This is a genomic window from Streptomyces sp. NEAU-174 (assembly GCF_052665095.1).
The window spans coordinates 945,028-1,001,591 of the sequence record NZ_JBQTCE010000002.1 but is presented as its reverse complement, the minus strand read 5'-3'; the positions used below and the strand labels follow the sequence as shown (position 1 = coordinate 1,001,591).

The following is a 56,564-nucleotide window of genomic DNA, read 5'->3' as shown; positions in this document are numbered from 1 at the left end:
GTGGGAGGCCCATGAGGTGGCCGTACGCCACTCCACGGTCAAGCGGTTCACCCACCCGGTGGTGGGGACGATGGAGCTGGACTGCGAGGTCCTGCTGAGCTCGGAACACGCCCAGCGGCTGATCGTCCACACCGCCCGCCCCGGCAGCGAGTCCGCCGAGCGGCTGGAACTGCTACGGGTGGTGGGCCTCCAGGACCTCGCGCCGCGAGGATGAGGCCCGGGGAGGTTCCGCCCTTCCAGCCCCTCCGGGGGCACCTCCCAGCGGTAGCCGGGGGAGTCTGAGGAGCGGGGCCGGGGGTGGAGCCGCGCTTTCCGGCCCCTCCGGCGCTTCCAGCCCCTCCGGCGTTTGAGGAGCGGGGTCTGGGGCGGAGCCCCAGTTTCGGGAAGGGGCGGGAGGGGAGCAGCCCGCCGCAGGCGTCACGAGCCGACGGCCCCCGGGGGGCCTACACCGACCGCTCGTCGTCGTATTCGCTGGTGCCCGCGTCCAGCAGGGGCTCCTGCCGCTTCAGGTGTGCCGGGGCCAGCGCACGCAGCACGTGATAGCCGAGCAGCACCACAATCGTGCCGAGCGCAATCCCGCCCAGCTCGAAGTCGTTGCCGATCTTCAGGCTGACGCCGCCGACGCCGATGATGACGCCCGCCGCGACCGGCACCAGATTGACCGGATTGCGCAGGTCCACCTCGTTGTGCACCCAGATCTGCGCACCCAGCAGCCCGATCATGCCGTAGAGGATGACGGTGATCCCGCCCAGCACCCCACCCGGCACCGCCGCCACCACCGCGCCGAACTTCGGGCACAGCCCGAAGAGCAGCGCGAAGCCCGCGGCCGCCCAGTACGCGGCGGTGGAGTACACCCGGGTGGCCGCCATGACCCCGATGTTCTCGGAGTACGTCGTATTGGCCGGGCCGCCGACCGAGGTGGAGATCATGGTCGCCGCGCCGTCCGCCGCGATCGCCGTGCCCAACTGGTCGTCGAGCGGATCGCCGATCATCTCGCCGACCGCCTTCACATGCCCGGCGTTCTCGGCGATCAGCGCGATCACCACCGGCAGCGCCACCAGCACCGCCGACCAGTGGAAGGTGGGCCCGTGCAGGGACGGCAGACCGATCCAGTCCGCCTTGGACACCCCGGACAGATCCAGCCGCCAGTGGTCGGTGACCCGTCCGCTGCCGTCGATGGAGTGGATCTTGCCGAAGACACGGTCGAGGACCCAGGAGACCGCATAGCCGAAGACCAGCCCCAGGAAGATCGCGACACGTGACCAGAAGCCCCGCAGACAGACCACCGCCGCCCCGGTGAGCAGCATCGTCAGCAGCGCGGTCCACTGATCGGCGGGCCAGTACGTACCGGCGGTCACCGGGGCCAGGTTGAACCCGATCAGCATGACCACCGCACCGGTCACCACCGGCGGCATCGCCGCGTGGATGATCCGGGCGCCGAACGTCCGTACCGCCAGACCGCTCAGCAGCAGTACCCCACCGACCACCAGGATCGCCCCGGTGACAGCCGCGCTGCCGCCCCCCTGCGCCCTGATCGCGGCGGCCACGCCGACGAAGGACAGGCTGCACCCCAGATAGCTGGGGATCCGGCCGCGGGTCGCGAGCAGGAAGAGGACGGTCGCGACCCCGGACATCATGATCGCGAGGTTGGGGTCGAGCCCCATCAGCACCGGGGCGACGAAACTGGCCCCGAACATGGCCACGACGTGCTGCGCGCCGAGCCCCACCGTCCTCGGCCACGACAGCCGCTCATCCGGCTTGACGACGGCACCGGGGGCGGGGGTGCGCCCATCGCCGTGCAGGGTCCAGCCCACGCCGAGGCCCATGACTGCTCCACTTCATCGCTACGGGGGAATCGCAGCAATGTTAGTTGGCCGAAAATATGCGGCTTGCGGCTATGGGGGATCGGCTCCCGTGAAGTCATCGGCCAGTGACTGCGCCTCGGTGTAAGTGGGCAGGCCGGCGGCTTGATCGGCAGGGCCGGGGGCGTCCGGGTGGGCGATGGACCAGGCCAGCTCGACGGCATGGTCCAGGGCGGCCCGGAAGAGCAGCGAACCGCAGCTGATCCGCCGCACCCCGAGCTCCGCCAGCCGCTCATAGGTGTGGCGGCCGGGCGTGAAGAGGATGTTCAGCGGGGTCTCGCCGAGGTCGTCGGCCAGTGCGCCGATGTTCTGCTCATCGATGAGCGCGGGCACGAAGATCCCGTCCGCGCCCGCCCGCACATACGCCTCGATGCGTTCGGCCGTGGTGGCCAGCGAGGGCGGGGCGCCGCCACCGATCGCGGCGAGCCAGTGGGTGTCGGTCCGGGCGTTCACGAACAGCTCCGGCACCCGCTCCTTGACGGCCTCGATCATCGCGCACTGCCGGGCCGGCGGCGCGAGGGTGCCGTCGGGGCGTCCGTCCTCGATGTTCACGCCGGCCACCCCGGCCCGGTCCAGCTCGGCCGCGACCGCCGCGACCTCCTCGGGCCGGTCGCCGAACCCGCCCTCGATGTCGACGGTCACCAGCGCGGGGAGCCGGGCGATGCCCCGGGCGAGGGCGAGGGTCCCGTCGCGGGCGGCGCCGGTCGCGTCCGGCAGCCCGGCCGCCGCGGCCACGCCCAGGCTGGTGGTGCCGATGGCGGGGAAGCCGCGCCGGACGAGGGCGGCGGCCGAGGCGTGGTCCCACGCGTTGGGCAGCAGCAGGGGCCGGTCGCCGTGGTGGAGCCGGCGGAAGGCGGTGTGGCGGTCGGGGGCCGGGCCGTCGCTCGTATCGCTCATATCACCGACCGTACGGCCGGATCCTTTCGGTGCTCACCGAACCATGGCGGTGTCGGCGCCGATGCGTCGGACCTGGACTACCCCCGTGTCGGCCCGGGACCATCCCCGTGTCGGACCGGGAGCACCCCCGTGTCGGACCGGGAGCACCCCCGTGTCGAACCGGGACCACCCCTCGTCAGGAGAGCGTGGCCCGGGACGTCGACGGGTCGGGGTGCGGGGCCGAGCCCGTGGCGTCCCTCCCCGCCGGGGTCCGCAGCACCCCGGCCCCCGCCACCAGCCCCAGCGCCAACGTCGTGACCAGGCAGAACGAGATCGTCAGCGAGGTCAGATCCGCGATCGAGCCCATCGCCGCCGGAGCGATCAGCCCCGAGGTGTAGGTGATCGTGGCGACACCCGCGATGGCCTGGCTCGGGGCCGGGCCGCTGCGCCCGGCGGCGGCGAAGGCCAGCGGCACCACGACCGCGATGCCCAGGCCGATCAGGCCGAATCCGGCGATGGCGAGGGCGGGCCCGGAGGCGGTGACCACGAGGAGGCCCCCTGCGGTGGCGAGGACGCCGCCCGTCCGTACGGTCCGCACCGACCCGAAGCGGCCCACCACCGCGTCCCCGACGAGCCGGGCACCGGCCATCGTGCAGGAGAAGGCGGTGGTGCAGGCGGCGGCGACGCCGGGGGAGGTGTCCAGGACGTCGCGCAGATAGACCGCCGACCAGTCCAGGCTCGCCCCCTCCGCGAAGACCGCGCAGAACCCCACCGCGCCGATGATCAGCGCGGAGCGGGGCGGCAGGGCGAAGCGGGGCGGCGGATGTTCCTCGGGGGCGCTGCGCAGATCCAGGACCCAGTGGCAGGCCACCGCGCCGAGCACCGTGAGGACCCCGGCGGCGATGGCGAGATGGAGCCGGGCGTCGGCCTCGGCGTGTGCGGCGATCGTGCCCGCCGCCGAGCCGGTGAGCGCGCCGACGCTCCACATGCCGTGCAGCCCGGACATGATCGAGCGGCCGAGGCGGTTCTCGATCTCCACACCGAGGGCGTTCATCGCGACGTCGGCCATCCCGGCGGTCGCGCCGAAGATGAGCAGCGCACCGCACAGCCAGACCAGCCCGGGGGCGAGCGGGGGCATCACCAGCCAGACGGTCCACAGCGCGAGCAGTCCGCGCAGTGCCGCGCGGGCACCGAAGCGATGGCTGATCCGCCCGGCCAGGGGCATCGCGACCGAGGCCCCGATGGCGGGGAAGGCGAGCGCGAGGCCGAGTTGACCGGCGCTCAGGTCCAGCCGCTCCTGGATCCAGGGGATACGGGTGGCGAAGTTGCCGGTCACCGCGCCGTGCACGGCGAACACCGCCGCGACGGCGATCCGTGCCCGCCGTACCGTGCGCATCTCGGACGCCCCGGACCCCTTGAGCCTGCCCATACTTGTCGCCCCCTCCCCGTAGCGCCGACTCGTGTCCGTGCTTGTGCTCTGTGCCCGTACCCGTGCTTGTGCGTGCGCGGCCTGTGCCGTGGCCCACCGGAAACTATCAGGAAGGCTCCCTGATAGATAGAACTTTTCCGGTGGCCTTCTGGAAGGATCCCGACATGACCTCGACGAGCGTGTCCGTGGCGGGCCGCACCGCCTCTCCGAGTACGGCGCGGGCCATCAACGACCGCCTCGCCCTCCAACTGCTCAAGGACAAGGGGCCGTTGACCGCGGGGGAGCTCAAGTCGCTGACCGGGCTGTCCCGTCCCACCATCGCGGACCTGGTCGAGCGGCTGCGGCGGACCGGTCTGGTGGCGGTCGTGGGGGAGTCGGGGGCGGAGCGCCGGGGGCCCAACGCCCGGGTGTACGGGCTCGTCGCCGACAGCGCGCATGTGGCCGGGGTCGACGTCCGTACGGACGGCGTCGCCGTATGCGTGGCCGATCTGCTGGGCCGGACCGTGGCCGAGGAGTCGCTTCCGGTGGCCCCGGACGTGGATCCGGCGCACACCGTGGCGGCCGTGGTGGCCCTGGTGGAGCGGGCCGCCGAGCGGGCCGGGGCGGTGCGGCTGCACCACATCGGGATCGGGATGCCCGGCCTCATCGACCCCGCCACCGGGGAGCTCAACTCGCCGGGCGGGCTGCCCTCCTGGCACCGTGAGCTGGCCATCGCGCTGCACGGCGGCCTCGCGGCGCCGGTGCTGCTGGAGAACGAGGTCAATCTCGCGGCCGTCGCCGAACAGCGGCTGGGCGCGGTGCGCGACCGCGACACCTTCGTACTGCTGTGGCTCGGCCACGGCATCGGCGCGGCCGTGGTGCTCGACCGGGTGCTGCGGCGCGGTGCGTCCGGCGGCACCGGGGAGATCGGCTTTCTGCCGGTCCCGGGCACCGTGGGACTGCCCTCCGCCACCGGCTGCGACGGCGGGTTCCACTCCCTGGTGGGCAGTGCGGCGGTCTGTGAACTCGCCCGGCAGCACGGCCTGGAGACGTCGGCGGGCGGCTCCCGTGGGGACGGGAGGACGGAGGGTTCCGGCGCGGCGGAGGCGGTGATCCGCGCGGCCCTGGACGCGGGGGAGCGGGGCGAGACGTTCCTGGACGCGCTGGCGGCTCGGATCGCCCTGGGTGTCGCCGCGATCTGCGCGGTGCTCGACCCGGGGTGCGCGGTGCTCGGCGGCGAGGTCGGCCGGGCCGGGGGCGAGGGGCTCGCCCGGCGGGTGGAGGAGCATGTGGCCCGGCTGTCGCCGCTGCGGACGCGGGTGCGCGCGGGGGTGGTGGGCGGTGGCGGGGTGTTGCGGGGTGCCGTGCTGACGGCGTTGGACGCGACGCAGAACGAGCTGTTCGGCGCTCCGTAGCCCGTCGGCGCGCCGCCGCCGTGGGGTGAGTTCATTCCTGTGCGATCTCTTGTCGTGCCCATGGAGCCGCCTTACTCTGAGCCCGATCTCAATTCTGAATAGCGTTCAGCTATCTGATTGGAGTGCTCGATGGGTGCACCTCCAGCGGGACGCGGGCGGATCGCCCGGGCGATCGTCGCCGCCTCCGCCCTCCTGGCCGTCCTGGCGATCCCCGCCGCCCCCTCCGCGCAGGGCGCCGAGCGCGTCCGGCATTCCGGCCCGGTGCCCCGTACGGTGGTGCTCGACGGGCCCCGACTGTCCCTCACCAAGCTGAAACTCCAGCTCGGAGACCGGGATCTGCGGCGGACCGTACGCGATCTGACCACCCAGGCCGACCAGTGGATGAAGCAGGGCCCCTGGACGGTCACCGACAAGGACCAGGTGCCGCCCAGCGGCGACAAACACGACTACTTCAGCCAGGCTCCCTACTGGTGGCCCAGCCAGCCCAAGACCGAGGACAATCCGTACGGCTGCCCCTACGTTCAGAAGGATGGCCAACGGAACCCCGACGTGGACAAGATGACGGACCGTCCCGAGGTCGGGAAGGTCTTCGAGTCCGCCTACGAGCTCTCGCTCGCCTGGTACTACACCGGTAAGCGGGCCTACGCCGAACACGCCGCGGACATCCTGCGCACCTGGTTCATCACCCCGGCGACCCGGATGAACCCGAACCTGAACCACGCGCAGTTCATCCCCTGCAAGTACGACGGCCGCTCGATCGGGATCATCGACTTCTCCCAGGCCTTCACCAGCCTCCTCGACGCCGCCGCGCTCCTCGACACCGGCGCCCCCGGCTGGTCCGACAGCGACCACGCGGGCTTTCGCACCTGGAACAAGCAGTTCCTGGACTGGCTGGTGAACAGCGACTTCGGCAAGGAGGAGGGCGCCGCCGAGAACAACCACGGCACCTTCTACGACATGCAGGTCGCCGCCATCGCCGCCGCCGTGGGCGACCGGGACCGCGCCCGCCAGGTGCTCCGCGACGCCCGCACCAAGCGCATCGACACGCAGATCGCGGCCGACGGCACGCAGCCGCAGGAGCTGGAGCGCACCCGGAGCTTCCACTACTCGACCTTCAACCTGGTCGCGTACACCCGGATGGCCGCCATCGGGAAGCACCTCGGGGTGGACCTGTGGCACTACACCGGGCCCGGCGGCGGGAACCTCTTCAAGGCTGTGGACGTCCTGCTCCCGGCGGCCACGGGCGCCGCGTCCTGGCCGTACCCGGAGCTCGACTTCCGCGCCTACGCGGCGAGCGACATCGTCCATGCGGCGGCCGACGCGGGCGACCGCAAGGCCCGTGCGGCCCTGCCCAAGCTCCAGACCCCACCCGGGGGCGACCTATGGGCCCTGCGGCCGGCGGTGGAACAACTGGACAGCATCGCCCAGGGCTAACGACTCCATCCCCCCAACCCCGCCCCTCCCCGAACCGAGGGCAAGCCCCCGACCGCGGGGACCGCTCCGAACCGGGTCAGGGTCCCTCCGGGGCTTGGGTGGGTGAGGGAGGCCACACGGGGGCGGCTCCCAGCTGGGGCGATGGCCATGGCACACTGGGCCCGTACCAGTGACGTCAGCGCACTCCGGGGTCGGTGAAAATCCGAACCGGCGGTTACAGTCCGCGACCCGTCCGCCGCCAGCGGCCGGTTGACCAGGTGAAATTCCTGGACCGACGGTGAAAGTCCGGATGGGAGGCAGTGCGCGGCGGTAGCGACATCACCGGTGCGCCGCCTCGGCGGTCCGCCTCGCGTACGCGGGATGTGGACCCATCGCCGATCCCGGCGCGCTGGCGGCGCCGTTTCCGCTTTCGTGTCATCTCGACCGCCCCGGAGTCCGTGCCCGAAGAGGCAGGAGGACCCGGTGGCCACCGCAGCCGAAGCCCAAGCGATGCGCCATGCCGTCGCGCTCGCCGCCCGCGGCCTCGGCCACACCAGCCCCAACCCCGTCGTCGGCTGCGTCGTCCTCGACGCCGGTGGCCGCGTCGTCGGCGAGGGCTGGCACCAGCGGGCCGGCGGTCCGCACGCCGAGGTCCACGCGCTGCGCGCGGCGGGGGAGCGGGCGCGTGGCGGCACCGCCCTCGTCACCCTCGAACCCTGCGACCACACCGGCCGTACCGGCCCCTGCTCGCAGGCCCTGATCGCCGCCGGGATCGCCCGCGTCCACTACGCCGTCGCCGACCCCACCGCCCAGGCCAAGGGCGGCGCCGCGACCCTGGCCGCCGCCGGGGTCGAGGTCGACGCCGGGCTGCTGGCCGACGAGGCCGAGGCGGTCAACGAGCCCTGGCTGACCGCGATGCGCCGCGGCCGCCCCTTCGTGCTGTGGAAGTTCGCCGCGACCCTGGACGGCCGCAGCGCCGCCGCCGACGGCACCAGCCGCTGGATCACCTCCGCCGAGTCCCGCGCCGATGTGCACCGGCTGCGCGCGGAGGCCGACGCCGTCGTCGTCGGCTCCGGCACCCTGCGCGCCGACGATCCCCACCTGGCCGTACGGGACCGGGAGGGCGCCACCCAGCCGCTGCGGGTCGTCGTGGACACGGCCGCCACCATCAAGCCCGGCGCCCGGGTGCTGGACGACGCCGCGCCCACGCTGATCGCCGTCGCCGAGGACGCGGGCACCGCGCATCTGCCGCGGCGGCCGGGCGTGGAGACCGTAAGGCTGCCGCGCGCGGAAACCGGCCTCCGGATCCCCGCGCTCCTGGCCGAGCTGCACGGCCGCGGCGTGCGCTCCGTCCTGCTGGAGGGCGGGCCCACCCTCGCCGGGGCGTTCCTCGCCGCGGGCGCCGTTGACAAGGTCGTCGGCTATCTCGCCCCCGTCCTGCTCGGCGCGGGCCCCGCCGCCCTCGCCGACGCCGGAATCACCACCATCGCGCAGGCGTTGCGTCTCGAGACGGCCGATGTGACCCGGCTCGGTCCCGATCTGCGCGTCACCGCCGTCCCCGTCACCGCCGTCCCCCCTGCCGTTCCCGCCGCCCCCGCCACCGCCACCCTCGCCGAGGAGAACTGAAGTGTTCACCGGAATTGTCGAAGAACTGGGTGAGATCGTCGCCATCGAGCACCTGGGCGACGCGTCCCGCTTCCAGGTACGCGGTCCCGTCGTCACCGAAGGGGCGAAGCACGGCGACTCCATCGCCGTCAACGGCGTCTGTCTCACCGTCGTCGACATCATCGAGGACGCGGAGGGCACCCGGTTCAGCGCCGACGTGATGGCCGAGACCCTGAACCGCTCCGGTCTCGGCGCGCTCGACGTCGGCTCCCGGGTCAACCTGGAGCGCCCCATGGCGCTGGGCGGGCGGCTCGGCGGCCACATCGTGCAGGGCCATGTGGACGGCACCGGCGCCATCGTGGACCGCAAGCTCTCCGAGCACTGGGAGATCGTGAAGATCTCGCTGCCCGCCGAACTCAGCCGCTACGTCGTCGAGAAGGGCTCCATCACGGTGGACGGCATCAGCCTCACCGTCGTGGACGCGGGCCCCGACTACTTCACCGTCAGCCTCATCCCGACGACCCTCGCGCTCACCACGCTCGGGGTCAAACAGGCCGGTGACCCGGTCAACCTCGAGGTGGACGTACTCGCCAAATACGTCGAGCGGCTGCTCGGACGGGACAACGGCACGCAGGACAAGGAGGCCACATCATGAGTGAGGCATACGCGGTGACCGACCCGCATCCGAGCGGCGGCCCGGCCGCCTCCCCGAGCAGCGGCCCGGCCGCCCCCCTGCGCACCGCGCACTGGCCCGACGAACTGGCGCTGGACCCCATCGAGCGCGCCATCGCCGACATCGCCGCGGGCCGCCCCGTGGTGGTCGTGGACGACGAGGACCGGGAGAACGAGGGCGACCTCGTCGCCGCCGCCGAGACGATCACCCCCGAGATCGTCGCCTTCATGATGAACGAGTGCCGTGGGCTCATCTGCGCGCCCATGGAGGCCGCCGAACTCGACCGGCTGCGGCTTCCGCAGATGGTCGAGGAGAACACCGAGTCCATGCGGACCGCCTTCACCGTCTCGGTCGACGCCACCGCCGAACACGGCGTCAGCACCGGTATCTCCGCCGCCGACCGGGCCACCACCCTGCGGCTGCTGGCCGACCCGGCCACCACCCCCGGCGACCTCGTCCGTCCCGGCCACATCTTCCCGCTGCGCGCCCGCCCCGGCGGGGTGCTCGAGCGCGACGGCCACACCGAGGCCGGGGTCGACCTCGCCCGGCTGGCCGGACTCCGCCCGGCGGCCGTGATCTGCGAGATCGCGGGGGAGGACGGTGCCATGCTGCGCCTGCCCGAGCTGGTCGCCTTCGCCCACAAGCACGACCTGGCGATCGTCTCCATCGCCGATCTGATCGCGTACCGCAAGCCCGCCGAACCGCTTGTGCGGCGCGAGGCCGAGACCCGGCTGCCCACCGCCTTCGGCGACTTCCGGGCGTACGGCTACCGCGCGGCCGACGGCGTCGAGCACATCGCGCTGGTCCAGGGCGACATCCGGGACGGGGAGGACGTACTGGTCCGCGTCCACTCCGAATGCCTCACCGGCGATGTCTTCCACTCGCTGCGCTGCGACTGCGGCCCCCAGCTGCACGCCGCGCTGGAGCGGGTCACCGCCGAGGGCCGGGGCATCGTCCTGTATCTGCGCGGCCACGAGGGGCGCGGCATCGGACTGCTGTCCAAGCTGCGCGCGTACGAGCTCCAAGAGCTGGGCCGGGACACCCTGGACGCCAATCTGGAGCTCGGCCTGCCCGCCGACGCGCGGGACTACGCGGCGGGCGCGGAGATCCTCGCCGACCTCGGAGTGCGTTCGCTGCGGCTGATGACCAACAACCCGGAGAAGACCACGGCGCTGGTCCGGCACGGGCTGCGGGTCACCGGCCGGGAGCCGATGCCCGTCCAGGCCGGGGAGCACAACCTCCGCTACCTCCGCACCAAGCGGGACCGGATGGGGCATGACCTGCCCTGGCTGGACGGCGACCGCGCCGAGCCCATATCGGCCTGCGGCAACCAGTAGCCACACCAACGCACCACCACAGAACCACCAGAACACCAGAGCACCAGAACACCGGAAAACCGGAAACACCGAGGAGAGACGTGAGCGGTAAGGGCGCCCCCGAACTGTCCGTGAAGAACTGCGGGGACCTGCGCGTCGCCGTCATCGCCGCACAGTGGCACGAGAAGGTGATGGACGGCCTGCTCAACGGCGCCCTGCGCGCGCTGGGCGAGCTCGGCATCGACGAGCCCACCGTGCTGCGGGTGCCGGGCAGCTTCGAACTGCCGGTCGTCGCCAAGGTGCTCGCGGGCCGCGGCTACGACGCGATCGTGGCCCTGGGCGTCGTCATCCGCGGTGGCACCCCGCACTTCGACTATGTGTGCCAGGGCGTCACCCAGGGGCTGACCCAGGTCAGTGTGGACACCGGCGTGCCCATCGGCTTCGGCGTGCTGACCTGCGACACCGAGGAGCAGGCCCTGGACCGGGCCGGGCTCGCGGGCTCCAACGAGGACAAGGGCCACGAGGCGGTCACCGCGGCCGTCGCCACCGCCACCACCCTGCGCTCGGTCGCCGAACCCTGGCGCTGAGGGGCGTCGCACGACCCAAGTAGGATGACGGACACGATGCCCAAGAAGACGTTCGAGGAGCTCTTCGCCGAGCTCCAGAAGAAGGCCGCCACGGCCGACCCCGCCACCTCCCGCACCGCCGAGCTGGTCCACTCCGGTGTGCACGCCATCGGCAAGAAGGTCGTGGAGGAGGCCGCCGAGGTGTGGATGGCCGCCGAGTACGAGAGCGACGAGGCGACCGCCGAGGAGATCTCCCAGCTCCTGTACCACCTTCAGGTGATGATGGTCGCCAAGGGGCTGACCCTCGACGACGTCTACGCCCACCTCTGACACCCCCCACCAGCACCCTCACTCTCGCCACCGAGCTAGCCGAGCCACCGAGCCACCGAAGGAAAGAGCACTCATGCTGCGCATCGCCGTCCCCAACAAGGGTTCACTGTCCGAGCCTGCGTCGGCGATGCTCCATGAGGCGGGCTACCGGCAGCGCAAGGACCGCAGGGAGCTGGTCCTGGTCGACGCGGAGAACGAGGTGGAGTTCTTCTTCCTCCGCCCCCGCGACATCGCCGTCTACGTGGGCTCCGGCCGGCTCGACATCGGCATCACCGGCCGCGATCTGCTGCTGGACTCCGGCTCCCAGGCCGAGGAGATCATGCAGCTCGGCTTCGCCGGGTCCACCTTCCGCTACGCCACCCGTCCCGGCACGGCCAAGGACGTCAGCGAGTTCGGCGGGATGACCGTGGCCACGTCCTTCGCCGGACTGGTCACCAAGCACCTCGCCGACAACGGTGTGGACGCCGCCGTGGTCCACCTCGACGGCGCCGTCGAGACCGCCATCCAGCTCGGTGTCGCCGAGGTCATCGCGGATGTGGTCGAGACCGGCACCACCCTGCGCAACGCCGGGCTGGAGATCATTGGCGAGCCCATCCTGGAGTCCGAGGCGGTCGTCATCCGCCGCACCGGCGACCCCAGCGACGACCCCAAGGTCCAGCAGTTCCTCCGCCGGATGCAGGGCGTCCTGGTGGCCCGGCGCTACGTGATGATGGACTACGACATCCGGGTGGAGCAGGTGGAGCGCGCCGTGGCGCTCACCCCGGGCCTGGAGTCGCCCACCGTCTCCCCGCTGCACCACGAGGGCTGGGTCGCGGTCCGCTCGATGGTCCCCGCCAAGGACGCCCAGCGGATCATGGACGAGCTCTACGACCTGGGGGCCCGGGCCATCCTCACCACCGGCATCCACGCCTGCCGCCTCTGACGGCCGCGCCGCCCCTGCCCCCCTCCCGTTCCCTCCCGTCCCTCCCATCCGAGAGGCCGACCACGTGTCCGCCGCCGCGCCCACCCCCGCCCTGCCCGTCACCTTCCGGCCGACCAGGACCCGGGCCGTCCTGATGACCGTCGGTGTCGCCGTCCTGGTCGTCCTCACGGCCGTCGCCCTGCTGCTGGAGCGGCTGGGGCCGGGGGAGCGGGCCAGCTTCATCCTCACCGGACTGCTGTTCTTCGGGGTGCTGATGCTGCTCAGCCGCCCCAAGGTGGTGGCCGAGGAGGGCGGTGTGACGGTGGTCAACCTCACCACCAAGCGCCGGCTGGAGTGGGCGGAGGTGCTCCGGGTCAATCTGCGCCCGGGCGACCCCTGGGTCTATCTGGACCTCGCCGACGGCACCAGCCTGCCCGCGATGGGCATCCAGCCGGGCATCGCCAAGGCGCACGCCATCAGCGACGCGCGGGCCCTGCGCGCCCTCGCAGAGCGGCACGGGACGGGCCGTGCCGCGGACTGAGCCACCCGCCAGGGCCGCCCGGCCCCTGCGGTGTTGAGCAGCCCCTTCACATCCGCTTCCGCCCGCCGCCGGGCGGGCCCCGCGAACCGGCCGACGAGCGGATCGGCACTCCAACGGCGTGAGGGGCCTGCCCGTCATGCCCCATCCTTGATTACTCTGTTGCCGGGGCCGAACGGTGCCCCGCCCCGCCTCTCCAGCGCGCACGCCCGCGTGCGCCCCCGGCGGGCTTCCCTGCGACCCGAGGAGTGACTCCCTCAGCAGATGGACGGATCGTCCTGTAGTACCTGCGCCGCCGCCGACCACGAGGCGGCGGCATGAGCATCACCCTGTCCCTCCTGCTGCTGTCTGCGGCACTCGTCCTGATCCTCGCCAACGGCTTCTTCGTGGCCGCCGAATTCGGCCTGGTCACCGTCGAGCGGCCGGACGCCGAGCGAGCCGCCGACGAGGGCGACAAGCGCGCCCGTACCGTCGTCGAGGCGCTGCGCGAGCTGTCCTTCCAGCTCTCCGGCACCCAGCTGGGCATCACCATCACCTCGCTGATCGTCGGCATGCTGGCCGAGCCCGCGCTCGGCCATCTGCTGACCGCGCCGCTGGAGGCGGTCGGGCTGCCGCACGGCGCCGTCTCCGGTGTCGCCATCGTGCTCGGCATGCTGCTGGCGTCCGCCGTCCAGATGGTCATCGGCGAGCTGGTGCCCAAGAACTGGGCGGTCTCCCGGCCGCTCCAGGTCGCCCGCTTCGTCGCGGGCCCGCAGTACGCCTTCGCCCGCTTCTTCCGGCCCGTGATCGCCCTGCTCAACACCGTGGCCAACCGGCTGGTGCGGGCGCTGGGCGTGGAGCCCACCGAGGAGCTGGCCTCCGCCCGCACCCCCGGTGAGCTGGTCTCGCTCGCCCGCCATTCGGCGCGGGCCGGCGCGCTCGAGCAGGACACGGCCGATCTGTTCGTCCGCACCCTCTCGCTCGGCGAGCTGACCGCCCAGCATGTGATGACCCCGCGGGTGCGGGTCAGCGCGCTGCACTCCACGGCGACCGCCGTGGATGTGCTCAATCTCACCCGGGCCACCGGGCTGTCCCGGTTCCCCGTCTACCGTGACCGGCTGGACGAGGTCATCGGGATGGTGCACCTCAAGGACGCCCTCGCGGTGCCGTCCGACGACCGGCTGCGCACCCCCGTCAGCCGGATCGCGCAGTCCCCGGTGCTGGTCCCCGAGACGCTGCCGGTCCAGCCGCTGCTGGAGCGGCTGCGCAGCGAACAGCCGATAGCCGTGGTCGTCGACGAGTACGGCGGCACGGCCGGTGTGGTCACCCTGGAGGACATCGTCGAGGAGCTGGTCGGCGAGGTGCGCGACGAGCACGACGACGAGGCCGCGGAGACCCCCGACCTGGTGCAGACCCTCACCGAGGACGGCCGCACCGTCTGGGACGCCGACGGCGGCTGCCGCGTCGACACCCTGCGCCGGATCGGCCTCGACGCGCCGGACGGGCCGTACGAGACCGTGGCCGGGCTGGTGGCCGATCTGCTGGGGCGGATCCCCGCCCCCGGCGACATCGCCGAGCTGCCCGGCTGGAAGCTGGCCGTCCGGCAGGTCGGCCATCACCGGGCGGAACGGGTGCGCATCGTCCGCGCGAAGCCGGGTACTACGCCGCCTGTGCAACTGACCGCCCATGCCGTGGCCGGGGAGGGGAACGGACGATGAGCCTGGTACAGCTTCTCTTCGCCGTCCTGCTGGTCCTGGCCAACGGCTTCTTCGTGGGCGCCGAGTTCGCCCTGGTCTCGGTGCGCCGCAGCCAGATCGAGCCGCGCGCGGCCGAGGGCTCCGCGCGCGCCCGTACGGTGCTCACGGGCCTGGAGAACCTGCCGCAGATGATGGCGGCCGCCCAGTTCGGCATCACCGTCTGCTCGCTGACCCTCGGCGCGGTCGCCGAACCGACCGTCGCCGAGCTGCTGGAGCCGGTCTTCCATGCCGTCCACCTGCCCGAGCAGCTGATCCACCCGCTCGGCTACGCCATCGCGCTCGCCCTGGTGGTCTTCCTCCACCTGGTCATCGGCGAGATGGTGCCGAAGAACCTGGCCATGGCGGCGCCGGCCAAGACCGCGCTGTGGCTGGGCCCCGGGCTGGTCACCTTCGCGCGGCTGTGCCGCCCGGTCACCGCGCTGCTGGGGGCGTGCGCCCGGCTGGTGCTGCGGCTGTTCCGGGTGGAGCCCAAGGACGAGGTCGAGGCCGTCTTCACCAGCGAGCAGCTGACCCATCTGGTCGAGGACTCCCGGCAGGCCGGGCTGCTCGACCCCGGGGAGCAGGAGCGGCTCGCGGACGCCCTGGAGCTGGGCAGCCGCCCGGTCACCGATGTCCTCCTGGACCCGGCGGGCCTGGTCACCGTGGATCCCTCGGTCACTCCCCGGCAGATCGAGGAGCTGACCGTGCGCACCGGCTACTCGCGCTTCCCGGTGCGCGGGCCCGGCGGCGCCTTCATGGGCTATCTGCATGTGAAGGACGTCCTGGAGCTGGAGTTCCCGGAGCGGGCCGTGCCGCAGCGGGTCTGGCATCCGATCGAGACGCTCCGGGCGGAGCTTCCGCTGGACGACGCGCTCACCGCGATGCGCCGGGCCGCCTCCCATCTGGCGGCGGTCGCCGACGGGTCGGGCACGGTGCTGGGGCTGGTGGCGTTGGAGGACGTCCTGGAGAAGCTGGTGGGCGAGGTCCACGATCCCGCGCATCGGGGCGGGGCCCGGGAGCGGGTGGCCGAGCCCAGGGGGGAGGCGGCGGCCGTGCTCTCCGAGGAGGAGCGGGCGATGGTGGGCTGAGCGCCGCGGTTGCGCTGCGGCTCTGCGCCTGCGGCGGGCCTTTCCCCTACCCGCCCCTTCCCACAACCGGGGCTCCGCCCCGGACCCCGGTCCTCAATCGCCGGACGGGCTGAAAATCAGCCCGTCCACCCCGGACCCGGTCCTCAAACGCCGGATGGGCTGAAAATCAGCCCATCCGCCCCGGACCCGCTCCTCAAACGCCGGAGGGGCTGAAAATCAGCCCGTCCGGCGATTGAGGACACGCCCGAAGGGCGTCCGGGGTCCAGGGGCAGAGGCCCATGGTTCGGGAAGGGGCGGGTAGGGGAAAGACCCGCCGCAGGCGGGCTCGCTAGCCCAGGGGCGGGTCCTGGGGGTCGCGGTACATCGGGCCGCGGCCCGACAGGACCTCCCCGTACGCCTGCATCAGATCCGGCAGCCGCAACGTCGCGAGATCATCCCGATTCGGCGTACCACTCCACCCCGACAGCCGCAAATCCCGGTACGCGCAGCTCTTCTCGTACAGCGTCCGCAAAAACCGCCCATTCCCCAGCTCATCGATCCAGCCCTGGTCCACCACATGGCCGCTGATGCTGCGCAGTTCCTCCACGGCCTCCTCGTCCCACACATCCCCGTTCTCCGCCGCCAGCACCTCCCCGATGCGGGTGAGCTCCAGCGGGCGGTAGCTGGGGAAGTCGACGCGGGTGGTGAAGCGCGAGCCGAGGCCGGGGTTGGCGGCCAGCAGGCGGTCCATGCCCTCGGGGTAGCCGGCGAGGATCACCACCAGCCGGTCGCGGTTGTCCTCGGCCCGCTTGAGCAGCACCTGAAGCGCCTCGTCGCCGTACGCGTCGCCCTTGCTGTAGCCCGAGTTGGACAGGCTGTACGCCTCGTCCACGAAGAGCACCCCGCCGAGCGCCGAGTCGATCAGCTCATTGGCCTTCACCGCCGTCTGGCCCAGATACTCGCCGACCAGATCGGCGCGCCCGGCCTCCACCAGATGGTCGCCGCCGAGCAGCCCGAGGGCGTAGAAGACCCGGCCGAGGATGCGGGCCACGGTGGTCTTGCCGGTGCCGGAGGGCCCGGAGAAGACGAAGTGCCGCTTGGGCGGCTGGACCGGCAGGCCCTGCCCGGCGCGCAGCCGCGCCATGTGGAGTTGCGCCGACAGCGCCCGGACCTGCCGCTTGACCGGCTCCAGGCCGACCATGCGCTCCAGCTCCTGGAGCGCGCTCTCCAGCAGCACCGGATCGGAGGGGCCGGGCTGGGAGGGCAGTCCGGCCCGGTCGCGGGTGCCGCCCGCGCCCATCACGGCGGGGCCCATCAGCGGCGGACCCTCGGGGCCCTCGCTCGCGGCGCGCGGATCGCGGCCGTCGGACAGCGTGTCTGCGGGGTCGGTGGCGGTGGCGTCCCGGCCGTCCGTGGCGTCCTGGCCACCGGCCCCGGCCAGCGATACGGCGGCGAGGTCCGCGGGCTCGTCCAGCCCGTCGGACTCGGCTATCGCCGCCAGCCGCGCCGAGGTGTCCATGAAGGTGGAGTCGATGCGGTGCACCGCGCGGTAGAGCGGGAGCGCGGCGGCGCTGCGCCCGGTGCCCTCATGGGCGCGGGCGAGCCAGTAGCGCAGCTCCTTGCGCTGGGGCTGTTCGCTGCGGCAGCGCATTAAGGCGGCGGCGAGCAGCGGTTCGGCCTGGCTGTACATCTCCAGCCGGACCCGCGCCATCCCGGCGAACAGACCGGCCTCGATGCCGAGGAACTGATCGTCGAGCAGCGGCTCGGTGTGGCGCACCAGCTGCTCCCAGTCCTTGACCAGATAGGCGCGGCAGGCGTGCAGGAAGCGGGCCTGCGGATCGGCCTCGACCGGGGGGCAGCCGGCCAGCGCCCGGTCCAGCTCGGGCACATGGCGGCCGTCGAGCCAGTGGGAGGCGTGGGCGAGCAGCAGGTCCCGGCTGGTCTCCAGCACGGGCTGGACCCACCAGCCCAGCCAGTACCAGGAGTTGAGGGTGCGGCGGTGCCGGGCGCGCTGCTCGCCGAAGCGGTCGCGGTGCCGGTACATCCGCAGCAGCGCCGCCGCGGTGTCGGCCCGCAGCGCGTGCAGTCCGAGCCAGGCGTCGGCCATTCCCGGGTCGAGCCGGGTGGCGGCCCGGAACTCCTCCTCGGCCTGTGCGTACGCGCCCATCGTGTAGGCATCGACGGCTCGCAGCCAGGCGAGGTCGGCCGGGGCGTGCGAACCCTGCGTGCCGAAATCCATCACGTCCCCCACAACCCCTGCCCCCGTGGATGCCGCAGGGGCGACTGCCCCTTTCGCATCGTACCTGCGCAACGCGCATGGGCCGAGGGTGCCGCACTGTTGTTCGTCGCAATCCCACAAGGCCGGACGGGTGTGCGCGGGGGCGTGTAAGGGGCGCACAAGGCTCGGGGAAGGCCGTCACCCAGAGTGAGGAAGTGGCCGCGCAAAGCAGCGGAAAACCGGCGCCAGACAGGACGAAGCCCCCGATCACGGGGGAACAACCGGGGGCTTCGCGTTGTGGGACGACTCGTACGAGTCGCACATTGAGAACGTAAGACCTGTATGGGCCCCAGGTCAAGCCGAGTTGGGTTGCGCGTCATGCCTCGGACGGCGGCGTCAGGCCCGGTCGGTGGCATCGGCTCACGCTGTGTGAGACCAAGGGGCGTTCCCGTCGGTCGCCGCGGGTCCCGGTAGCACCTCATACCCCTCCTTCCGCTGCTGTACCAAGGCTCCCGCGTACGGACGGGACGGGTCGGCGGCGAAATGCGCACGCTCGGCGGGCAGCCATCCGTCCCAGAACGCGGCCTGTTCCGGGCCGTCCCGCAGTTGCCCGCGCCGCCAGGAGTCCCGCTCGGGCAGCTCCATCCACAACAGCTGCGCCAGCCGCGGGCGCACCGCGCGGCGGCCGCTGCCCACGCCCTCCAGCAGCACCACCGGCGCGGGGTCGAGCCGCCGCCGGGCGGTGGTGAAGCGGCGCTCCACCCAGTCGTACGGGGCGTAAGCCGCGGCCGCTCCCCGGGCGAGCGGGGCGAGGACATGGGCTTGCAGCCGCTCGGCCCAGCCGAAGAGCTCCTCATGGGTGGCGAAGTCGTCCGTGTGCAGCACCGGCGCGCCGCCGAGCGCTTCGGCCAGTTGCCCGGCGAAGGTGGTCTTCCCGGAGCCCGCGTGGCCGTCGATCGCGATCAGCCGGACCGGTCCGCAGGACGGCGGCAGCGCGCGCAGGCGCCGCGCCAGCGCGTCCAGGGTGCCAACCGGTCGGTAAGTTCGCATCGGGGACCACCATACGGCCCTTCGGGCTCGTTCACTCCATTGGTTCACACCAATATTGATGGAGCGGGCGCTGGGGGAATCACTGGCCTGAGACCACTCGCAGCGGCCATAGTTGTGCGACTGTCGCACCCGCCGCCCACTGGACCGGACGACGACTGGGGGAACCCCGCATGACCAGATCTGGATCCACGCCCCGCCGCTCCGTGCTCGCCGCCGCACTCGGCGTCGCGGGCGCCGCCGCCGTCACCACGACGGCCGCGTCGGCCGCCGGAACGGCCCGCCCCTCGGCGGGCACCTCCGTAACCCCCGGGGACGCCGCGGCCCCGGCGGGCTCGAAGGCCGAGCGGATCGCGGAGTACCACGGCTGGACCAGCCACGCCGACTGGCTGGCCGGTGCCGCCAAGGGCGTCCGCGCCGAGTCCGGCGCCCGCCCCGGCATCGTCATCTCCCGCCCGCTGGGCAGCGTGGACTACACCGATCCGCACACCGGCACCAAGGCCGCCTGGGAGTACGCCACCTGGACCTCCCCGGTGCGCACCCTCTCCGTGCCCGCGACCGAGGCCATCGTCTCCTGGAACGCCCGCACCCCGGCCGGCACCTGGATCCAGATCGAGCTCAAGGGCACCTACACCGACGGCTCCGCGACCCCCTGGTACGTGATGGGCCGCTGGGCCTCCGACGACGGCGCCTCCTCCATCCGGCGCACCTCGGTGGACGACCAGAGCGACGACAAGAGCTCGGTGTGGACCGACACCTTCTCCATCGACGACCCGGCGAGCGGGCTGCGGCTGGCGGCGTACCAGGTGCGGCTCACCCTCCACCGCAAGCCCGGCACCACCCTCACCCCCACGGTGTGGCGGGTCGGCGGGATGGGCTCGGACGTCCCCGACCGGTTCGAGGTGCCCGCCTCCACGCCGGGCCTGGCCAAGGGGCGCGAACTCGTCGTACCGCGCTACTCGCAGGAGATCCACAAGGGCCAGTACCCGGAGTACGACAACGGCGGCGAGGCGTGGTGCAGCCCTACCTCCTCGCAGATGATCATCGAGTACTGGGGCCGCAAGCCCTCCGCCGAGGACCTGGCCTGGGTCAACCCGGACTACGCCGATCCGCAGGTCTGCCACGCCGCCCGGTCCACCTTCGACTACCAGTACGAGGGCTGCGGCAACTGGCCGTTCAACGCCGCCTACGCCGCCACCTACCGCGATCTCCAGGGCGTGGTCACCCGGCTCGGCTCGCTCAACGACGCCGAGAAGCTGATCGAGGTCGGCATTCCGCTGATCACCTCGCAGTCCTTCCTCAAGACGGAGCTGGACGGCGCGGGATACGGCACCTCGGGGCATCTGATGACCGTCATCGGCTTCACGGCGGACGGCGACGTCATCGCCAACGACCCGGCCTCGGCCGACAACGCGGCGGTCCGCCACATCTACAAGCGGCGGCAGTGGGAGAACATCTGGCTGCGGACGAAGCGGTACAACGCCGACGGCAAGGTGGTCTCGGGCACCGGCGGCGTCTGCTACCTCTACTTCCCGGCCAAGCCCACCGCCGCCCAGCGGCGGGTGCTGAAGGAGCTCGGCATCCGCTGAGGCGGCCGGCCCGCTCAGGAGGCGTTGAGCGCCACGGTGGGGTGGAGGCGAGCGGCGCGGATGGCCGGGTAGAGCCCCGCGAGCACGCCGATCCCCAGCGTGGCGCCGAAGCCGCCGGCCGGTGCCCAGGGCGGGATAACCGTCGTCCAGCCCTGGGCCAGGGCGAACGCCCAGGTGGCCACCGAGCCCAGCGCCACCCCCGCCAGCCCGCCGAGGGCCGACAACAGCAGTGACTCGGTGAGGAATTGCAGCCGGATGGCGTTGCGGGTGGCCCCGATCGCCCGCCGCAGCCCGATCTCCTGGCGGCGCTCCAGCACCGAGATCACCATGGTGTTGGCCACACCGACCCCGCCCACCAGGAGCGCCACGGCCCCGAGCCCGAGCATCAGCGCCGTCAGCCCCTCGTCGGTGGTGGCCTTCGCCGCCAGGGCGTCCGACGGCCGTGAGACCTTCACGGTGCCCTCCTGGCCGGGGTTGACGCTGCGGGCCAGTACCGCCGCCACGTCCGCCACCGACGCGTCCGTGGAGCGCTCGAAGATCGTGGTCGGGTGGCCGTTGAAGCCGAAGTACCGCTCGGCGGCCGGGAATCCGACCATCGCCACCCGGTCCAGCGTGGGCACCAGCTCGACCGGCCGGAGAATGCCCACGACCACCACATAGCGGTCATTGACCATGATCTTCTCACCGGGCTCGGTGACGCCCAGCCGCTTCGCGGCGATCGACCCCAGGACGGTCACCGGCAGCCGCTCATTGGCGTGGTTCAGCCAGACGCCCCGGTCCACCCCGGCGCCGAGCGTCTCCAGCAGATCGGGTCGGGCCGCCTGGGTGGTGACCCCGGCCGTCCGCTCCTCCGGCACCACATCGCTGCGCCGGATGCGGGTGTCCACCTCGCCGGTCGCCGTGGCGTGCCGCACCGGGCCGATGCGTTCGACCATCGCGACCGCGTTCTTGGGCAGCACGATGTCCTTCCCCAGCGGGTCCTCACCGGCCTCCGCGGTGAGGAGGTTGGTGCCCAGCCGGTCCAGCCGGGCCATCAGATCGGCCCGGCTGGAGGTGGAGAGCCCCACCACCGCCACCATCGTGGCGATGCCGATCGCGATGCCGAGGGCGGACAGCACCACCCGGGTCCGGCGCGCCCGCAGCCCGACGGCGCCCACGCGGAGGATGTCACCGGCGGTCAGCCGGGAGGGCTTCAGCCCGCGGCCGACGGGGGGCGTGCCCGCCGTGGTCTTCCGGCCGGTCATGACCTCACCTCGTTCGAGTCGGCGACGACCTCGCCGTCGCGGAAGCGGACCCGCCGTGGCAGCGCGTCCGCGATCTCGTGGTCATGGGTGATGACACACACCGTGGTGCCCGCCGCGTTCAGCTCCCGCAGCAGCTCCATCACCACCTCGCCCGACGCCGAGTCCAGCGCCCCGGTCGGCTCGTCCGCGAGCAGCAGTTGGGGCTCGCCGACCAGCGCCCGGGCGATGGCCACGCGCTGCTTCTCACCGCCGGACAGCTCATGCGGCCGGTGGTCCAGCCGGTGGCCCAGGCGCACCCGCTCCAGCGCCGCACGGGCCAGCGCCCGGCGCTCGCGCGCGCCCACCCCCGCGTACAGCAGCCCGTCCGCCACGTTGTCCACCGCGTCCCGGCCGGGGGAGAGGTGGAAGTGCTGGAAGACGAAGCCGATGTGACGGGCGCGGAGGGCGGACAGCTGGACGTCGGAGAGCGCGTTCACATCGTGGCCGGCCACCCGGACCGTGCCCGAGGTGGGGCGGTCCAGGGTGCCGATGATGTTCAGCATGGTCGACTTCCCGGAGCCGGACGGGCCGACGATCGCCAGGAGTTCACCGGAGACCACGGTCAGATCCACCCCGCGCAGGGCGTGGACGCCGCCCGGATAGGTCTTGGTGGCCCCCACCAGCTTGATCACGGCCGCCGGGCGGGGCGGTGGCGCGGTGGCGATCACTGCTCGGCCACTCCCACCGTCATGCCCTCGCGCAGTCCCGGGCCGCTGACCTCGATCCGCCCGTCGGCCGTCATCCCGGTCTCCACCCGCACCATCCGGGTGGTGTCGCCCGCCACCAGCTCCAGGCCGTAGCCGCCCTGCTCACCGCGCAGCGCCACCACCGCCTCGACCGGGACGGCCAGCACGTTCTCGCGGCTCTCGCTGACGAACGACACGTTCACCGTCGCCTTGGCGTCCTCCCCGGACACCGCGGGACGGCCGCCGTCCAGGGTGACCTCCACGGTGATGCCGTCCCGCGCCGCGGCCGACGGATCGTCATCCGGGGACTCGGGGCGGACGGTGCCCGATACCTCACCCCGTACGGTCCGCCCGCTGGGCAGCGTCACCTTCACGGTGGTGCCCTTGGCGGTGAGGGACACATCCTGCTGATCCAGCTGGGCCCGGACCACCGGCTTGGTGGAGGCGACGGTGAGCACCGTGGCGTCCGGGCCCACGTGGTCCGCGGCCGCGGCGTCCGCCGAGACGACCTTCACCCGGTCGGGCTGGAAGACCACGTCTCCCTTGCCCACCGTGCCGGTGGGGGCGCGGTTGAGCGACTTCTGCCAGCTCTTGACCGCCGCCTTGGTGGCCGCGTCATAGCGCGGATCGATGTACAGCCCGGCCCCGAACCCCAAGTCACGCAGATTCCGCTCCAGTTGGAGGACATCGGAGCCGCGGTCCCCGGGCTTCATGGCGCGGAACATCGGGATCTGCCCGTACAGCAGGGTGACGGGCTTGTCGTTCAGCTCGTACAGCGCCTGCCCCTGGGTGACCGTGCGGCCCGCGTCGGCCGCCACCGTCACGGTGCCGTCGACGGCGGAGGACACCTCGCGCCGCTGGGCGTAGTCGAGCTGTCCGTCGACGGTCTTGCTCTGGACCAGATCGGTGCGGACGACCTTGGCCGTGGCGGGCGGCCGGTCGCCGTCCCGGGACGAGGCGTCCGCCCCGTCCCCGCCGCCCAGGACCAGGGCGGCGGCCCCGGCCCCGGTCGCGGCGGCGACGAGGGCGCCACCCGCGATCCACGCGGTGCTGCGCCTCACTGCATACCGTCCAGACCGTCGAGCAGCTTGCCCTCGCACGCCTCACGGGCCTGCTTGTACACCGAGGAGTCGGGGTCGATCCGGGGGTTCGTCGGGTCCGGCTCACCACCGGGCACCGCGTTGCCCGCGGACATGGTGGGGTTCTGGAACTCCGAGACGCCGTGGTCCCGCATGCACGTGGCGTGCGCGAGCATCGACTCGTAGTCCTTCTGGGCGTCCCGCTCGGGCTCGAACGTCATCGCCTTGCGCAGCTCATCGGCACAGGCTCCGTCCTTGCCGCCCTTCGTCACCTCGCCCGTGCCGCTGGGATCCTCCAGCTTGTTGATCTTGTCCCAGTCGAGGTAGCCGCTGAGTTTGGGGTCGGGGAAGTCCTTGGCCCCGCCCTTGGTGCGCATGCAGCGCACATAGTCCATCTGCGCGTCGTAGAAGGCGCTCTTGCCCTTGGCGGAACCGCCGCCGCCGGTGCCCTTGGAGGAGCCGCCGGAGGCGCTGGAGCCGCCTGAGCCCCCGGTGTCCCCGCCCGGCGCGGAGGCGACCCCCTCCACCCGGGTCGAGTCGTCGTCACCGCCGCAGCCCACCGCGAGGGCCAGGAGGGGCAGCGCGGCGAGGGCGGCCAGGGCGCGCCGGAAGGCGGTACGAGAGAAGGCGGCGCGGGAGAAGGCGGCGCGGGAAGTGGTGTGCCGGGTGTGCCGTGTCATGGCGACCACCTTTCGGCGGCCACATGATGGTCCGTCCATGACCATATGATGGATGTGTAACAAAGCCCGTATGCCTTTGATTCATCGGCCTGACCAGCGGTTTCCGGCGAATTCATGGGTCATAATCGGCCGCATGCCGCATGTACTGCTCATCGAGGACGACGCCTCCGTACGCGATGGCATGGAGCTCGTGCTGCGCCGCCACGGCCATCAGGTGTCGGTCGCCGCCACCGGCGAGGAGGCCCTCGCACTGCTCGACGCCCCCGCCGGGACGGCCGTCGAACTCGCGGTGCTCGACCTGATGCTGCCCGGCATGGACGGCTTCGAGGTGTGCCGCCGGATCCGGGCCCGCTCCACCATGCCCGTGATCATGCTGACCGCGCGCGGCGACGATCCGGACATCGTCGGCGGTCTGGAGGCCGGGGCCGATGACTATGTGGTCAAGCCGGTCACCGCACCCGTCCTCGAGGCACGGATCAAGGCGGCGCTGCGGCGCGCCGACCCCGTGCCCCGGCGGCCCGGCGAGGTCTACGCCGGGCTGGTCATCGACCGGGCGGGGCTCACCGTCAGCCGCGACGGCACCCCCGTCCCGCTGCCGCCCACCGAACTGCGGCTGCTGCTGGAGCTGTCCGCCTCGCCGGGCCGGGTCTTCAGCCGGGAGCAGCTGCTCGCCTCGGTGTGGGACCACTCCTTCCTCGGCGACTCTCGGCTGGTCGACGCCGCGGTCGGACGGCTGCGCGCGAAGATCGAGGAGGTGCCCGCCCGGCCCCGCTACATCCAGACCGTGCGCGGCTTCGGCTACCGGTTCGGTCCGCTGTGAAACGCTTCCGGCCGCGCCTGGGCGGACTGCGCACCCGGCTGGTCATCGCCTTCGTCCTCGTCGCGCTGATCAGCACCGTCACCGCCACCGCGCTCGCCTACCGGGAATCCCGCAGCGCCGTCCTCCAGCGCACCCAGGACGCCTTCCAGACCGACCTCCGCGAGCGCGTCGACAGCGTCGCCCCCGACTTCGACATGCCCCCCGACATGCGCACGCTGACCGCGCTGGCGGACTCGGTCTCCTCCGGCCTCTCCGGCGCCCCGCTCGTCGTCACCCGCTACCAGGGCCTCACCGCGTCCTCCGACGGCCTGGCCGACCGCACCCGGATCACCCCCGAACTGCGCGCCTCGGTCCGCTCATCGGGCCGCACCCGATTCCAGCGCGTGGCGTACCGGGGCCGGCCGTATCTGGTGGTCGGCACCCCCGTCTCGTACGAGGACGGCCGGGCCTCCGGGCTCGAGGTGTTCGCCGTCACCTCCCTGCGAGCGGAGGAGGAGCACACCGCCGCCCTGCTGGACTCGGTGCGCGGGGGGCTGCTCCCGGTGCTCGGCCTCGCCGCGGTGCTCGCCCTGCTCGCCGCCGGGACCGTGCTGCGGCCGGTGCGCGAACTGGGACGCGCCACCCGGCGGCTGGCCGAGGGCGACCTCGACTCGCGGGTGGAGGTCAGGGGCCGTGATGAACTCGCCCGGCTCGCCGCGGACTTCAACACCACGGCCGACGCGCTCCAGCGCTCGGTGACCGATCTGCGCGACCAGGAGGCCAGGGCCCGGCGGTTCGTCGCCGATGTCTCGCACGAGCTGCGCACCCCGCTGACCGCCATGACGATGGTGACGACCGTGCTGGACGAGGACGCGGCGCAGCTGCCCGCGGACGCCGCCCGCGCCGCCCGTACCGTCAGCGACGAGACCGCGCGGCTGGCCCGGCTGGTGGAGGACCTGATGGAGATGTCCCGCTTCGACTCGGGCGCGGCCCGGCTCGACGCGGTGGAGACCGATCTCGCGCGGATCGTCCACGGCACGCTGGAGCTGCGCGGCTGGACCGGTCAGGTGGCGGCGCGGCTCCCGGAGGGGATACGGGCGGTGGTGGACCGGCGGCGGGTGGACGTGGCCGTGGCCAACCTCGTGGGCAACGCGCTCCGCCACGGTGAGCGGCCGGTGACGGTGACGCTGTCCGCCGACGCGGACCGGGTGACGGTGGAGGTCACCGACCGGGGGCCGGGGCTGCCGCCCGACGCCCTCGCCCGGGTCTTCGACCGCTTCTACAAGGCGGACAGCGCCCGGGCCCGCTCGGAGGGCAGCGGCCTCGGCACGGCCATCGCGCTGGAGAACGCACGGCTGCACGGCGGCACGATCGAGGCGGCCAACCGGCCCGCCGAGGAGGGCGGCGGCGCCGTGTTCACCCTGCGGCTGCCCCGCCACCCGCGGGAACACGCCGGGCAGGGCTCTGGCGCACAGGCAGCGGCGACGGACGGAGGGGCGCGATGAGAGGGGGGACGAACCGCCCGCGTACGGCGGCGGTGGCCGTGCTCCTCGCCCTGGCGGCGGCGGCCGGCTGCGGAGTGCGGCCCACCGGGGTGGTGGACGGCGGCGAGCCCGCGAAGGGGCTCACCAAGGATTTGCGGATCTACTACGTCCGCGGCTCCGCGCTCCAGGGCGTCACCCGCCCCGACGCCTCCATCGAGGAACCCAACGGTGCCCTCAAGCTGCTGTCGGACACACCGGACTGGGCCGCGGAGCGCGGCCTCGTCAACCTCGTCCGGCTCGGGCCGTACTGGACCAGCGGCACGGGTCACCGGATCACCCTGCACTCGCCCGGCGCCTCCTTCGACAGCCCGAGCGACCGGCTGCCCAACGGCCAGCTGGTGTGCACCCTCGCCCGTGCCCAGTCCTTCCTGCACCGGGACGAGTCCATCCGGCCGGACGACGTCCGGGTCTCCCTGGACGACGGCGAGCGGACGTACGGTCCGTACCAGTGCTCGCAGTTCCTCACGTGAACGTGTTGTCGCCTGACCGCGCTACGCCGCCGCGCGCACCTCGCGCGCGGCGTCCGCGTGCAGCGCGACCCGGACCAGGGCGGCGGCCAGCCGGGGAAGGTCCTTCTCGGCCACCAGCCCCTCCAGCGACCGCGCGCTCTTCGGCAGCCCGACCCGCTCGGCGCCGTCCAGCGCCTTGCTGTCGAAGTACGGGGCGAACTCGGGCCAGATGCCCTGCACTTCGCGCAGGAAGATGTTCACCCCGGCCGGACCGATGCCCTTGATCCCCTGGAGCAGCTTCTTCACGTCCCCGGCCTCGCGCAGCCGCCGCAGATCGCCCCCGTACTCCCGGTTCACCAGCTCGGCCGCCTCGCCCAGCTGGCTGGAGGTCCGCTCGTCGTAACGCCGGTAGCCGCCCTCGCCCAGCGCGTCCACCCGCTGCTGCCAGGTGGCCTCCGCCATCCGCCGCGGGTCGCGCAGCCCGGCGTCGAACAGGGCGCGGGCGGCGGCGACGGCGATGTCGGAACTGATCCGCGCGGACAGCAGATGCGCGAGCACCAGCAGCTGGTAGAGCGGGCCGGGGGCGTCGCGGAGCTTGATCCCGGCCTCGGCGGCGAAGGTCGTGCCCTGCTGGTCGAGCAGAGCGCGCGCCACAGTCTTGTTCTTGTCGCTCATTGCCCATCCCGCCTTGTGGTGTGGTGCGGTGCGGTCGCGTCGGTTCCGGGTGGGAGCCGCACCGGCCCGTCCCGACCCGTCCGTCCGGCTCCCTCGCCTGCGTGTCCAGGGCCTCGGTGGGGCCGTGGGGTCACTCTGTGCATCCTCATGTGCCCCGTGCGTCGTCGCGCCTCCTTGCGTCTCCTCGTGGAGATCCAGCGGCCGAGTACCCCTATTCATGGCAATTCACCGCATGAGGGCGAAAAAGCTGCCGACCGCGGACCCCGGTGTGACGTTCAAGCGCGGCGGACGTGATGGATTTCCTCATTCGACTGCTCCCAGGCGGGGTTGACGCTCCGCCAGAACGGGGCTCCCCGAGGGGGGTTCGCCGAGGCGACTTTCAAAGGCCCGGCCTGTGGAGGGCCGAGGTCAGCACGGGGGTCGAGCCGCTGGCAGATGCCGCTGACAGGTGCTCGACCGCCCCTGGCGGGGCCCGTCTCCATGATCAGATCCGGATTGGAGTTTTCCGTTTTTCCTTTCCTCATCGAACGGTTGATCAGTAATCTCGCCTCAGCAGCGGGTTGCCGTGCCGCTCTTCGTCGTGCTCCACTTCCCCGAGGACGCGGACGACCCGAGGGCGGCCCCGGAAGCCGGAAGAGGGCGAAGGAAGTGCAGGACGTGGACTGGCGGCCGGAGGGCATCGACGCCGCAGGCGAGGACGCGGCAGGCTACAGGGAAACAGCCCATGGCGGCTGCCCCGGGGAGCGCACGATATGACGTCCGAATCGGGCGGGCCGAGATGTGACCGCGGCGCCGGGGACGCCGCCGGACACCCCGCCCCCAGGGAGAGGGAGAACGATCCGCTGAGGCGATTCGCGGGCATCTGGTGCCGGGCCGTCCACCCACTGGCCGCCACCACGATGACCCCCGACGAGTTCGAGGGCTATCTGCTGCCGCTGGCCCACCGGTTGAGCGCCGCGCTGCGCTCGTCCCCCTTCGACACCGAGGCCGCGTACGAGGTCGGGGCCGCGCTGGTGGACGCCCAGTGCACCGAGCCCGACGCGCTGCCCGCCATCCTGGGCGTCATCGACGCGCATCTGGTGTCCTGCTCGGCGCCCGGAGCGCCCTTCTCCCAGCCCTCCGGTGAATCGTTCCCGGGACCGTCCGACGAGCCCTCCCACGAGCTCCTGGCCGACGACGAGGCGCGCGCCCGCTGTGTGCGGCTCCAGCACGCCCTCGCCGCCGGATTCGTCCGTGAGCTGCGCGAGCGCGAGCGCGATGAGCAGGAGGCCATCTCGCGGGCCGCGTTGGTCGCCCGGACCGAGGCCGAGAAGGCGCTGCACGCGAGCGAGGCCAAGTTCCAGGCCGTCTTCGAGGGCGCGGTCATCGGCGTGGGCATCGCCGGACTCGACGGCGAGGTGCTCGTCGTCAACGACGCCATGGCCCGGATGTTCGGCGGGATGGACTTCTTCCGCCCCGGCCGCAACGTCACCGAGTTCGTCCACCCCGACGACGTACCCGGCGCCCATGAGCTCTACCGCGAGCTGGTCAACGGGGAGCGCGACCACTTCCGCATCGAGAAGCCGCACTACCGTGACGACGGCAGCGAGCTGTGGACCAATCTGACGGTCACCCTGCTGCGCGACTCCAGCGGCGCCCCGCAGTACCAGCTCGCCCTCGCCGAGGACATCACCGAGCACCGGCAGCTGCGGGAGCGGCTGCGCTACGAGGCCACCCACGACGAGCTGACCGGACTGCCCAACCGCACCCTCTTCCTGGAGCGGCTGGACCAGGTGCTGGCCGCCGACGCCGACGCCGAGCCGTTCGGCGTGTGCTACCTGGACCTGGACGGCTTCAAGGCCGTCAACGACAGCCTCGGCCATGCCGTCGGCGACCGGATGCTCGAGGCCGTGGCCGAACGCCTCCGGCGCTGTGTGAAGGCTCCCACCGAACTGCTCGCCCGGGTCGGCGGCGATGAGTTCCTCGCCCTGGTCACCGGCCCCGCGGCGCAGGCCGACGGCGCCGGGCTGGCCCGCCGGATGCTCGCCGCGCTCGCCGAACCCGTCCGGATCGAGGGCCGTGAGCTGCGGGTACGGGCCAGCATCGGCGTGGTCGACGGCCGGGCCGGGGAGATCGGCCGGGCCGAGGTGCTGCGCAGCGCCGACATCACCATGTACCGGGCCAAGGCCGCGGGCGGCAATCGCTACGAGATCGCCGACGCCGACTCCAACGCCCGGGTGATCGCCCGGCACAGCCTCACCAACGGGCTGCCCTCCGCCCTGGAGAAGGGCGAGTTCTTCATCGAGTACCAGCCGCTGGTACGGCTCACCGACGGCACCGTGCGCGGCGCCGAGGCGCTCGTACGCTGGCTGCACCCGCTGCACGGAGTGCTCGGCCCCGACCAGTTCATCCCGCTCGCCGAGGACACCGGGCTGATCGTCCCGCTCGGCCGCTGGGTGCTGGAGCAGGCCGCCCGGCAGGCGCGCGAGTGGCGCGACGCCGCCGAGGACGACGAGTCGCTGCGCGTCAACGTCAACCTCTCGCCGTGCCAGCTGAGCCATCCCACGCTGGTCTCCGACACGGTGGCGGTGCTGGAGAACGCCGGACTGTGCCCCAGCGCGCTGTGCCTGGAGGTCACCGAGAACGACCTCATCGGCGCCGACGAGACCGCCCTGCGGCCGCTGCGCCAACTCGCCGACCTCGGCGTGGACATCGCCCTGGACGACTTCGGCACCGGCTACTCCAACCTGTCGTATCTGCGCCGACTCCCGGTCTCCCAGCTCAAGCTGGACCGTTCCTTCACCCGGGGCATGCAGCGGGCCCCGGCCGATCCGGTCGATGTCAAGATCGTCGAGGGGATCGTCTCGCTCGCGCACACGCTGGACCTCGCGGTGACGGTCGAGGGCGTGGAGACGGCCGTACAGGCCGAGCATCTGCGGGGGCTGGGCTGTGACACCGCGCAGGGCTGGTACTACGCACGGCCGGGCCCGCCGGAGCGGCTGCACACGCTGGCGCTGGCCGACGCGAGCTGAGCGTTCAGCCGGCCGTGTCGTCCAGCAGCCGTGAACGGATCAGGAAGCGCACACCCTCCGGCGCCTCCAGGGAGAAGCCGCTGCCACGGCCCGGCACCACGTCCACCGTGAGATGCGTATGGGCCCACAGCTCGAACTGCGAGGCCGACATCCAGAAGCCCACCGGCTCCTCGACCCCGTCCACCTCCAACTCCCCGAGCAGCACGTCCGACCCACCCGTACGGAACTCGCCGAGCGGATAGCACATCGGCGCGCTGCCGTCGCAGCAGCCGCCCGACTGGTGGAACATCAGCGGCCCGTGATCCGCCCGCAGTTTGCGGATCAGCTCGGCCGCGGCCGGAGTCAGCGCGATACGGTCCATGGGCGATCCCTCTCCGTCATACTGGCCATGCTCACCGAGCGGTCAGGGGTCCGGCCCAGGGAACCCCCGGCCACGTTGCGAGAACGTTGCCCGCACGCCGTTTCCCGGTGTGCGTGCGCGCCACCGCACGGGGCCTCATGGTGCGCTGGGCCGCTTGCGCGCGGAGGGCGGAACCGGCGGCAGCTGGTCGCGGCGCAGGTGCCAGAGGCGGGGGTCGGACGTGGCGGCGGCAACGGACCCGAGGCCCAGCGCGAGCGCCACGTCCGCGGGGGTCTCCACGAAGCCCGCGGCGACCGACGGGGACATCGCGCGCTGTGCCTGCTCGGTCATCCGGGCGACGATCGGGGCGGGCATGATCTCGACCAGGTCCGGCGCCCCGCGCGCGACCGCGTCCAGGGAGCGGCGCAGATTGGACCGGTCGGTGACGAACACCTTCATCATCGTGCGCAGGCCGAGCGGCCGGCCCTTCTCGATCAGCGACAGCCGGGTGCTGACCACGCCGTGCGCGCCCATGTTCTTGATGAACTCCAGCGCGCCCCGGTCCTGGGCCAGACCGGGGCTGCTGTCCACGTTCACGAACACGGTCTTCCCCGCCCGGACCAGCGTCGGCACGGCCTTGGGCAGCTGCCCCACTGTGAGCGAGGCGACGATGCACACCTTGGCCGGTGCGGTCAGGAACTGCCGCAGCGGCTGGGTGGTGACGACCGACGCGACGACCGGGACCTCGGCCAGCGCGGCGGCCAGCTCGGCATGGAGCGGGGCACCGGACCGGGGCGGGGAAGGAGTCATGGCAAGGGCCTACCTGGGGTCAAGGGCGGTGGTGCCGAGGTCAGCTCAGCGGTGAGGTGCCGAAGCGGCTGGGAAGGCCCAGCTTGCCAGGGTTGAGGAGGCCGGCCGGGTCCAGGGCCCGCTTCACCGCGACGAACGTCGCGAAGCCGGCCCCGAGGGATTCCTCCAGGTAGGGGCCGCGCAGCAGTCCGCAGCCGTGGTGGTGGCTGAGCGCCGCCGCGTGCTTGATCAGTACGGCGTTGGCCGCGTCCCACACCGAGCGGTACCAGTCGCGGCGCGACTCGGGCGCCACATCGCCACGCAGCGAGAAGTAGACGCAGGCGCCGTCGGTGTACGCGTGGGACTGGTGAGCCGAGGCGGCCAGGGTGCCGTCCACCGCCTGGATCGCGGCGACCACCTCGTCGTAGATCGCCGGGAGGTCGGTCCAGGACGCGGCCATCTCCAGGGTGTCGGCGACCAGGCCCGGACTCGGCTTGAAGCCTTCGGCGGACTTGCCGACCAGCATCCGCTCGTCCAGCCAGCGCTCGAAGACGGCCTGGCTGTCCAGCTCGGGGCCGTAACTCTCGCAGACCTCCTTCGCCACCCTGATCGAGGCGTCGACGATGGCCGGGTCACCCTCGTCGGCGATGAGCAGGAGGTTGGTCTCGGGGTGGCCGAAGTGGGTGCCGGACTCCAGGGTGTCGTACAGGCGCAGGACGGCCGGGGTGGCGCCGCGCTGCATGATCGTGCGGCAGGCGTCCAGGCCCTCCGCGAAGGTCGTGAAGCCGTACGCGGCGGCGTCGGCGTACTCCGGCAGCGGGTGGACCCGCAGCCGGGCCGAGACGATGACGCCGAGGGTGCCCTCGGAGCCGATGAACAGCTGGCGCAGGTCCGGGCCGACCGCGGCGCGGGCGTAGTCGCCGTACGTGGCACGCGTACCGTCCGCGTGTACGACGTCGACGCCGATGACCATGTCCTCGATCTTGCCGTAGCGCGTGGAGAGCTGACCGGCGCCGCGGCAGGCGATCCAGCCGCCGACGGTGGAGACGGCGAACGCGGACGGCCAGTGGCCGGTGGTGACGCCGTACTCCTCCTGGAGCCGCTTCTCGAAGAGGTCGCCGAACGTCCCGGCCTGGACGTCCACGATGTTCGACTCGGCGTCGAAGCCGGTGATCTGGTTCAGCCCGCACACGTCCAGGACGACGCCGCCGAAGACGGGGAGGGCCGCGCCCGTGACGTTGGAGCGACCCGCGGAGGGGGTGACCGGGATGCCCGCCTCGTGGCAGATGCGCAGCACGGACGCGACCTGGTCGGCGTCGGCGGCCTCCACGATCACGGCGTTCGGGGTGGCGGGACGGCCCTCGGTCTCGCCGATCATCGAACCGGCCCACCAGTCACGGGTCCGGGTGACCACCTCGTCGCGGGAGGTGTGCACCGCGTGCGCGGCCTCGCGCAGCGCCTCGACCACGGACTCGGGGACCTCGACCGGGTCCGCCTGGAGCGCGGCCTCGCCGTCACCGATCGGGGTGTTCCGCGCCCACGTGGCGAAGCTGGGGGCGCCGACGGTGTAGTCGCCCCGGTTGAACGGGTGGGTGATGGTCTGGCGGCTGATCATGCTGCTGCCCCTTCGAGGAGTACGGACTTTTCGTGACGGACGGCGTCGAGGTACTCGGCGACCGAGCGCTCGACCTCCGCCTCCGTGAGGTTCAGTTCCTGGCCGAGGAGCGCGCCGACGGCCTCGGCGGCGTCGGTGGAGGCGTCCCGGGCGAACAGCCGGGCGCGGGTGCGGCGGGAGAGGACGTCGTCGACCGACCGGGCCAGCTCGGCACGGGCCGCGTACACGACCTCCGCCCGGGTGTACGGGAGTCCGGCGACGATCGGCTCGGCCAGCGACGGGTCGTCCTGGATGAGGTCGCCGACGAAGCGGGCCTCGGTGCCGAAGCGCTCGCCCAGGTGGGCGGCGATGCCACCGGACGCGGCGACGGCCTCGGAGTCGTAACCGGCGCCGCCGAGGAGCGGGAGGTCGGTGGTGCGGCTCTTCGCCTTACGGCCGAGGACCGTCATCACCTTGTCGATGACGAGTTCACCCATGTGCCGGCTGGTGGTGAGCTTCCCGCCGGTCACCGTCACCATGCCGGTGCGGCCTACGGTGATGTGGTGGTCGCGGCGCATATCGAGGGTGGCGCCCTCCTTGCCGCCGACCAGCGGGCGCAGACCGCCGATGGAGCCGACCACGTCGTCCGGGGTGAGCTTTCCGTCGAAGGCGGTGTTGGCGCCCTCCAGCAGGAAGTCCATCTCCTCGCGGGTGCAGTGCACATCGTCCGGGGAGCCCTGGTAGTCCTCGTCGGTGGTGCCCAGGACGACGCTGTTGCCCCAGCGGGTGCAGGTGGCGCGGCGGGCCCGGCCGGGGATCGGCACGGTGACCGTGCAGTTGATCCGCAGCTTGTCCCAGGGGACCACGATGTGCACCCCCTTGGCCGGGCGGACCTGCGGCTGGTGACCGTCGTCCGCCTTCGCGTCGAGCTCGTCGGTCCACACCCCGGTGGCGTTGACGACGGCCCGCGCGCGGATGTCGAAGGTGTCGCCGTCCGCTGTGACCCGGGCACCGGACACCTTGTCCGCCCGCGTCAGCAGACCCTCGGCCTTGGCCCCGTTGAGAACCGTCGCGCCGAGCGCGGCGGCGGTGCGGACGATGGTGAGGACGAGCCGGGCGTCATCGGTGCGGGCGTCGAAGTACATCAGCCCGCCCTTGAGGCTCTCGGCCCGCAGCGTCGGAGCCTGGGCGAGCACCTCGGGAACGGTGAGCCGCTGGTGGAGCCTGCCGATCCGCCATCCGCCGACCAGGTCGTACGTCCACAGCAGGCCCTCGAAGCCCTTGGCGAGGCGGGCGTCGAAGACACCCTCCTTCTCCAGGATCGGGAAGAGGAACGGCAGCCGGTGCACCAGGTGCGGGGCGTTCTTCCGGAAGCGGTGGCGCTCCAGGAGCGAGTGGCGGACCAGATTGACGTTGCCCTGCTCGATGTAGCGCAGACCGCCGTGCACCATCTTCGACGACTTCGACGAGGTGCCGGAGGCGAAGTCGTCCTTCTCGATCAGGGCCGCGCGCAGACCGCGCGAGGCGGCGTCGAGCACGGCGTACGCCCCGGTGATGCCACCTCCGATGACGAGCACGTCGTAGGTGTCGTCGGCCAGTTGGCGCTTGAGGGCGGCCCGGTCGAGCAGCAGCGGTGTCCGGCGGGTCGCCGCGGCGGTGCGCCGCGGTTTCCGGGCGGGCATGGTGATCACAACATCAACTCCTGGTGTTTCGGTTCGGCGGCCCCGCCGTCGTGTGCGGGCCGCCGGTCCGACGGCCGGGGGCCGTCAGTGGGGGGTGTGAGATTCGGGCGGGCCCTCCCGCAGGGGGAGCAGCGCGGGGTCGTTGAGCTGGGCGATCAGCACATCGCGCCAGGCGGTGCGCGACTCGGTGCGCTCGGCCGAGGTGATCGACGGCTCGAAGACCCGGCCCCGCGGCTGCTCCGCGACCACCTCTTCGAGCGAGGACCACAGACCCTGGGCGACCCCGGCCAGATAGGCGGTGCCGCGCAGGCTCGCGGTGGCGGAGTCGGCGACCCGTTCCAGCGGCAGGCCGGTCAGATCGGCCTGGATCCGCATCAGCGGGTCGCTGCCGGAGACGCCGCCGCCGATCCGGAGCCGGGTGAACGGGGAGCCCATGGTGTCGGCGACCCCGTCGATCAGGTCGCACACCGAATGCGCGACCCCGTCGAGCACGGCGCGGGCGAGATCGGCGCGCGTGGTGGCGAGTGTGAGCCCGGTGAGGGCCGCGGTGGCCTCCGGGTGCCAGACCGGCGTACGGACCCCGGCGAGCGACGGGACGAAACGCGGGGTGCGGCCCGGCCGGGTGGGGACCCGGCCCGCTTCCTCACCGAGCTCCTTCGGCGACGCGAACAGGCCCAGATCGTCACAGAGCCAGCGCAGCGCCGAACCCACGGTGGAGCTGTACGCCTCCAGGCTGTAGTGGCTGATGCCGCCCTGCCGCCGGCCGGGCTGGGCGAGCACCCCGGAGATGTCCGGCCGGGGCAGGGCGGGCGTGGTGCCGGTCGCCGCGTCGACGAACGCGCCGGTCCCGTACATGCACATGCCCTGCCCGGCGGCGAGACCGCCGAGCGCGACGAGCGCGGCGTGCTGGTCGCCCATGGAGGCGGCCAGCGGGACGGCGATACCGAGGGCGGCCGGGTCGGTCGTACCGAAACCGGTGTCGTCGGAGCGCAGCTCCGGCAGCAGGCCGAGGGGGAAGCCGAGGTGGCCGATCCATGCCTCGTCCCAGGCGTGCCGCTCCAGCAGGTAGCCACCGGTGGACGCGGCGTTGGTCGGGGTGGTGGCGTGCACGGCGCCACCGGTGAGGCGCCAGATCAGCCAGGTGTCGACGGTGCCGAAGAGCAGCCGTCCCGCCCGGTGCGCCTCGGCCACCTCCGGGTGCGCGGCGATCTGCCGGGCGGCCCAGAGGAACGGGGCGCGGGCGCCGACCGGCCGGCCCTGCCGGGCCAGCAGGACGGCGTCCCACTCCGCCTCGTAGGCGGTGAGCTCATGTGCGTACCGGCGGTCCTGCCACACCACCGCGGGCAGCAGCGGCCGCCCGGTGACCCGGTCCCACAGCATCGCCGTGGCCCGCTGTGTGGACAGCGCGACCGAGGTGATCTCGATGCCGTCCTCGCGTGCCCCGCCGACGGCCCGGCGCGCCACCTCGAGGGTGGCGGTCCAGATCTCCATCGGGTCCTGCTCGACCGAGAGGTCATTCGGATGGCTGACCTTGATCGGCCGGTAGAACACCTTGTGGGCGGCGCCCGAGTCGAGCACGACTCCGGCCCGGGTGCCCGTGGTGCCCTCGTCGATGGACAGCACACCGCGCCGTGGGGAGGCCCCGGGGAACGTCTGGGTCATGGCAGCCCTTTCATTCGAGCATCGCGAGCGAGCCGTGCGGAGGGATGGGGAGGGGACGGAGGCGGCGGGAAGGGATACGGAAGGGACGGACACGGCAGGGGAGGGGACCCGGGTCAGGTCCGGGTGGGTCAGCGCGCGGCCACGGAGGGCACCGCGGCGGCGTCGAGGTCCTGTCCGGCGACCTCGTCGGGCGAGGCGGCCTTCGTCGGATCCCATGTGATCACCAGACAGGTGATCAGGCCGAGCAGTGGCACGACGGACAGCACCAGGAAGGTGTCGGCGAGTCCGAGCGAGTCCTTGATCTGCGGGAACACATACAGGCCGGCGACGCTGCCGAAGCTGCCGACCATCCCGGTGACACCGGTGCCCAGGGCGCGGACGTCACTGGTGTAGGAGAGCGCGGCGATGGACTTGCCGTTGGCGCCGGGGCCCGCCGAGTGGCAGAGGATGAACAGCACCGGCAGCAGGAACGCCACCGCCGTGGGCACCTTCTCGAAGGTCAGCCCCATCGCCACCAGGGCCACGAAGACCCCGGCGAAACCGGCGGCGGAGCTGAGCCGCAGCCCGAGGCGGCGGCCGAAGTACGCGGACAGCAGCCCGCCCGCGATACCGAAGGCGTTGAACACCATCGAGCCGATGGTGGCCTTCTCGAAGCTCTCGCCGAAGATCGTCAGGCTGATCAGCGGGAGGTACCAACCGACCGCGAAGTACTGCATTGACTGCCCGAGCGAGATCACCGATGACAGGATCGTGCGCGGCAGGTACTCGCCCTTGAACAGAAGCCCGGTCTGGCGGAACCCGATGACCGGTGCCTGAGCCGCGGTGCGGGTCATCGTGTCGGGCGTACCGACGACGGCCTCGATCCCGTAGATCCGCTCCAGATTGGTGACACACTCGTCCAGCCGGCCCTTGCTCGCCAGCCAGGTGGGGCTTTCCTTGAGCATCAGCGCCTGGCTCAGCAGCAGCGCGACGGCGACGACCGCAGCCGAGCCGACCGACCAGCGCCAGATGTCGGCGCCGACGTCCAGGTTGAAGAAGACCAGGGCCAGGGCGAGGTTGCTGGTGGTGGCGACGTACCAGACGGCCTGCCACAGGTTGAGCCGGCCGCCGAGCTTCGCGGGCGTGTACTCGGCGAGCAGCGCCATGGCGACCGCGAAGTCGATGCCGTACGCGACACCCACCAGGACCCGGCCCAGCCACACGAGGGTGAAACCACCGGCGAACGCGGCGAGCAGGCCACCCGCGAGCGCGAACACCTTGGCGATGAGCAGTGGGGGAACGCGACCGATGCGTGTCGCGAGCCAGCCACCGAGGGGGTTGAAGATGATGGCCAGCGCCGGAGCGGTTGCCGTGAGGATCGAGACCTGGGTGCTGGTGAGCTCCATCTGGGTCGTCATGGGCCCCAGACCGGCGCTCAGCGCCGCGTTCGAGTAGGCGTCGAGGAACAGCCCGCCGAACACGAGAAACCAGATGATCTGCGCCCGGCCGGTGATCTTTCCCAGCCCATCGATGAGCGCAACGACGTCGGCGACGCTTCTGACGCTCGCACGTTGTGCCATGAATCCGCCTTCGAGGAAGACCTACCGGCGGCACGGGGAGCACAGAAAAAGGCACGACGAAGCCACCGACAGGTGGTCTATGTCTGTGCCTGCCAAAAACTGCGGAAAGCGCCGCAGCACGTGAACTGCTGGAACCGCCGACTACGCGGTGCAGCGAGAGTAGAAACCAGCCATGTGAAACGTCAAGGGTTTCGGCCTGGTGACCGAAGGCGCCTGACCGGCATCCGCTCGGTCAGGCGCCCTGTCGCGGTGCTCAGAAGAAGCCGAGCTTCTTCGGCGAGTACGACACCAGCAGGTTCTTCGTCTGCTGGTAGTGGTCCAGCATCATCTTGTGGGTCTCGCGGCCGATCCCGGACTGCTTGTAGCCGCCGAAGGCGGCGTGCGCCGGGTAGGCGTGGTAGCAGTTGGTCCACACCCGGCCCGCCTGGATGGCGCGCCCGGCGCGGTACGCGGTCGAGCCGTCCCGGGTCCAGACTCCCGCGCCCAGGCCGTAGAGGGTGTCGTTGGCGATCCCGATCGCGTCGTCGAAGTCGCCGAACCGGGTCACCGCGACCACCGGCCCGAAGATCTCCTCCTGGAAGACCCGCATACGGTTGTCGCCCTCGAAGATCGTGGGCTCGACGTAGTAGCCGCCCTCCAGCTCACCGCCGAGCTCGGCGCGGCTGCCGCCGGTGAGGACGCGGGCGCCCTCCTGACGGCCGATGTCCAGGTACGACAGGATCTTCTCGAGCTGGTCGTTGGAGGCCTGGGCGCCGATCATGGTGTCGGTGTCCAGCGGATGCCCCTGCGCGATCTTCTCCGTACGGGCCACGGCCGCGTCCATGAACGCCTGGTAGTGGCCGCCCTGGACCAGGGCGCGCGAGGGACAGGTGCACACCTCGCCCTGGTTGAGGGCGAACATGGTGAACCCTTCCAGGGCCTTGTCCATGAAGTCGTCGTCGGTGGCCGAGACATCGTCGAAGAAGATGTTCGGGCTCTTGCCGCCGAGCTCCAGGGTGACCGGGATCAGGTTCTCGCTCGCGTACTGCATGATCAGGCGGCCGGTGGTGGTCTCGCCGGTGAAGGCGACCTTGGCCACCCGGGAGTTGGACGCCAGCGGCTTCCCGGCCTCCACACCGAAGCCGTTGACGATGTTGACCACACCCGGCGGCAGCAGATCGGCCACCAGGTTCATCCAGACGTGGATCGACGCGGGCGTCTGTTCGGCCGGCTTCAGCACCACCGCGTTGCCGGCGGCCAGCGCCGGGGCCAGCTTCCACGTGGCCATCAGGATGGGGAAGTTCCACGGGATGATCTGGGCGACCACGCCCAGCGGCTCATGGAAGTGGTACGCGACCGTGTCGTGGTCGATCTCGGAGAGGCTGCCCTCCTGCGCCCGGATGGCCCCCGCGAAGTAGCGGAAGTGGTCGATGGCGAGCGGGATGTCGGCGGCCAGCGTCTCCCGTACCGGCTTGCCGTTCTCCCAGCTCTCGGCGACCGCGAGGGCCTCCAGGTTCTGCTCCATCCGATCGGCGATCTTCAGCAGCACCGAGGCGCGCTCGGCGGGCGCCGTACGGCCCCAGGCGGGGGCGGCCGCGTGGGCGGCGTCCAGGGCCCGCTCGACGTCCTCGGCGGTGCCGCGGGCGATCTCGGTGAAGGGCTGCCCGTTGACGGGGGTGGGGTTCTCGAAGTAGCGGCCCTGGGCCGGCGGTACGTACTCCCCGCCGATCCAGTGGTCATAGCGCGGCTGATAGGTGACGACCGAGCCCTCGGAGCCGGGGCTTGCGAAACGCGTCATGGGGCGGCCTCCCTGGTGTACGCGTGGTGGGTCCCGTTGCCGGACGCGTCGTCGGTACGCGCGTCCAGGCTCCGCCCGCGCCGACACGGGCGGAGCCGACGGGGAGGCTAGGTGCGGCCACGTTGCGCGGACGTTGCGTCCCGGTGGCCGCCCCCTTGCCGCGGGGCTCCGTGGTCATGACCGCTTTGGTGCCGGGCTCCGTCGTCATGGCCGCTTTGGTGCCGCGGGGCTCCGTCCTCATGCCCGCCTTGGTGCAACGGGGCTCCGCCGTCATAGCCGCCCTGGTGTGGCGCGCCGCCCGGCAGCCCGTACAGCTCCCGCAGCCGCCGCACCCGCGCCGCCGGCGCCACCCGCCCCGGCGCATGCGCCGGAAGCGTGGTCAGCAGCGCCTCCGCGACCTCCAGATCGTCCTCGCCCCACGGCGTCTGCCCCCAGCGTCGCAGCAGCTCAGGGTCGCCGTGGGAGAGCACGGCGCGCCGCAGCCCGTCCTCCAGCACCCGCCGCATCCGGCACACCCCCGGCGCCTCCGACAGCGGCAGCAGCGGTCCGGTGTACGCCCGCAGCGCCGTGTACGCGTCGCCGGAGGCCAACGCCTCGGCGGCGTCGGCCAGATCGGTGCGCACGGGTGTCAAGAGCCGGTACGGGCGCGAGCCGAGCAGCGGGCCCACCAGACGGCGCAGCCGGGACAGCTCGGCCCGCAGTGTCACCGGGGAGCGGTCGTCGGCCCGTGGCCCGTACAGCTCGAGCGTCAGCCGGTCGCCGGACAGCCCCTCCGGATGGCCGGCCAGCAGCACCATGATCTCGCTGTGCCGCCGCCCGAGCCGCAGCCGCCGCCCGTCGACGACCAGCAGCGCCTCGTCTCGCCCCAGCGCCGTCAGCGAGATCCGCGGCGTGCGCGTCCGCGGCGGCTCGGCGCCCAGCTGGGCCTCGGCGGCGCGGGCGGTCGCCTGGACCAGGGCGAGGCTGTGCGGGGCGGCCAGATGGTCCCCGCCGGTGATGTCCACCGCGCCCAGCAGCCGCCCGGTGTGCGGATCGTGGAGCGGGGCGGCGGCGCAGGTCCACGGCTGCACACTGCGGTTGAAGTGCTCGGTGGCGAAGATCTGCACCGCGTGGTCGACGGTGAGCGCCGTCCCGGGCGCGTTGGTGCCCGCGTGGCGCTCGTCCCAGCGCGCCCCGGCCACGAAGTTCATCCCCTCGGCCCGGTTCCGCACCCCCGCGTGCCCCTCCACCCACAGCAGCCGGCCCTGCTCGTCGCAGACCGCGAGCAGATGGGCCCCGTCGTAGGCGATGGTGCCCAGCAACTCCCGGAACAGCGGCATCACCCGGGCCAGCGGATGGTCCGCGCGATAGGTGTCCAGCGCGTCGTCCGCCAGGTCGATCGGCGCCTTGCACTCCTGGGTGACCCGGGCGTCGGCCGAGCGCCGCCAGGACTCCGCCACCACCGGCCGTACGGCCGGACTCACCGCCCCCTCCGTCAGAAACGCCTCATGGGCGCGGCGCACGTCGCGGGTGCGCTCAGCGGGGTCGGTGCCTGACGCCATCGCCAGCCAGGGATTGACCATGGTGCCTCGCTCAGCGGTACGGAGGGGCGGAACACGGGGGGTGCGGGGGTGCGGAGGTGCGAAGTCTCAGGCTTTCATGGATCGGACGGCGGGAGGAGTCGGCAGGTCAGGTATGCGCGGGCAGGGAGGGGGCGGGCACGACACCGGGCGGGGAGGCATAGCCGCAGGAGTGGCAGATCTTCCACCCGTCCTGATTCACGGCGAGTTGGCCGCCACAGCTCGGGCACTGCTCGGAGCTCATGATCGTTCCTTTGGTTCACGCGCGCGGAGTGGAGCGGGCCACCCGTGCGCTCAGATTTCCTTGTGGGGCGGATGCCCCGCAATAGCCAGAACAAGCCGCGTTGAGGTACGAGCCCCGGACGGAGCGCGTTCACGGAGGGAGTACGCGGCGTTACCGGGGGGTGTTCTCCACATACGCTCCTCGCGCCCCCTCGTGCGCCGCTTGAACGCTTGACGCCGATGGGCCCGGTGTGCGCGGGCGCGCACGACGAAGCGGGCGGGGAGCCGGTGATGGCTCCCCGCCCGCGTCGATCAGGGGCGTCGCTGTGGGGTCAGCTGATGGACTTGATCAGCTCACCGTTCGAGGTGTCGCCGCTGAGCTCCCAGAAGAAGGTGCCGCCCAGGCCCTGCTGCTGCTTGTAGTTCATCTTCCCGGCGATGGTGGCGGGGGTGTCATAGCTCCACCACTGGTTGCCGCAGTGCGCGTAGGCCGTGCCCGCGACCTTGCCGGTCGCCGGGCAGGAGCCCTTGAGCACCTTGTAGTCCTCGATGCCCGCTTCATAGGTGCCGGGCGCGGCGCCGGTCGCCGTGCCACCGGGGGCGTCCTGGGTGACACCGCTCCAGCCGCGCCCGTAGAAGCCGATGCCCAGCAGGAGCTTCGAGGCCGGGATGCCGAGGCCCTTGAGCTTGCTGATGGCGGCGTCGGTGTTGAAGCCCTGCTGCGGAATGCCGTTGTAGGAGTTGAGCGGGGAGTGCGGGGCGGTGGGGCCCTGCGCGGCCCACGCGCCGAAGAAGTCGTACGTCATCGGGTTGTACCAGTCGACGTACTGCGCGGCGCCCGCGTAGTCGGCGGCCTCGATCTTGCCGCCGGAGGAGCCGTCGGCCGTGATCGCCGCGGTCACCAGGTTGGACGAACCGAACTTGGCGCGCACGGCGGACATCAGTTTCTTGAAGGCGTCCTTACCGCTGGTGTCACAGGTGAGGCCGCAGGCGTTGGGGTACTCCCAGTCGATGTCGATGCCGTCGAAGACATCCGCCCAGCGCGGGTCCTCGACCAGGTCGTAGCAGGACTGGGCGAAGGCCGCGGGGTTCTTGGCGGCCTCGCTGAACCCGGAGGACCAGGTCCAGCCGCCGAAGGACCACAGCACCTTCAGGCCGGGGTGGAGCTTCTTGAGCTTGCGCAGCTGGTTGAAGTTGCCGCGCAGGGCGCCCGCGTCCCAGGTGTCGGCCTTGCCGTCGACGCTGCTCGCCGCGTCGTACGCCTTGTCGTAGTCGGCGTAGGAGTCGCCGATGGCGCACTTGCCGCCGGTGACGTTGCCGAAGGCGTAGTTGATGTGGGTGAGCTTGGCGGCCGAGCCCGAGGTCTCGACGTTCTTGACGTGGTAGTTGCGCTGGTAGATGCCCCATTCGGTGAAGTAGCCGACCACCTTGTTCCCGGCGGCCTTCGTCGTGGGGGCCTTGGCGGCCTCGGACGTGGCCTTGGGTATGTCGGCGCTCCGGGGTTCACCGGCCGCTGCCGAGCCCGCGAGCAGGGTGGCGGTCAGCACCGCCGTACAGATCGCCGCGAGCGCGGCGGACAGTCTGCCTGGTCTGAGCATGGAATCTCCTCGGTGGGGGGTGAGGGGAGAGTGAACTGCCCGACGACCTGCCCACAGCTTGACATGAACGCGCAGGGCAGGGTGGGGAAAAGGTAGAAGGACTAGACCAGTGGGGTCAATGGTCTGGGCCAATTTGCTCCATGCGTGCGACGTTGTGGGGGTGCGTGGAGGAAGGTGGTGGGTGGCCATGCGCGAATTTGGTTGAAGATCGGGCGACCGGTACCGGAAGGCTCCGGATCGGGCATACTCCAACCGCCGCGGTGCAGGTCATCACCGTTCGCGATCCGACGGGCCGACCGGCAGGCGGCAGCAACACCGGTGGCGCCGCCTCACCCCGGCGCACGCCGCCGCAGCGCCTGACCAGGGGAGAGGAGAGCGCCGCCATGACCGATCACGGCCCGCAGCCGGTGGAGCGTGAGCTGCCCACCGAAGAGGCCCGCGACCTGATCTCGCTCGTCCGCGAGCTGATCGAACGGGAGATCAAGCCCCGGGCCGCCGAGGAGGAGGCCGCCGGGCGCTTCCCCCGCGAGCTGTTCACCCTGCTGTCCGAGTCCGGGCTGCTGGGGCTGGTCCACCCCGAGGAGTTCGGCGGCGGCGACCAGCCGTACGAGGTCTACCTCCAGGTCCTCGAGGAGCTCGCCGCGGCCCGGCTGACCGTCGGCCTCGGCGTCAGCGTCCACACCCTGGCCTGCCACGCCCTCGCCGGCTACGGCAGCAAGGAGCAGCTGGCCGAGCACCTTCCCGCGATGCTGGGCGGCGGACTGCTCGGCGCGTACTGCCTCTCCGAGCCCTCCTCCGGTTCCGACGCGGCCGGGCTCACCACCCGGGCCACCCGCGACGGGGACACCTGGACGCTCGAGGGCACCAAGGCGTGGATCACCCACGGCGGCATCGCGGACTTCTACACCGTGCTCGCCCGCACCGGCCCCGAGCGCACCCGCGGCATCAGCGCCTTCCTCGTGCCCGGCGACGCCCCCGGGCTCTCGGCGGCCGCGCCCGAGCACAAGATGGGCATGGCCGGTTCGCCGACCGCCCAGATCCACCTCGACGGGGTGCGGGTGCCCGACGCGCGCCGCATCGGCGAGGAGGGCCAGGGGTTCGCGATCGCCCTGTCCGCGCTCGACGCGGGCCGTCTCGGCATCGCGGCCTGCGCCGTCGGCGTCGCCCAGGCGGCGCTGGACGAGGCGCTCGCGTACACCGCGCAGCGGCGGCAGTTCGGCCGGCCGATAGCCGACTTCCAGGGCCTGCGCTTCATGCTCGCCGACATGGCCACGCAGATCGAGGCCGGGCGCGCCCTGTATCTGACGGCGGCACGGCTGCGGGACGCGGGGCGGCCGTTCTCCAAGCAGGCGGCGATGGCCAAGCTGTTCTGCACGGATGCCGCGATGCGGATCACCACCGATGCCGTCCAACTGCTGGGCGGATACGGCTACACGGTGGACTTCCCGGTCGAGCGCTATATGCGCGAGGCGAAGGTCCTCCAGATCGTGGAGGGCACCAACCAGATCCAGCGGGTGGTGATCGCCCGCGCTCTCGCGGGGCCTGAGGTCGGCTGAGGCCGGTGTGTCGGTAGGGGGCGCGGCCTGCGCCCCCGCCGTTTCGCTACCGCCGCGTCACCGGGAAGCGCACCGGGCGGGAGCCCGGGCCGCCGAGGTGGGAGAACGGCTGCGTCCGCCAGTCCAGACCCGCCGGAAGCGTCAGCAGCAGCGCGGCGTCCCGCTCGAGCGCGTCCAGCGACGCGTCGGCGGGCTCGGCGTCGGCCACCCGGCGGCCGGTGCCGGCGCAGACCGTGAGCCCGAACGGGTCCCACGGGGACGAGCACAGCGCGTGCTCGGGAAGGACGTCCTCGTCGGCGAGGAGCGCGATGGGGCGCGCGCAGTCCGGGCAGATCACCCGGAACATCTCGTAGGTGTCGTGGATCTCGTCGGTATCGATGTCGCCTGCGTCGAGGCGCTCGAGATGAGGCATGAGTTTCCCCCTCGGGTGGGCTGGCCAGGCGCGTCGGCCTCGACCACAGCAAGCATTTCCCTCGCGGCCGCATAGGTAATCGCCACATCTCATAGGACACCCATGAGGACATGTGGCGTTCGTCACATGCCCGGTGCAGGTGCGGCGTAGCGGCGGCTATGTCCGCTGTGCCCGTCCGGTGGCCACCCGGCGCCCACCCGTTGTGCCGGAGCCCTCCCGACCACATAAGGTGATCGGCTGTGGAGGAGTTGGACAGACAGATCGTGGAGCTGCTCGTCAAGGACGGCCGGATGAGCTACACGGACCTGGGCAAGGCCACCGGCCTGTCCACATCGGCCGTGCACCAGCGGGTTCGCCGTCTCGAACAGCGGGGCGTGATCCGCGGCTATGCCGCCGTCGTGGACCCCGAGGCCGTCGGGCTTCCCCTTACCGCGTTCATCTCGGTCAAACCCTTCGACCCCAGCGCGCCCGACGACATCTCCGAGCGGCTCGCCGAGGTGCCCGAGATCGAGGCGTGCCACAGCGTCGCGGGGGACGAGAACTACATCCTCAAGGTGCGCGTCGCGACCCCGCTGGAGCTGGAGCACCTGCTCAGCCGGATCCGCTCGCTGGCGGGTGTCTCCACCCGCACCACCGTGGTCCTCTCCACGCCCTACGAGGCGCGCCCGCCGCGCGTCTGAACGCCTGTCCGACACCCCCGTCACGCCCGTCCGACACCCCTCGTCGCATACCCCCATCGAGGCAGCCCGCCGTGAACGACCCGACCCCCGCCCAGGCCCCCGAAGGCCGTACCGTCCTGCTGCGCGGGGGTGAGGTCCACAGCCCCGCCGATCCGTTCGCGACCGCGATGGTCGTCGAACGAGGCACCATCGCCTGGGTCGGCTCCGAAGGGGCCGCGGACGGCTTCGCGGACGGTGTGGACGAGGTCATCCAGCTGGACGGGGCGCTGGTGACGCCCGCCTTCACCGATGCGCATGTGCACACCACCGCGACCGGACTCGCCCTCACCGGACTCGATCTCACCGGCGCCGGTACGCTCGCCGACGCGCTGGAGCGGGTGCGCGCCCACGCCGCCGCCCACCCCGCCGACCGGGTGCTGCTCGGCCACGGCTGGGACGCCGCCCGCTGGCCCGAGGGACGGCCGCCCTCCCGGGCCGAGCTCGATCGGGCGACGGGCGGCCGCCCGCTCTATCTCACCCGCGTCGATGTGCACTCCGCCGTCGTCACCACCGCGCTCCTCGACCTCGTCCCCGGCGTGTCGGACCTGGCCGGGTACCACCCCGACACGCCGCTGACCGGCGCCGCCCACCACGCCGTACGCGCCGCCGCCCACGCGGTCGTCACCGAGCGGCAGCGGGCCGACGCCCAGCGGGCCGCCCTCGCCCGCGCCGCCTCGCTCGGCATCGGCACCCTCCACGAATGCGCCGGGCCCGACATCTCCTCCGAGGACGACCTCACCGGGCTGCTCCGGCTCGCCGCCGAGGAGCCGGGGCCGCGGGTGTACGGCTACTGGGCCGAGGCCGCGCGCGGCGCCGCCGACCTGGACAAGGTGCGCGAACTCGGCGCCATCGGCGCGGCCGGCGACCTCTTCGTCGACGGGGCGCTCGGCTCGCACACGGCGTGTCTCCACCAGGCCTACGCCGACACGCCGCACACCGGCACCGCCTACCTGGACGCGGCGGCCGTCGCCGCCCATGTCACCGCCTGCACCGAGGCCGGGATCCAGGCCGGTTTCCACGCCATCGGCGACGCCGCCGTCACGGCCGTCGTCGAGGGCGTGCGGACCGCCGCCGACACGGTCGGGCTCGCCCGTGTGCGCGCCGCCCGGCACCGCGTCGAACACGCCGAGATGCTCACCCCCGAGACCGTCGCGGCCTTCGCCGACCTCGGCCTCACCGCCTCCGTCCAGCCCGCCTTCGATCGGCTGTGGGGCGGCGAGGACGGCATGTACGCCCAGCGGCTCGGCCCCGAGCGGGCCCGCACCCTCAACCCCTACGCGGCGCTGCTGCGCGCCGGAGTGCCCCTGGCGCTCGGCTCCGACAGCCCCGTCACCCCGCTCGACCCCTGGGGCACCGTGCGCGCCGCCGCCTTCCACCGCACCCCGGAGCACCGGATCTCCGTCCGCGCCGCCTTCACCGCCCACACCCGCGGCGGCTGGCGGGCCATCGGACGGGACGACGCGGGCGTCCTGGCGCCCGGCGCGCCCGCCGACTACGCGATCTGGCGGACCGGTGAGCTCATCGTGCAGGTGCCCGACACGCGGGTCGCCGGTTGGTCCACCGACCCCCGCTCCGGCACCCCCGGTCTGCCCGACCTCACCCCCGGCGGTCAACTGCCCGTCTGCGTCCGCACGGTGGTGGGCGGACGCACCGTCCACCTCCGGCCGGACGAGTGACGCGCGGGCGCCCCGTACCGCCGAACGATGAGCCCCCGGCCTGTCGTGGCATCTGAACACCGTCCGTACTGACCTGGTCATTTGAGGAAACGGCGCAGGTCATGTGGCTGTTGACAGGGTGCGGTCGGTGGCCGGTAGGTTCGGGCTCGTCCACCACAGGACGCCCGACCGGGGAATCTTCACGAAGTCGTCGAACGCCGCTGGGCCAGAGGGAGACGCGCCACCGTGGTGCGCCGCCACTGGGAGCCAGGTCCAGTGCACGGGGGCGAGGGAGGGATCGCCGGGTCGGCAGGTGCGACCCGGGAGGGGCCCGGACGCTCAGTAGACAACGGCTCTCGGTCGATCCGCAGCCAGCGGGTCCCAGGTCGGCCCGAAGGGCGTCGGGCCCCCACTCCGCACGCGCACACCGGCGGACCGCCCCCCGACGCGGGGGCGGGGCCGCCGCCGGGCGAGGGAACCCCCGCCATGGCCGAAGCGTTTCTCTACCCCGAGGTCACAATCCGCACCTCGGGACCACTTCCGCGCGCCCGCGTTATACGGTCACCTCACCACAGCACGACCTGTAGGAAGGCCGCACCGTGCCATCGGGTTCCGACACCACCGCCGAAGCCGCCCCCACCGGGCCGGACGCAGACCGACCGGGTCAGCGGACGACCGGCTCCGCCGCCACGCCGCCCACGGAGGGCGCCGAGGGCGCCGAGGGCGCCGAGGGCGGTGACGCTGTGGGGGGTCGTGATCCCGTCGGGGGCGGTGACGCCGCCGAGGGCCGTAAGCCCGTGGGGGGCGGTGACGCCGTGGGGGGCCGTGACGCCGCCGAGGGCGGCGAATCCGGCGCGACCGGGGCCGCCGCGTCCGGAGCCGCAGCCGCCGCCTCCGAGACCGCCTCCGCCGCCTCCGGGTGTGCCTCCGCGTCGTCCGCTGGAGGGCGGCGGCCCGGGCGGCTGCGCCGCCTCGGGCTGCTCGCCCGCCGGGAGGCGCGGCGCAGCGCGCTCGCGGCGGTCAGTGGGCTCGCGCTCGGCCTCGCCTTCCCGCCGTTCGGGGTGTGGCCGCTGTCCCTGGTGGCGGTCGCCGCCCTGGCCCTGCTCACCCACGGCCGGACCGCCCGCCAGGGCGCCTGGACGGGCTTCGCCTTCGGGGTGCCGTTCTTCCTGCTGCTGCTGAAGTGGCTCAGCGTGGTGGGCTGGGACGCGGTGGTGGGCCTGTCGATCATCGAGGCGGCCTTCCTCGCCCTGATGGGGGCGGGGCTGGCCCTGGTCTCCCGGCTGCCCGTACCGGCCCTGTGGCCGCTGTGGACGGCCTGTCTGTGGGTCGCCGAGGAGTGGGCCCGCGACCGGGTGCCCTTCGGCGGCTTCCCCTGGGGCCGGCTGGCCTTCGCCAACACCGGCTCGCCCTACACCCCGCTCGCCGCGCTCGGCGGCGCCCCGCTGGTCACGTTCGGCGTCGCCCTGACGGGCGGAGCGCTCGCCGGTGCCGCGCTCACCCTGTGGCGGCTGCGCGGGGCCGGGGGCTTCTCGCCGCGCCGCGCCCTGCCCGCCGCCGGGGCCGTGGCCGTCGCGGCCGCCGTGACGGCCGCCGGATTCGCGGTGCCCATCCCCACCGCCGCCGACGACTCGGTCGACATCGCTGTCGTCCAGGGCAATGTGCAGCAGCCCGGTATGGACTTCCTGGGCCGCCCCATGATGATCCTCGACAACCACGCGAAGGCGACCCTGAACCTGGCGAAGGACATCAAGGCGGGCCGGATCGCCAAGCCCGATCTCGTCATATGGCCGGAAAACGCCTCCGACCTCGATCCCTTCCAGTATCGGGAGGCATACGCCCGGATCGACGAGGCCGTGAAGTCGATCGGCGTTCCGGTGCTGGTCGGCGCCCTGGTCGACCATCCGACCAAACAGGGCTATGTGGAGAACCAGGGCATCGTCTGGGACCCGAAGCGCGGCCCCGGCGCCTCGTACACCAAGCAGCACCCGGTGCCCTTCGGTGAGTACGTCCCCTTCCGCCAGGAGCTCAGCAAGATCATCACCCGGCTCCAGCGGGTGCCCCGCGACTTCTACCCCGGCGACCACACCGGTGTGCTGAACGTCGGCCCGGCTCGGCTCGGCGATGTGATCTGCTTCGAGGTCGCCTACGACGAGATCGTGCGCGACACGGTCAACGCGGGCGCCCGGGCGATCGTCGTCCAGACCAACAACGCCACCTATGGACGCAGCGGCCAGCCCGAGCAGCAGCTGGTCATGTCCAGGCTGAGGGCGATCGAACACGGCCGTCCCGTGATCACCGCGGCCACGAGCGGGATCAGCGCCGTGGTCTCCCCGGATGGCACGATCGAGCAGCGGACGAAAGAATTCACGCAAGATGTGCTCACCGCGCGCATCCCGCTGCGTGACGGCAAGACCCTGGCCGACCGCGTCGGTGCGACCCCCGAGTGGGTGCTCGCTATGGTGGGCGTTCTGTCCTGCGCGGCCGCGATCATGATCGGCCGTCGGGGACGTACGGACAAGAAGGGGCAGTAGCCGTGAGCGACGCACGCGAGGCCGAGGAGCCTGGCACCAAGGCCGACGAGCCGAGCGCGAAGGCCGGGGAGGCCGGCGCCGAGGCCGAGGAGCCGCGCCGTAGCAACGAGGGCCAGGACGACGGTGGCCGGCGGAAGTACGGTCCGCTCGGCACGACCTTGGTGATCATCCCGACCTACAACGAGGCGGAGAACATCAAGCCGATCGTCGCGCGGGTCCGGGAGTCGGTTCCGGACGCGCACATCCTCGTCGCGGACGACAACAGCCCGGACGGCACGGGCAAGGTCGCCGATGAGCTGGCTGCCGAGGACGACCACGTCAAGGTCTTGCACCGCAAGGGCAAGGAGGGCCTCGGCGCCGCCTATCTGGCCGGGTTCCGCTGGGGTATCGAGCACGGCTACGGCGTGCTGGTGGAGATGGACGCCGACGGTTCCCACCAGCCCGAGGAGCTGCCCCGGCTGCTCACCGCGCTCAAGGGCGCGGACCTGGTGATCGGCTCCCGCTGGGTGCCCGGCGGCCGCATCGTCAACTGGCCCAAGTCCCGCGAGTTCATCTCCCGGGGCGGCAGCACCTACTCCCGACTGCTCCTCGACGTCCCGATCCGCGACATGACGGCGGGCTACCGCGCGTTCCGCAAGGAGACGCTCGAGGGCATCGGCATGGACGAGGTCGCCTCCCAGGGCTACTGCTTCCAGATCGACCTGGCCTGGCGGGCCATCAAGGCGGGCTTCCACGTCATCGAGGTCCCGGTCACCTTCATCGAACGCGAGCGCGGCGAGAGCAAGATGAGCCGCGACATCGTCACGGAGGCGGCCTGGCGGGTCATGTCCTGGGGCGTGGGCTCGCGGGTCAACAAGGTGCTGGGCCGCAAGGATGCCAAGGATTCCTAAGCGCTCCGCGGGAAGTGCCATGACCTGTCGTCGATCGTCCGCGGCGCCGTCGTGGCTGGTCGCGCCCGCGCGGCGGAGCCGCATATCGACACAGCCCCGCGCCCCTTCGGGGCGCACCCGAACCGCACCGGACTTCAATGAGGCCGCTTAGGACTCCGGGATTCCTGGGCCCTCCGGTCCCCGGCCGCGGGGCCGCCTTCCGCGCTCGGAGTAGTCCCGCGGGCGATGTTCCGCCCCGTACCGGACACTTGAGGCGGAAGGAGGCGGAACATGGCCAAAGCGACCGCCAAGAGCGGAAAGACGTCGGGGCGCCGCATGGCGGCCCGTGGGGGCGCCAAGTCCGGCGGCATGGAGACGCGGACCAAGGAGGACCTGTACCGCGAGGCCCAGAAGGCGGGCATCGAGGGCAGGTCCCAGATGTCCAAGAGCCAGCTGATCTCGGCACTGCGCCACCGCTGACCGCCGACCCGCGGGACCGGGCGCGCCCCGGCCCCGGCGGCTCAGCGGACCCCCGGGACGGTGAGCACCGTGAGCAGCGCCGTCCCGGCGATCAGCCAGGCGACGTAGTCGCCGATATGCCCGGACTGTAGTCGTCGTACGGGCGCGAGTAGCGCGGCCGTCCCGGTGTGGACCGGCCGCCGCACCGCCAGTGTGGCCAGGGTGATGGCGAGGGCCGTGGAGAGCAGCCCGAGCAGGATCCCGGTCAGCTGCCAGTGCGGTGGCAGATGCGCCGGGGCGGCCGCGGTATGTCCGTCGAGGACCGTCCGGCGGTAGCCGCCGGTGTCGGTGAACAGCGCCCCGGCCCGGCCCACCGCGGACCCGACCGCCGGGATCACCCCGAGGGCCAGCGACCCGGCCAGCAACGCGGCGGGCACCGCCAGCAGTGGCACCGGGATGCGCACAAGACGGCCGCCGGTCTCGGGCTCCTCCTCGCCGGTGGTCTCCGGGCCGCCCTCCTCCTCTTCCCGGGGCCGCCGTCCCACTCCGGCGAAGATCCGCAGCCCGGCGCGCAGCACCGCGCCCCCGGTCACCGCTGACACCAGGACGTAGAGCGCGGGCAGCCATCCGGCGGTGTGTCCCGCGGCCTCCTCGGCGGCGGCCTTGCCGAGCCCGGAGCCGAACGGCGGCAGCCCGCACAGGCCCAGCCCGCCCACCGCGAACAGCACGCCGACCGCGGGCAGCTCCCGGGCCCGGCCGAACAGCTCGTGCTCGTCCACGGTCGCGTACCGGTCCAGCAGCACCCCGACGCAGGCGAAGAGCGCCGCCTTCACCCCCGCGTGGCCCAGCACGTACAGCGCCGTGCCCGAGATCCCCTCGGGGGTGAGCACGGCCACGCCGATCAGGAACAGCCCGGTGTGGGCCACGGTCGAGAACGCCAGCAGCCGTTTGAGATGGCGCTGCTGCCAGCACATCACCGCGCCCAGCAGCGCCGTGAGGACGCCCAGCACCAGCAGCGCGCGGGTGAAGTCGGGGTGGGAGAGCCCGCCGGGCCCGGAGAAGACCGTCCAGTAGACCCGGGCGACCCCGTAGACACCGAGCTCCACCATCACCCCGGACAGCAGCATGCACACCGGCGTCGGTGCGACCGCGTGGGCGTCGGGCAGCCAGAAGTGGAACGGAACGGCGGCCGCCTTCACCAGCAGCCCGGTGGTCACCAGGACGAACGCGGCGAGCACCAGCCCGTCCGGCCCCTCCGTGTCCAGCCGCCGCCCGATCTGGGCGAACCCCAGCTCCCCGGTGCGCGCGTACAGCAGGGTGATGCCCAGCAGGGTGACGTAGGCGCCGAGGGAGTTCACCACTCCGAAGGCCAGCGCGCCCTGGAGCGGTTTGGGCTCCTCGACGCGGAAGCCGGTCAGCGCGTAGGCGGCCGCGCCCATCAGCTCGAAGAAGACGAACGCGTTGAACAGGTCCCCGGTCAGCGCGAAACCGCACATGCCCGCCTGGAACACCAGGACCAGCGCGGGGAAGGAGCCGGTGTGACGGCGCGGCGGCTCCTCGAAGTAGCGCCAGGAGTAGACCAGGACGGCGACGACGAGCAGCGAGACCAGCGCCGCGAGCCCGGCCCCCAGCGGATCGCCGACCAGCACGATGCCCACCCGCCGCCAGCCGCCCACCCACTCCACCGGATAGGTCCCCGGTCCGGGGTGACCGGCCCGGAACAGCACCAGGAGCGCGATGGCGGCGGTGGCGGCGGCGAAGGCGCAGCCCACGATGTCGGAGACGAGCCGGGGCAGCCGCCGTCCGGTGGCCACCAGCACCGCGGCGCCCAGCAGCGGCACCGCCACCACCAGCGGCAGCAGTCGCGCGGTGTCCACCCGGTCAGCCCTTCAGCTCGGACAGGGCGTCCGGGTCGACCGTGCCATGGCGTTTGCGGAGCTGGACGACGAGCGCGAGCAGCAGCGCGGTCACGGTCGCGCCGACCACGATGTCGGTGAGGGTGAGCGCCTGGACGACCGGGTCGACCACCCGGCTGTCCGTGGGCGCGTCGGCGAAGACCGGTGCGGTGCCGCCGTTCCGGTAGCCGACGGCGAGCAGCAGCACATAGGTGGAGGACTGGGTGACGGCCAGGCATCCCACGGCATGGATCAGGTCCCGGCTGGTCACCAGCCCGTACACACCGATCAGAAAGATCCATCCGGCGACCAGATACGGCAGGACCGTCACGCTGGCTCCCTCTCGTCGTCTCCGTTGCCCCCGCCGTCCCCTGTGTCCCGCGGGCTCCCGTCGTCTTCCCCGGGCTCCTCGATCTCCACCGCCTGGTCCAGGAATCGGGCCAGCAGGACCACGATCCCGCTGGTGACCTCCAGGCCGACGGCCGCGTTGAGCACCATCGCCGTGCCGCCGGAGGACAGGGTCGCGATGGTGCCGAAGGGCAGGACGTTGGCGAGGAACGCCGACCCCGCGAGGACGGCCGCGAGCCCGGTGATCACGTACGCCGCCTCGCCCGCGGCCTCCCCGATCTCGTAGAGGGTCAGCGGGCGGACCCGCTCCAGGGCCCGGTAGTCGGCGGCGATGTAGAGCAGATGCAGGGCGGTGGCCGTGACCACCCCGCCCTGGAAGCCGCCGCCCGGGCTGATCTGGCCGTGCGCGATCACATAGAGGCCCACCAGCAGCGCGAACGGCAGCGTCAGCAGCGCGAACCGGCGCACCGGGGGATGGACCGTGGCGGGCTCGGGATCCTTGCGGTGCTCGTCCCGGGCCTGGCGGAGCAGCACCACGGTGCCGATGACGGCCGAGAAGAGGATGGTCTCCTCGCCGAGCGTGTCGAAGGCGCGCAGATCGAAGTTGACGGACGCGATGACATTGGCCGTGTGATGGCTCAGTGCGGCGTGCACGGCCCGCGCGCCGTACGGGTGCGGGACGGTGCCGAACGCCGGCAGGTCGAAACAGGCCGCGGCGAACAGCGCGGCGAACCCGGCGGCGCCCACCAGGAAGACCCACAGCCGGACCCGGAAGCTCATCGCTCCCGGCCCGCCGGCTTGTCCACGCCGTCGCCGCTCCCCGGGCGGCGGCGCACCTTGCGCACGGTCAGCAGGATCATCAGGGGTGTCACCGCGGAGCCGACGGCGAGCTGCGAGAGCGCGACGTCCGGCGCCTGGAGGAAGGTGAACAGCAGGGCCAGCGTCAGGCCGAGGAAGGACAGCACCAGCGCCTGCCGCACCGGGTCCCGGTTGAGCACGGCGGCGGTGGCGGCGCCCGCGACCAGCAGCAGCGCCACGGCGATCAGCACATCGGTCATGCCGTGACGCCCCTCTTACCGCCGCGGCCGCTGGTCACCACGCTGCCCGCGATCAGCAGCGCGCCGATCAGCAGCAGCTTCACCATGGCCCGGCCGGGCCCGGTCGCCACGCACAGCGGCAGCACCGTGGCGGGCACCCCGACCAGCGCCGTCCAGCGCACCAGCCGGGAGTCGGGCAGGACGTCCAGGAAGCGGGCGTAGATCAGGGTGCCGGTGGGCCCGAGCACGCTGACCACCAGCGCCACATCGTTGTACGAGGTCCGTTGGAAGCCCTGCGCGGCCAGCAGCAGCACCAGACCGGCCAGCAGCGAGGTGAGGTTCTGGCCGATCAGCCGGTCCTTGGGCGAGCCGTGGGCGATCCGCCACAGCACCGGTACGAGCGCGAGCAGCGGCACCAGCGCCGCCGCCAGCCAGCCGTCGGAGGTGCTCACCGGTCCGTCACCGCCCGGCGCCCGGCGCGCGCGAGCACGGCGGCGGCCAGCGCGGCGGCCGACCCGACCAGGAGCTCCAGGGGGTCCACGGTGCTGATCAGCACCAGCCAGATCCCGGTCAGCGCCGCCCACCACACGAGGACCTCCAGCACAGCCGTCATTCGACACCTCCGTCGGCGGCGGGTACCCGGCCCGCCGCCGCCGATACCTCGCGCTTTCGCGGATCGCGGATTCCGCCCGGTCTCCTCGAGGCTCCTGGACCCTCCGGGACCCCTCGTGCGTTGGAACCCATGAGATCCCTCGATCCCCTTGGCCGTGCGACCCGCGCTCCGCATCGGTCACGGGCCCCGGCACACTTGGAGGCATGATGACCGGCGCATCGCAGCAGAGCGACCCGACCCGCCCGAAGCGCTCACGCGCCCGCACCTTCGTACCGCTGGGGATCGCCGCCTGGCTGGTGCTGGAGATCTGGCTGCTGACCCTGGTGGCGGACGTCGCCGGCGGGCTGACCGTCTTCCTGCTGCTGGTCGCGGGCGTGGTGGTGGGCGGGGCCGTGGTCAAGCGCGGCGGCCGCCGGGCGTGGCAGAGCCTGGCCGGTTCGATGCGGCCGGGCGCCGAGGAGCCCGCCGCGCGGCCGGGAAGCTCCTTCACGATGCTCGGCGGGCTGCTGCTCATGGTGCCGGGGCTGGTCTCGGACGTGGCCGCGCTGGTGTGCCTGTTCCCGCCGACCCGGGCGCTGCTGCGGCGCCGCGCGGAGAGCGCGCTGTCGCGCCGCATGGGCTTCGTCCCCGGATCGCCGTCCGACCCCTTCCAGCAGGCCCGTGAGCAGTGGGAGCGCCGGGACGGGCGGGAGCGCCCGGAGCGGGGCACGGTCATCCAGGGCGAGGTGATACGGGACGGGGACGACCGGGACCGGGACGGCGACGGGGAGCCGGGGCCCGGGCTGCGGCCGCGCGACCAGGGCTGAGCCACGGCTCGGCCGGCGCCAAGGGCGCACATCGGCCGACGCGAAGGGGCGCAAGGGCACACAAGGGCCGGGGTCACCTCTCCGCCATTGTCCCCGCCCTCTTCCTTCCGTTTTTCCCTCCCTTCTTCCCCTCC

The 56,564-nt window shown here is 72.4% G+C and carries 51 protein-coding genes and 1 riboswitch (1 of these 52 running past the window's edge); of the genes, 24 read left to right on the top strand and 27 right to left on the bottom strand.

Features of this window, described 5'->3' with window-relative positions:
• Positions 1-214, top strand: the 3' portion of a protein-coding gene (locus ACT2CW_RS09000) for a helix-turn-helix transcriptional regulator (RefSeq protein ID WP_445516178.1). It extends 644 nt beyond the left edge of the window; 214 of the gene's 858 nt are visible here — the last part of the coding sequence; its start codon lies beyond the left edge, outside the window; it ends in the stop codon at positions 212-214.
• A 229-nt stretch (positions 215-443) separates the two neighbouring features.
• On the opposite strand, the gene ACT2CW_RS08995 is transcribed toward ACT2CW_RS09000, so the two are convergent.
• From ACT2CW_RS08995 to ACT2CW_RS08985, 3 genes are all read right to left on the bottom strand, one after another.
• Positions 444-1,826, bottom strand: coding sequence for a uracil-xanthine permease family protein (locus ACT2CW_RS08995; RefSeq protein ID WP_445516177.1), 1,383 nt, complete (start codon positions 1,824-1,826; stop codon positions 444-446).
• A gap of 69 nt (positions 1,827-1,895) precedes the next feature.
• Positions 1,896-2,759, bottom strand: coding sequence for an isocitrate lyase/PEP mutase family protein (locus ACT2CW_RS08990; RefSeq protein ID WP_445516176.1), 864 nt, complete (start codon positions 2,757-2,759; stop codon positions 1,896-1,898).
• A gap of 175 nt (positions 2,760-2,934) precedes the next feature.
• A complete protein-coding gene (locus ACT2CW_RS08985) occupies positions 2,935-4,167 on the bottom strand; it encodes an MFS transporter (protein WP_445516175.1) in 1,233 nt (410 codons plus the stop codon).
• 164 nt (positions 4,168-4,331) lie between these two features.
• Between ACT2CW_RS08985 and ACT2CW_RS08980 the strand changes: the two genes are divergently transcribed.
• The 11 genes from ACT2CW_RS08980 (at position 4,332) to ACT2CW_RS08930 (ending at position 15,706) form a co-directional block, all read left to right on the top strand.
• On the top strand, positions 4,332-5,561 hold the full coding sequence (locus ACT2CW_RS08980) for an ROK family transcriptional regulator (protein WP_445516174.1): 1,230 nt from the start codon (positions 4,332-4,334) through the stop codon (positions 5,559-5,561).
• 129 nt (positions 5,562-5,690) lie between these two features.
• Entirely contained in the window at positions 5,691-6,995 is a 1,305-nt protein-coding gene (locus tag ACT2CW_RS08975) for an alginate lyase family protein (protein ID WP_182469636.1), read from the top strand.
• 176 nt (positions 6,996-7,171) lie between these two features.
• Positions 7,172-7,302, top strand: a riboswitch (FMN riboswitch).
• 155 nt (positions 7,303-7,457) lie between these two features.
• Positions 7,458-8,600, top strand: coding sequence for a bifunctional diaminohydroxyphosphoribosylaminopyrimidine deaminase/5-amino-6-(5-phosphoribosylamino)uracil reductase RibD (ribD, locus tag ACT2CW_RS08970; RefSeq protein ID WP_445516173.1), 1,143 nt, complete (start codon positions 7,458-7,460; stop codon positions 8,598-8,600).
• A 1-nt stretch (position 8,601) separates the two neighbouring features.
• Positions 8,602-9,234: a riboflavin synthase gene (locus ACT2CW_RS08965; RefSeq protein ID WP_164425104.1), complete on the top strand. Its 633-nt coding sequence runs from the start codon at positions 8,602-8,604 to the stop codon at positions 9,232-9,234.
• Positions 9,231-10,589: a bifunctional 3,4-dihydroxy-2-butanone-4-phosphate synthase/GTP cyclohydrolase II gene (locus tag ACT2CW_RS08960; protein ID WP_445516172.1), complete on the top strand. Its 1,359-nt coding sequence runs from the start codon at positions 9,231-9,233 to the stop codon at positions 10,587-10,589. The genes ACT2CW_RS08965 and ACT2CW_RS08960 overlap by 4 nt, the downstream gene beginning before the upstream one ends.
• 80 nt (positions 10,590-10,669) lie before the next feature.
• Positions 10,670-11,155 (top strand): 6,7-dimethyl-8-ribityllumazine synthase, encoded by a 486-nt coding sequence (gene ribH, locus ACT2CW_RS08955; RefSeq protein ID WP_445516171.1) that lies wholly within the window; start codon positions 10,670-10,672, stop codon positions 11,153-11,155.
• Between the two features lie 24 nt (positions 11,156-11,179).
• Entirely contained in the window at positions 11,180-11,464 is a 285-nt protein-coding gene (locus tag ACT2CW_RS08950; protein WP_063745107.1) for a phosphoribosyl-ATP diphosphatase, read from the top strand.
• A 73-nt stretch (positions 11,465-11,537) separates the two neighbouring features.
• Positions 11,538-12,386, top strand: coding sequence for an ATP phosphoribosyltransferase (hisG, locus tag ACT2CW_RS08945; RefSeq protein ID WP_138916523.1), 849 nt, complete (start codon positions 11,538-11,540; stop codon positions 12,384-12,386).
• 64 nt (positions 12,387-12,450) lie between these two features.
• The gene (locus tag ACT2CW_RS08940) at positions 12,451-12,906 is read left to right on the top strand and encodes a PH domain-containing protein (protein ID WP_164425106.1); all 456 of its coding nucleotides are present in this window, start codon (positions 12,451-12,453) and stop codon (positions 12,904-12,906) included.
• Between the two features lie 320 nt (positions 12,907-13,226).
• A complete protein-coding gene (locus ACT2CW_RS08935) occupies positions 13,227-14,600 on the top strand; it encodes a hemolysin family protein (protein ID WP_325116648.1) in 1,374 nt (457 codons plus the stop codon).
• Positions 14,597-15,706 (top strand): hemolysin family protein, encoded by a 1,110-nt coding sequence (locus ACT2CW_RS08930; protein WP_445516170.1) that lies wholly within the window; start codon positions 14,597-14,599, stop codon positions 15,704-15,706. Before ACT2CW_RS08935 ends, ACT2CW_RS08930 begins: the two co-directional genes overlap by 4 nt.
• 328 nt (positions 15,707-16,034) lie before the next feature.
• Here the strand turns inward: ACT2CW_RS08930 and ACT2CW_RS08925 are convergent, their stop codons facing one another.
• Together ACT2CW_RS08925 and ACT2CW_RS08920 are read right to left on the bottom strand one after the other, a co-directional pair.
• Complete coding sequence (locus ACT2CW_RS08925; RefSeq protein WP_445516169.1) at positions 16,035-17,924, bottom strand: AAA family ATPase; 1,890 nt, start codon at positions 17,922-17,924, stop codon at positions 16,035-16,037.
• Positions 17,925-18,323: 399 nt separating this feature from the next.
• Positions 18,324-18,953 (bottom strand): uridine kinase family protein, encoded by a 630-nt coding sequence (locus tag ACT2CW_RS08920; protein ID WP_445516168.1) that lies wholly within the window; start codon positions 18,951-18,953, stop codon positions 18,324-18,326.
• A 170-nt stretch (positions 18,954-19,123) separates the two neighbouring features.
• On the opposite strand from ACT2CW_RS08920, the gene ACT2CW_RS08915 reads away from it, so the two are divergent.
• The gene (locus ACT2CW_RS08915; RefSeq protein ID WP_445516167.1) at positions 19,124-20,539 is read left to right on the top strand and encodes a peptidase C39 family protein; all 1,416 of its coding nucleotides are present in this window, start codon (positions 19,124-19,126) and stop codon (positions 20,537-20,539) included.
• Positions 20,540-20,553: 14 nt separating this feature from the next.
• On the opposite strand, the gene ACT2CW_RS08910 is transcribed toward ACT2CW_RS08915, so the two are convergent.
• From ACT2CW_RS08910 to ACT2CW_RS08895, 4 genes are read right to left on the bottom strand one after another with little or no spacing between them, the layout of a single operon-like run.
• Positions 20,554-21,783 carry an ABC transporter permease gene (locus tag ACT2CW_RS08910; protein ID WP_164425118.1) on the bottom strand — a complete coding sequence of 410 codons (1,230 nt, stop codon included), beginning with the start codon at positions 21,781-21,783 and terminating at the stop codon, positions 20,554-20,556.
• The gene (locus tag ACT2CW_RS08905; protein WP_445516238.1) at positions 21,780-22,487 is read right to left on the bottom strand and encodes an ABC transporter ATP-binding protein; all 708 of its coding nucleotides are present in this window, start codon (positions 22,485-22,487) and stop codon (positions 21,780-21,782) included. The genes ACT2CW_RS08910 and ACT2CW_RS08905 overlap by 4 nt, the downstream gene beginning before the upstream one ends.
• Complete coding sequence (locus ACT2CW_RS08900) at positions 22,487-23,569, bottom strand: efflux RND transporter periplasmic adaptor subunit (protein ID WP_445516166.1); 1,083 nt, start codon at positions 23,567-23,569, stop codon at positions 22,487-22,489. The genes ACT2CW_RS08905 and ACT2CW_RS08900 overlap by 1 nt, the downstream gene beginning before the upstream one ends.
• Positions 23,566-24,267, bottom strand: coding sequence for a hypothetical protein (locus tag ACT2CW_RS08895; RefSeq protein ID WP_445516165.1), 702 nt, complete (start codon positions 24,265-24,267; stop codon positions 23,566-23,568). Before ACT2CW_RS08895 ends, ACT2CW_RS08900 begins: the two co-directional genes overlap by 4 nt.
• Positions 24,268-24,400: 133 nt before the next feature.
• Between ACT2CW_RS08895 and ACT2CW_RS08890 the strand changes: the two genes are divergently transcribed.
• The 3 genes from ACT2CW_RS08890 to ACT2CW_RS08880 are packed head-to-tail and all read left to right on the top strand — an operon-like array spanning position 24,401 to position 27,080.
• Positions 24,401-25,087, top strand: coding sequence for a response regulator transcription factor (locus ACT2CW_RS08890; protein ID WP_182469628.1), 687 nt, complete (start codon positions 24,401-24,403; stop codon positions 25,085-25,087).
• The gene (locus ACT2CW_RS08885) at positions 25,084-26,571 is read left to right on the top strand and encodes a HAMP domain-containing sensor histidine kinase (RefSeq protein WP_311766681.1); all 1,488 of its coding nucleotides are present in this window, start codon (positions 25,084-25,086) and stop codon (positions 26,569-26,571) included. The genes ACT2CW_RS08890 and ACT2CW_RS08885 overlap by 4 nt, the downstream gene beginning before the upstream one ends.
• Positions 26,568-27,080, top strand: a complete 513-nt coding sequence (locus tag ACT2CW_RS08880) for a hypothetical protein (RefSeq protein WP_164425124.1) — start codon at positions 26,568-26,570, stop codon at positions 27,078-27,080. The genes ACT2CW_RS08885 and ACT2CW_RS08880 overlap by 4 nt, the downstream gene beginning before the upstream one ends.
• A gap of 21 nt (positions 27,081-27,101) precedes the next feature.
• Here ACT2CW_RS08880 and ACT2CW_RS08875 read toward each other — a convergent pair whose 3' ends face one another.
• Complete coding sequence (locus tag ACT2CW_RS08875) at positions 27,102-27,734, bottom strand: endonuclease (protein ID WP_445516164.1); 633 nt, start codon at positions 27,732-27,734, stop codon at positions 27,102-27,104.
• A gap of 752 nt (positions 27,735-28,486) precedes the next feature.
• Here ACT2CW_RS08875 and ACT2CW_RS08870 point away from each other — a divergent pair.
• Positions 28,487-30,745 carry a putative bifunctional diguanylate cyclase/phosphodiesterase gene (locus tag ACT2CW_RS08870; protein WP_445516163.1) on the top strand — a complete coding sequence of 753 codons (2,259 nt, stop codon included), beginning with the start codon at positions 28,487-28,489 and terminating at the stop codon, positions 30,743-30,745.
• A 4-nt stretch (positions 30,746-30,749) separates the two neighbouring features.
• Here ACT2CW_RS08870 and ACT2CW_RS08865 read toward each other — a convergent pair whose 3' ends face one another.
• The 10 genes from ACT2CW_RS08865 to ACT2CW_RS08820 all read right to left on the bottom strand — a co-directional run bounded on the left by ACT2CW_RS08865 (position 30,750) and on the right by ACT2CW_RS08820 (position 43,527).
• On the bottom strand, positions 30,750-31,106 hold the full coding sequence (locus tag ACT2CW_RS08865; protein WP_164425126.1) for a DUF779 domain-containing protein: 357 nt from the start codon (positions 31,104-31,106) through the stop codon (positions 30,750-30,752).
• 135 nt (positions 31,107-31,241) lie between these two features.
• Complete coding sequence (locus ACT2CW_RS08860) at positions 31,242-31,895, bottom strand: glycerol-3-phosphate responsive antiterminator (protein ID WP_445516162.1); 654 nt, start codon at positions 31,893-31,895, stop codon at positions 31,242-31,244.
• Between the two features lie 40 nt (positions 31,896-31,935).
• Entirely contained in the window at positions 31,936-33,489 is a 1,554-nt protein-coding gene (locus ACT2CW_RS08855; RefSeq protein ID WP_445516161.1) for an FAD-binding oxidoreductase, read from the bottom strand.
• Positions 33,486-35,159: a glycerol-3-phosphate dehydrogenase/oxidase gene (locus ACT2CW_RS08850; protein ID WP_164425132.1), complete on the bottom strand. Its 1,674-nt coding sequence runs from the start codon at positions 35,157-35,159 to the stop codon at positions 33,486-33,488. The genes ACT2CW_RS08855 and ACT2CW_RS08850 overlap by 4 nt, the downstream gene beginning before the upstream one ends.
• Positions 35,160-35,234: 75 nt before the next feature.
• Entirely contained in the window at positions 35,235-36,812 is a 1,578-nt protein-coding gene (locus ACT2CW_RS08845) for an FGGY family carbohydrate kinase (protein ID WP_445516160.1), read from the bottom strand.
• Between the two features lie 128 nt (positions 36,813-36,940).
• Entirely contained in the window at positions 36,941-38,371 is a 1,431-nt protein-coding gene (locus tag ACT2CW_RS08840) for an MFS transporter (RefSeq protein ID WP_445516159.1), read from the bottom strand.
• A 253-nt stretch (positions 38,372-38,624) separates the two neighbouring features.
• Entirely contained in the window at positions 38,625-40,148 is a 1,524-nt protein-coding gene (adh, locus tag ACT2CW_RS08835; protein WP_445516158.1) for an aldehyde dehydrogenase, read from the bottom strand.
• Positions 40,149-40,255: 107 nt separating this feature from the next.
• Positions 40,256-41,710 carry a GAF domain-containing protein gene (locus ACT2CW_RS08830; protein WP_445516157.1) on the bottom strand — a complete coding sequence of 485 codons (1,455 nt, stop codon included), beginning with the start codon at positions 41,708-41,710 and terminating at the stop codon, positions 40,256-40,258.
• Positions 41,711-41,816: 106 nt separating this feature from the next.
• A complete protein-coding gene (locus ACT2CW_RS08825; RefSeq protein WP_262704163.1) occupies positions 41,817-41,951 on the bottom strand; it encodes a hypothetical protein in 135 nt (44 codons plus the stop codon).
• 310 nt (positions 41,952-42,261) lie between these two features.
• Positions 42,262-43,527: a glycoside hydrolase family 18 protein gene (locus tag ACT2CW_RS08820; RefSeq protein ID WP_445516156.1), complete on the bottom strand. Its 1,266-nt coding sequence runs from the start codon at positions 43,525-43,527 to the stop codon at positions 42,262-42,264.
• Positions 43,528-43,910: 383 nt separating this feature from the next.
• On the opposite strand from ACT2CW_RS08820, the gene ACT2CW_RS08815 reads away from it, so the two are divergent.
• Positions 43,911-45,083, top strand: coding sequence for an acyl-CoA dehydrogenase family protein (locus ACT2CW_RS08815; protein ID WP_164425142.1), 1,173 nt, complete (start codon positions 43,911-43,913; stop codon positions 45,081-45,083).
• Positions 45,084-45,129: 46 nt separating this feature from the next.
• Here the strand turns inward: ACT2CW_RS08815 and ACT2CW_RS08810 are convergent, their stop codons facing one another.
• Entirely contained in the window at positions 45,130-45,495 is a 366-nt protein-coding gene (locus ACT2CW_RS08810) for a hypothetical protein (protein ID WP_086886552.1), read from the bottom strand.
• 239 nt (positions 45,496-45,734) lie between these two features.
• On the opposite strand from ACT2CW_RS08810, the gene ACT2CW_RS08805 reads away from it, so the two are divergent.
• The 5 genes from ACT2CW_RS08805 (at position 45,735) to ACT2CW_RS08785 (ending at position 51,752) form a co-directional block, all read left to right on the top strand.
• Entirely contained in the window at positions 45,735-46,175 is a 441-nt protein-coding gene (locus ACT2CW_RS08805) for an Lrp/AsnC family transcriptional regulator (RefSeq protein WP_020866923.1), read from the top strand.
• Between the two features lie 167 nt (positions 46,176-46,342).
• Entirely contained in the window at positions 46,343-47,890 is a 1,548-nt protein-coding gene (locus ACT2CW_RS08800) for an amidohydrolase (RefSeq protein ID WP_445516237.1), read from the top strand.
• A gap of 578 nt (positions 47,891-48,468) precedes the next feature.
• Positions 48,469-50,403, top strand: coding sequence for an apolipoprotein N-acyltransferase (gene lnt / locus ACT2CW_RS08795; RefSeq protein WP_445516155.1), 1,935 nt, complete (start codon positions 48,469-48,471; stop codon positions 50,401-50,403).
• A 158-nt stretch (positions 50,404-50,561) separates the two neighbouring features.
• Complete coding sequence (locus ACT2CW_RS08790) at positions 50,562-51,293, top strand: polyprenol monophosphomannose synthase (protein WP_166483121.1); 732 nt, start codon at positions 50,562-50,564, stop codon at positions 51,291-51,293.
• A 270-nt stretch (positions 51,294-51,563) separates the two neighbouring features.
• Positions 51,564-51,752 carry a Rho termination factor N-terminal domain-containing protein gene (locus tag ACT2CW_RS08785; protein ID WP_020866919.1) on the top strand — a complete coding sequence of 63 codons (189 nt, stop codon included), beginning with the start codon at positions 51,564-51,566 and terminating at the stop codon, positions 51,750-51,752.
• 41 nt (positions 51,753-51,793) lie between these two features.
• Here the strand turns inward: ACT2CW_RS08785 and ACT2CW_RS08780 are convergent, their stop codons facing one another.
• From ACT2CW_RS08780 to ACT2CW_RS08755, 6 genes are read right to left on the bottom strand one after another with little or no spacing between them, the layout of a single operon-like run.
• Positions 51,794-53,608 carry a complex I subunit 5 family protein gene (locus ACT2CW_RS08780; RefSeq protein WP_445516154.1) on the bottom strand — a complete coding sequence of 605 codons (1,815 nt, stop codon included), beginning with the start codon at positions 53,606-53,608 and terminating at the stop codon, positions 51,794-51,796.
• Positions 53,609-53,612: 4 nt separating this feature from the next.
• A complete protein-coding gene (locus ACT2CW_RS08775) occupies positions 53,613-53,957 on the bottom strand; it encodes a sodium:proton antiporter (RefSeq protein ID WP_037965275.1) in 345 nt (114 codons plus the stop codon).
• The gene (locus ACT2CW_RS08770; protein WP_445516153.1) at positions 53,954-54,754 is read right to left on the bottom strand and encodes an MnhB domain-containing protein; all 801 of its coding nucleotides are present in this window, start codon (positions 54,752-54,754) and stop codon (positions 53,954-53,956) included. Before ACT2CW_RS08770 ends, ACT2CW_RS08775 begins: the two co-directional genes overlap by 4 nt.
• Positions 54,751-55,032 (bottom strand): Na(+)/H(+) antiporter subunit B, encoded by a 282-nt coding sequence (locus ACT2CW_RS08765; RefSeq protein WP_037965280.1) that lies wholly within the window; start codon positions 55,030-55,032, stop codon positions 54,751-54,753. The genes ACT2CW_RS08770 and ACT2CW_RS08765 overlap by 4 nt, the downstream gene beginning before the upstream one ends.
• A complete protein-coding gene (locus ACT2CW_RS08760) occupies positions 55,029-55,463 on the bottom strand; it encodes an MrpF/PhaF family protein (RefSeq protein WP_445516152.1) in 435 nt (144 codons plus the stop codon). Before ACT2CW_RS08760 ends, ACT2CW_RS08765 begins: the two co-directional genes overlap by 4 nt.
• Positions 55,460-55,624 (bottom strand): hypothetical protein, encoded by a 165-nt coding sequence (locus ACT2CW_RS08755; protein WP_445516151.1) that lies wholly within the window; start codon positions 55,622-55,624, stop codon positions 55,460-55,462. Before ACT2CW_RS08755 ends, ACT2CW_RS08760 begins: the two co-directional genes overlap by 4 nt.
• Before the next feature lie 203 nt (positions 55,625-55,827).
• On the opposite strand from ACT2CW_RS08755, the gene fxsA reads away from it, so the two are divergent.
• Positions 55,828-56,430 (top strand): FxsA family membrane protein, encoded by a 603-nt coding sequence (gene fxsA, locus ACT2CW_RS08750; protein ID WP_445516150.1) that lies wholly within the window; start codon positions 55,828-55,830, stop codon positions 56,428-56,430.
• The last annotated feature ends 134 nt before the right edge of the window (positions 56,431-56,564 follow it).

Coding starts and splice junctions, on each gene's coding strand:
- ACT2CW_RS08995 (WP_445516177.1), bottom strand. CDS start 1,826: ATGGGCCTCGGCGTGGGCTGGACCCTGCACGGCGATGGGCGCACCCCC.
- ACT2CW_RS08990 (WP_445516176.1), bottom strand. CDS start 2,759: ATGAGCGATACGAGCGACGGCCCGGCCCCCGACCGCCACACCGCCTTC.
- ACT2CW_RS08985 (WP_445516175.1), bottom strand. CDS start 4,167: ATGGGCAGGCTCAAGGGGTCCGGGGCGTCCGAGATGCGCACGGTACGG.
- ACT2CW_RS08980 (WP_445516174.1), top strand. CDS start 4,332: ATGACCTCGACGAGCGTGTCCGTGGCGGGCCGCACCGCCTCTCCGAGT.
- ACT2CW_RS08975 (WP_182469636.1), top strand. CDS start 5,691: ATGGGTGCACCTCCAGCGGGACGCGGGCGGATCGCCCGGGCGATCGTC.
- ACT2CW_RS08960 (WP_445516172.1), top strand. CDS start 9,231: ATGAGTGAGGCATACGCGGTGACCGACCCGCATCCGAGCGGCGGCCCG.
- ACT2CW_RS08950 (WP_063745107.1), top strand. CDS start 11,180: ATGACGGACACGATGCCCAAGAAGACGTTCGAGGAGCTCTTCGCCGAG.
- hisG (WP_138916523.1), top strand. CDS start 11,538: ATGCTGCGCATCGCCGTCCCCAACAAGGGTTCACTGTCCGAGCCTGCG.
- ACT2CW_RS08930 (WP_445516170.1), top strand. CDS start 14,597: ATGAGCCTGGTACAGCTTCTCTTCGCCGTCCTGCTGGTCCTGGCCAAC.
- ACT2CW_RS08925 (WP_445516169.1), bottom strand. CDS start 17,924: ATGGATTTCGGCACGCAGGGTTCGCACGCCCCGGCCGACCTCGCCTGG.
- ACT2CW_RS08920 (WP_445516168.1), bottom strand. CDS start 18,953: ATGCGAACTTACCGACCGGTTGGCACCCTGGACGCGCTGGCGCGGCGC.
- ACT2CW_RS08915 (WP_445516167.1), top strand. CDS start 19,124: ATGACCAGATCTGGATCCACGCCCCGCCGCTCCGTGCTCGCCGCCGCA.
- ACT2CW_RS08910 (WP_164425118.1), bottom strand. CDS start 21,783: ATGACCGGCCGGAAGACCACGGCGGGCACGCCCCCCGTCGGCCGCGGG.
- ACT2CW_RS08895 (WP_445516165.1), bottom strand. CDS start 24,267: ATGACACGGCACACCCGGCACACCACTTCCCGCGCCGCCTTCTCCCGC.
- ACT2CW_RS08890 (WP_182469628.1), top strand. CDS start 24,401: ATGCCGCATGTACTGCTCATCGAGGACGACGCCTCCGTACGCGATGGC.
- ACT2CW_RS08880 (WP_164425124.1), top strand. CDS start 26,568: ATGAGAGGGGGGACGAACCGCCCGCGTACGGCGGCGGTGGCCGTGCTC.
- ACT2CW_RS08875 (WP_445516164.1), bottom strand. CDS start 27,734: ATGAGCGACAAGAACAAGACTGTGGCGCGCGCTCTGCTCGACCAGCAG.
- ACT2CW_RS08870 (WP_445516163.1), top strand. CDS start 28,487: ATGACGTCCGAATCGGGCGGGCCGAGATGTGACCGCGGCGCCGGGGAC.
- ACT2CW_RS08865 (WP_164425126.1), bottom strand. CDS start 31,106: ATGGACCGTATCGCGCTGACTCCGGCCGCGGCCGAGCTGATCCGCAAA.
- ACT2CW_RS08860 (WP_445516162.1), bottom strand. CDS start 31,895: ATGACTCCTTCCCCGCCCCGGTCCGGTGCCCCGCTCCATGCCGAGCTG.
- ACT2CW_RS08855 (WP_445516161.1), bottom strand. CDS start 33,489: ATGATCAGCCGCCAGACCATCACCCACCCGTTCAACCGGGGCGACTAC.
- ACT2CW_RS08845 (WP_445516160.1), bottom strand. CDS start 36,812: ATGACCCAGACGTTCCCCGGGGCCTCCCCACGGCGCGGTGTGCTGTCC.
- ACT2CW_RS08840 (WP_445516159.1), bottom strand. CDS start 38,371: ATGGCACAACGTGCGAGCGTCAGAAGCGTCGCCGACGTCGTTGCGCTC.
- adh (WP_445516158.1), bottom strand. CDS start 40,148: ATGACGCGTTTCGCAAGCCCCGGCTCCGAGGGCTCGGTCGTCACCTAT.
- ACT2CW_RS08830 (WP_445516157.1), bottom strand. CDS start 41,710: ATGGTCAATCCCTGGCTGGCGATGGCGTCAGGCACCGACCCCGCTGAG.
- ACT2CW_RS08825 (WP_262704163.1), bottom strand. CDS start 41,951: ATGAGCTCCGAGCAGTGCCCGAGCTGTGGCGGCCAACTCGCCGTGAAT.
- ACT2CW_RS08820 (WP_445516156.1), bottom strand. CDS start 43,527: ATGCTCAGACCAGGCAGACTGTCCGCCGCGCTCGCGGCGATCTGTACG.
- ACT2CW_RS08815 (WP_164425142.1), top strand. CDS start 43,911: ATGACCGATCACGGCCCGCAGCCGGTGGAGCGTGAGCTGCCCACCGAA.
- ACT2CW_RS08810 (WP_086886552.1), bottom strand. CDS start 45,495: ATGCCTCATCTCGAGCGCCTCGACGCAGGCGACATCGATACCGACGAG.
- ACT2CW_RS08800 (WP_445516237.1), top strand. CDS start 46,343: ATGGTCGTCGAACGAGGCACCATCGCCTGGGTCGGCTCCGAAGGGGCC.
- ACT2CW_RS08785 (WP_020866919.1), top strand. CDS start 51,564: ATGGCCAAAGCGACCGCCAAGAGCGGAAAGACGTCGGGGCGCCGCATG.
- ACT2CW_RS08770 (WP_445516153.1), bottom strand. CDS start 54,754: ATGAGCTTCCGGGTCCGGCTGTGGGTCTTCCTGGTGGGCGCCGCCGGG.
- ACT2CW_RS08765 (WP_037965280.1), bottom strand. CDS start 55,032: ATGACCGATGTGCTGATCGCCGTGGCGCTGCTGCTGGTCGCGGGCGCC.
- ACT2CW_RS08755 (WP_445516151.1), bottom strand. CDS start 55,624: ATGACGGCTGTGCTGGAGGTCCTCGTGTGGTGGGCGGCGCTGACCGGG.
- fxsA (WP_445516150.1), top strand. CDS start 55,828: ATGATGACCGGCGCATCGCAGCAGAGCGACCCGACCCGCCCGAAGCGC.